Source organism: Mesorhizobium sp. M0870, assembly GCF_040319775.1.
Taxonomy (GTDB): Bacteria; Pseudomonadota; Alphaproteobacteria; order Rhizobiales; family Rhizobiaceae; genus Mesorhizobium.
This window is the reverse complement of the sequence record NZ_JAMYOI010000012.1, coordinates 55242-112225: the sequence shown is the minus strand read 5'-3', so window position 1 is coordinate 112225 and position 56984 is coordinate 55242. Positions and strand designations below refer to the sequence as shown.

The 56984-nt window shown below is 62.1% G+C and carries 52 protein-coding genes and 1 pseudogene (1 of these 53 only partly in view); 20 read left to right on the top strand and 33 right to left on the bottom strand.

Annotation, left to right across the window (positions count from 1 at the left end):
* The 4 genes from pyrG to tpiA all read right to left on the bottom strand — a co-directional run.
* Positions 1–1146 carry the 5' portion of a CTP synthase gene (gene pyrG, locus NKH97_RS16660; RefSeq protein ID WP_352442407.1) on the bottom strand. The gene continues 492 nt to the left of window position 1, outside the view, so the window shows 1146 of its 1638 coding nt (coding positions 1–1146); the start codon lies at positions 1144–1146; the stop codon falls past the left edge of the window.
* Positions 1147–1283: 137 nt separating this feature from the next.
* A complete protein-coding gene (locus tag NKH97_RS16655) occupies positions 1284–2411 on the bottom strand; it encodes a L,D-transpeptidase (RefSeq protein WP_352442406.1) in 1128 nt (375 codons plus the stop codon).
* Positions 2412–2622: 211 nt separating this feature from the next.
* Entirely contained in the window at positions 2623–3093 is a 471-nt protein-coding gene (secG, locus tag NKH97_RS16650; RefSeq protein WP_128303636.1) for a preprotein translocase subunit SecG, read from the bottom strand.
* Between the two features lie 170 nt (positions 3094–3263).
* A complete protein-coding gene (gene tpiA, locus NKH97_RS16645) occupies positions 3264–4031 on the bottom strand; it encodes a triose-phosphate isomerase (protein ID WP_023812909.1) in 768 nt (255 codons plus the stop codon).
* A gap of 145 nt (positions 4032–4176) precedes the next feature.
* Here tpiA and NKH97_RS16640 point away from each other — a divergent pair, with 145 nt between their 5' ends.
* From NKH97_RS16640 to NKH97_RS16620, 5 genes are read left to right on the top strand one after another with little or no spacing between them, the layout of a single operon-like run.
* Positions 4177–6069 (top strand): SurA N-terminal domain-containing protein, encoded by a 1893-nt coding sequence (locus NKH97_RS16640; RefSeq protein ID WP_352442405.1) that lies wholly within the window; start codon positions 4177–4179, stop codon positions 6067–6069.
* A complete protein-coding gene (gene trpD / locus NKH97_RS16635; protein ID WP_023812911.1) occupies positions 6066–7076 on the top strand; it encodes an anthranilate phosphoribosyltransferase in 1011 nt (336 codons plus the stop codon). The genes NKH97_RS16640 and trpD overlap by 4 nt, the downstream gene beginning before the upstream one ends.
* Positions 7077–7086: 10 nt before the next feature.
* Positions 7087–7899 (top strand): indole-3-glycerol phosphate synthase TrpC, encoded by an 813-nt coding sequence (gene trpC, locus NKH97_RS16630; protein WP_352442404.1) that lies wholly within the window; start codon positions 7087–7089, stop codon positions 7897–7899.
* Positions 7900–7901: 2 nt separating this feature from the next.
* Positions 7902–8384 (top strand): cyclic pyranopterin monophosphate synthase MoaC, encoded by a 483-nt coding sequence (gene moaC, locus NKH97_RS16625; protein WP_352442403.1) that lies wholly within the window; start codon positions 7902–7904, stop codon positions 8382–8384.
* A complete protein-coding gene (locus tag NKH97_RS16620) occupies positions 8384–9589 on the top strand; it encodes a molybdopterin molybdotransferase MoeA (protein ID WP_352442402.1) in 1206 nt (401 codons plus the stop codon). The genes moaC and NKH97_RS16620 overlap by 1 nt, the downstream gene beginning before the upstream one ends.
* Positions 9590–9637: 48 nt before the next feature.
* On the opposite strand, the gene NKH97_RS16615 is transcribed toward NKH97_RS16620, so the two are convergent.
* Positions 9638–10468 (bottom strand): hormone-sensitive lipase, encoded by an 831-nt coding sequence (locus NKH97_RS16615; protein ID WP_352442401.1) that lies wholly within the window; start codon positions 10466–10468, stop codon positions 9638–9640.
* A gap of 309 nt (positions 10469–10777) precedes the next feature.
* On the opposite strand from NKH97_RS16615, the gene NKH97_RS16610 reads away from it, so the two are divergent.
* From NKH97_RS16610 to lexA, 4 genes are all read left to right on the top strand, one after another.
* Positions 10778–12403, top strand: coding sequence for an AMP-binding protein (locus NKH97_RS16610; protein ID WP_352442400.1), 1626 nt, complete (start codon positions 10778–10780; stop codon positions 12401–12403).
* Positions 12400–13236, top strand: a complete 837-nt coding sequence (kynA, locus tag NKH97_RS16605; RefSeq protein WP_027036649.1) for a tryptophan 2,3-dioxygenase — start codon at positions 12400–12402, stop codon at positions 13234–13236. Before NKH97_RS16610 ends, kynA begins: the two co-directional genes overlap by 4 nt.
* 82 nt (positions 13237–13318) lie before the next feature.
* Positions 13319–14566, top strand: coding sequence for a kynureninase (kynU, locus tag NKH97_RS16600; RefSeq protein WP_352797973.1), 1248 nt, complete (start codon positions 13319–13321; stop codon positions 14564–14566).
* Between the two features lie 411 nt (positions 14567–14977).
* Positions 14978–15718 carry a transcriptional repressor LexA gene (gene lexA, locus NKH97_RS16595; RefSeq protein ID WP_128303628.1) on the top strand — a complete coding sequence of 247 codons (741 nt, stop codon included), beginning with the start codon at positions 14978–14980 and terminating at the stop codon, positions 15716–15718.
* On the opposite strand, the gene NKH97_RS16590 is transcribed toward lexA, so the two are convergent.
* Positions 15712–18159 carry a ComEC/Rec2 family competence protein gene (locus NKH97_RS16590; protein ID WP_352797969.1) on the bottom strand — a complete coding sequence of 816 codons (2448 nt, stop codon included), beginning with the start codon at positions 18157–18159 and terminating at the stop codon, positions 15712–15714. The two genes, lexA and NKH97_RS16590, sit on opposite strands and share 7 nt — an antisense overlap.
* A gap of 101 nt (positions 18160–18260) precedes the next feature.
* Between NKH97_RS16590 and gltX the strand changes: the two genes are divergently transcribed.
* Positions 18261–19685, top strand: coding sequence for a glutamate--tRNA ligase (gene gltX / locus NKH97_RS16585; protein ID WP_352797968.1), 1425 nt, complete (start codon positions 18261–18263; stop codon positions 19683–19685).
* Between the two features lie 185 nt (positions 19686–19870).
* Positions 19871–21199 carry a citrate synthase gene (gene gltA / locus NKH97_RS16580; protein ID WP_352797966.1) on the top strand — a complete coding sequence of 443 codons (1329 nt, stop codon included), beginning with the start codon at positions 19871–19873 and terminating at the stop codon, positions 21197–21199.
* Positions 21200–21274: 75 nt separating this feature from the next.
* On the opposite strand, the gene lpxB is transcribed toward gltA, so the two are convergent.
* The 13 genes and pseudogenes from lpxB to NKH97_RS16515 all read right to left on the bottom strand — a co-directional run bounded on the left by lpxB (position 21275) and on the right by NKH97_RS16515 (position 34384).
* Complete coding sequence (gene lpxB, locus NKH97_RS16575; RefSeq protein ID WP_352797963.1) at positions 21275–22453, bottom strand: lipid-A-disaccharide synthase; 1179 nt, start codon at positions 22451–22453, stop codon at positions 21275–21277.
* Positions 22446–23363: an LpxI family protein gene (locus NKH97_RS16570; protein ID WP_352797960.1), complete on the bottom strand. Its 918-nt coding sequence runs from the start codon at positions 23361–23363 to the stop codon at positions 22446–22448. Before NKH97_RS16570 ends, lpxB begins: the two co-directional genes overlap by 8 nt.
* A complete protein-coding gene (lpxA, locus tag NKH97_RS16565) occupies positions 23335–24168 on the bottom strand; it encodes an acyl-ACP--UDP-N-acetylglucosamine O-acyltransferase (RefSeq protein WP_352797958.1) in 834 nt (277 codons plus the stop codon). Before lpxA ends, NKH97_RS16570 begins: the two co-directional genes overlap by 29 nt.
* 13 nt (positions 24169–24181) lie before the next feature.
* Entirely contained in the window at positions 24182–24649 is a 468-nt protein-coding gene (gene fabZ, locus NKH97_RS16560; protein WP_027036657.1) for a 3-hydroxyacyl-ACP dehydratase FabZ, read from the bottom strand.
* Complete coding sequence (lpxD, locus tag NKH97_RS16555; RefSeq protein ID WP_352797954.1) at positions 24642–25700, bottom strand: UDP-3-O-(3-hydroxymyristoyl)glucosamine N-acyltransferase; 1059 nt, start codon at positions 25698–25700, stop codon at positions 24642–24644. The genes fabZ and lpxD overlap by 8 nt, the downstream gene beginning before the upstream one ends.
* Positions 25701–25775: 75 nt before the next feature.
* Positions 25776–28142 carry an outer membrane protein assembly factor BamA gene (bamA, locus tag NKH97_RS16550; RefSeq protein ID WP_352797952.1) on the bottom strand — a complete coding sequence of 789 codons (2367 nt, stop codon included), beginning with the start codon at positions 28140–28142 and terminating at the stop codon, positions 25776–25778.
* 217 nt (positions 28143–28359) lie between these two features.
* Entirely contained in the window at positions 28360–29502 is a 1143-nt protein-coding gene (gene rseP / locus NKH97_RS16545; protein ID WP_352797950.1) for an RIP metalloprotease RseP, read from the bottom strand.
* Between the two features lie 104 nt (positions 29503–29606).
* Positions 29607–30422 (bottom strand): phosphatidate cytidylyltransferase, encoded by an 816-nt coding sequence (locus tag NKH97_RS16540; protein WP_023812929.1) that lies wholly within the window; start codon positions 30420–30422, stop codon positions 29607–29609.
* Entirely contained in the window at positions 30419–31153 is a 735-nt protein-coding gene (locus tag NKH97_RS16535; protein WP_023812930.1) for an isoprenyl transferase, read from the bottom strand. Before NKH97_RS16535 ends, NKH97_RS16540 begins: the two co-directional genes overlap by 4 nt.
* A 34-nt stretch (positions 31154–31187) precedes the next feature.
* A complete protein-coding gene (gene frr / locus NKH97_RS16530; protein ID WP_023812931.1) occupies positions 31188–31742 on the bottom strand; it encodes a ribosome recycling factor in 555 nt (184 codons plus the stop codon).
* A 99-nt stretch (positions 31743–31841) separates the two neighbouring features.
* On the bottom strand, positions 31842–32564 hold the full coding sequence (pyrH, locus tag NKH97_RS16525; RefSeq protein WP_013531760.1) for a UMP kinase: 723 nt from the start codon (positions 32562–32564) through the stop codon (positions 31842–31844).
* A gap of 147 nt (positions 32565–32711) precedes the next feature.
* Positions 32712–33817: pseudogene (locus tag NKH97_RS16520) on the bottom strand (aldo/keto reductase).
* A gap of 39 nt (positions 33818–33856) precedes the next feature.
* Positions 33857–34384, bottom strand: coding sequence for a nuclear transport factor 2 family protein (locus NKH97_RS16515; protein ID WP_128303617.1), 528 nt, complete (start codon positions 34382–34384; stop codon positions 33857–33859).
* A 109-nt stretch (positions 34385–34493) separates the two neighbouring features.
* On the opposite strand from NKH97_RS16515, the gene NKH97_RS16510 reads away from it, so the two are divergent.
* Positions 34494–35420, top strand: a complete 927-nt coding sequence (locus NKH97_RS16510; protein ID WP_127295546.1) for a LysR family transcriptional regulator — start codon at positions 34494–34496, stop codon at positions 35418–35420.
* Positions 35421–35441: 21 nt separating this feature from the next.
* Here the strand turns inward: NKH97_RS16510 and tsf are convergent, their stop codons facing one another.
* The 5 genes from tsf to NKH97_RS16485 form a co-directional block, all read right to left on the bottom strand.
* A complete protein-coding gene (gene tsf / locus NKH97_RS16505; protein WP_352797943.1) occupies positions 35442–36362 on the bottom strand; it encodes a translation elongation factor Ts in 921 nt (306 codons plus the stop codon).
* Positions 36363–36471: 109 nt separating this feature from the next.
* A complete protein-coding gene (gene rpsB / locus NKH97_RS16500; RefSeq protein WP_023812937.1) occupies positions 36472–37260 on the bottom strand; it encodes a 30S ribosomal protein S2 in 789 nt (262 codons plus the stop codon).
* Positions 37261–37463: 203 nt separating this feature from the next.
* Complete coding sequence (locus tag NKH97_RS16495) at positions 37464–37742, bottom strand: DUF4031 domain-containing protein (RefSeq protein ID WP_128303613.1); 279 nt, start codon at positions 37740–37742, stop codon at positions 37464–37466.
* 43 nt (positions 37743–37785) lie between these two features.
* Positions 37786–39084 carry a lysophospholipid acyltransferase family protein gene (locus NKH97_RS16490; RefSeq protein ID WP_352797938.1) on the bottom strand — a complete coding sequence of 433 codons (1299 nt, stop codon included), beginning with the start codon at positions 39082–39084 and terminating at the stop codon, positions 37786–37788.
* A gap of 113 nt (positions 39085–39197) precedes the next feature.
* Entirely contained in the window at positions 39198–40025 is an 828-nt protein-coding gene (locus NKH97_RS16485) for a cell envelope integrity EipB family protein (RefSeq protein WP_023812940.1), read from the bottom strand.
* 138 nt (positions 40026–40163) lie between these two features.
* On the opposite strand from NKH97_RS16485, the gene NKH97_RS16480 reads away from it, so the two are divergent.
* From NKH97_RS16480 to NKH97_RS16460, 5 genes are all read left to right on the top strand, one after another.
* Positions 40164–40628, top strand: a complete 465-nt coding sequence (locus tag NKH97_RS16480; protein WP_023812941.1) for a RidA family protein — start codon at positions 40164–40166, stop codon at positions 40626–40628.
* 14 nt (positions 40629–40642) lie between these two features.
* Positions 40643–41371 (top strand): glycerophosphodiester phosphodiesterase, encoded by a 729-nt coding sequence (locus NKH97_RS16475; protein ID WP_128303609.1) that lies wholly within the window; start codon positions 40643–40645, stop codon positions 41369–41371.
* A 50-nt stretch (positions 41372–41421) separates the two neighbouring features.
* Positions 41422–42636 carry a GNAT family N-acetyltransferase gene (locus NKH97_RS16470; RefSeq protein ID WP_352612294.1) on the top strand — a complete coding sequence of 405 codons (1215 nt, stop codon included), beginning with the start codon at positions 41422–41424 and terminating at the stop codon, positions 42634–42636.
* A 98-nt stretch (positions 42637–42734) separates the two neighbouring features.
* Positions 42735–43166 (top strand): HIT family protein, encoded by a 432-nt coding sequence (locus tag NKH97_RS16465; protein WP_128303607.1) that lies wholly within the window; start codon positions 42735–42737, stop codon positions 43164–43166.
* Positions 43167–43348: 182 nt separating this feature from the next.
* Positions 43349–44491, top strand: a complete 1143-nt coding sequence (locus tag NKH97_RS16460) for a phosphatase PAP2 family protein (protein WP_352612296.1) — start codon at positions 43349–43351, stop codon at positions 44489–44491.
* A gap of 52 nt (positions 44492–44543) precedes the next feature.
* Here NKH97_RS16460 and NKH97_RS16455 read toward each other — a convergent pair whose 3' ends face one another.
* Positions 44544–45167 (bottom strand): chloramphenicol phosphotransferase CPT family protein, encoded by a 624-nt coding sequence (locus NKH97_RS16455; RefSeq protein WP_352612300.1) that lies wholly within the window; start codon positions 45165–45167, stop codon positions 44544–44546.
* A gap of 78 nt (positions 45168–45245) precedes the next feature.
* On the opposite strand from NKH97_RS16455, the gene NKH97_RS16450 reads away from it, so the two are divergent.
* A protein-coding gene (locus NKH97_RS16450; RefSeq protein ID WP_502897080.1) for an IS3 family transposase occupies positions 45246–46600 on the top strand; the annotation gives its coding sequence in 2 pieces (ribosomal slippage) (positions 45246–45711 and positions 45711–46600; 1356 coding nt in all).
* Positions 46601–46658: 58 nt separating this feature from the next.
* Here NKH97_RS16450 and clpA read toward each other — a convergent pair.
* The 3 genes from clpA to NKH97_RS16435 form a co-directional block, all read right to left on the bottom strand.
* Positions 46659–49127, bottom strand: a complete 2469-nt coding sequence (gene clpA, locus NKH97_RS16445; protein ID WP_023812949.1) for an ATP-dependent Clp protease ATP-binding subunit ClpA — start codon at positions 49125–49127, stop codon at positions 46659–46661.
* A gap of 6 nt (positions 49128–49133) precedes the next feature.
* Positions 49134–49463 (bottom strand): ATP-dependent Clp protease adapter ClpS, encoded by a 330-nt coding sequence (gene clpS / locus NKH97_RS16440; protein ID WP_023812950.1) that lies wholly within the window; start codon positions 49461–49463, stop codon positions 49134–49136.
* 297 nt (positions 49464–49760) lie between these two features.
* Positions 49761–50090, bottom strand: a complete 330-nt coding sequence (locus NKH97_RS16435) for a phasin family protein (protein WP_013531776.1) — start codon at positions 50088–50090, stop codon at positions 49761–49763.
* Positions 50091–50375: 285 nt separating this feature from the next.
* Between NKH97_RS16435 and NKH97_RS16430 the strand changes: the two genes are divergently transcribed.
* A complete protein-coding gene (locus tag NKH97_RS16430; RefSeq protein ID WP_023812951.1) occupies positions 50376–51785 on the top strand; it encodes a D-alanyl-D-alanine carboxypeptidase in 1410 nt (469 codons plus the stop codon).
* 46 nt (positions 51786–51831) lie between these two features.
* Here NKH97_RS16430 and NKH97_RS16425 read toward each other — a convergent pair whose 3' ends face one another.
* The 4 genes from NKH97_RS16425 to NKH97_RS16410 all read right to left on the bottom strand — a co-directional run bounded on the left by NKH97_RS16425 (position 51832) and on the right by NKH97_RS16410 (position 55263).
* Positions 51832–52530 carry a DnaJ domain-containing protein gene (locus NKH97_RS16425; RefSeq protein WP_023812952.1) on the bottom strand — a complete coding sequence of 233 codons (699 nt, stop codon included), beginning with the start codon at positions 52528–52530 and terminating at the stop codon, positions 51832–51834.
* Positions 52530–53261 (bottom strand): hypothetical protein, encoded by a 732-nt coding sequence (locus NKH97_RS16420; RefSeq protein WP_023812953.1) that lies wholly within the window; start codon positions 53259–53261, stop codon positions 52530–52532. The genes NKH97_RS16425 and NKH97_RS16420 overlap by 1 nt, the downstream gene beginning before the upstream one ends.
* A gap of 84 nt (positions 53262–53345) precedes the next feature.
* Positions 53346–53783: a DUF1489 family protein gene (locus tag NKH97_RS16415; RefSeq protein ID WP_013531780.1), complete on the bottom strand. Its 438-nt coding sequence runs from the start codon at positions 53781–53783 to the stop codon at positions 53346–53348.
* 76 nt (positions 53784–53859) lie between these two features.
* Complete coding sequence (locus NKH97_RS16410; protein WP_127295570.1) at positions 53860–55263, bottom strand: L-serine ammonia-lyase; 1404 nt, start codon at positions 55261–55263, stop codon at positions 53860–53862.
* A 180-nt stretch (positions 55264–55443) separates the two neighbouring features.
* Here NKH97_RS16410 and NKH97_RS16405 point away from each other — a divergent pair, with 180 nt between their 5' ends.
* Positions 55444–56157 carry a DUF599 domain-containing protein gene (locus NKH97_RS16405; RefSeq protein WP_027161543.1) on the top strand — a complete coding sequence of 238 codons (714 nt, stop codon included), beginning with the start codon at positions 55444–55446 and terminating at the stop codon, positions 56155–56157.
* Here NKH97_RS16405 and NKH97_RS16400 read toward each other — a convergent pair.
* The gene (locus NKH97_RS16400) at positions 56136–56927 is read right to left on the bottom strand and encodes a YdcF family protein (protein ID WP_352553072.1); all 792 of its coding nucleotides are present in this window, start codon (positions 56925–56927) and stop codon (positions 56136–56138) included. The two genes, NKH97_RS16405 and NKH97_RS16400, sit on opposite strands and share 22 nt — an antisense overlap.
* Positions 56928–56984 lie beyond the last annotated feature (57 nt).

Here is a 56984-nt window from a genome sequence, read left to right as displayed (position 1 = left end):
GATGCCGAAATACGGCACCTTGCGCTCGCGCGCGAACTTCGCCGCCAGGATCTTGCCTTCGGCACCGCGCTCGCCAAAGCCGCCGGGAACCAGGATGCCATGCACCTTTTCCAGCCATGGCGTCGGATCCTCCTTTTCGAAGATCTCCGATTCGATCCAGTCGAGCTTGACCTTGACGTGGTTGGCCAGGCCGCCATGCGAGAGCGCCTCGATCAGCGATTTGTAGGCATCCTTGAGGCCGGTATATTTGCCGACCACGGCGATGGTGACCTCGCCTTCCGGATTGTGGATGCGGTTGGACACCGCCTGCCAGGGCTCCATGCGCGGCTTCGGCGCCGGATCGATGCCGAAGGCGGCCAGCACTTCCGAATCGAGCCCTTCCTTGTGGTATGCCATCGGCACGTCGTAGATATGCGGCACGTCGAGCGCCTGGATCACAGCGCTCTCGCGGACGTTGCAGAACAGCGACAATTTTCTGCGTTCTTCCTTGGGGATGGCGCGGTCGGCGCGGACCAGCAGGATGTCGGGCGCGATGCCGATGCCGCGCAGCTCCTTGACCGAATGCTGAGTCGGCTTGGTCTTCAGCTCGCCCGCTGTCGGGATGTAGGGCATCAGCGTCAGATGCACGTAAACGGCGTTGTTGCGCGGCAGGTCGTTGCCGAGCTGGCGTATCGCTTCCAGGAACGGCATCGCCTCGATGTCGCCGACCGTGCCGCCGATCTCGCAAAGCACGAAATCATAGTCGTCATTGCCGTTGAGGACGAAATTCTTGATCTCGTCGGTGACGTGCGGAATGACCTGCACGGTTGCGCCGAGATAATCGCCGCGCCGCTCACGCTCGATGATGTTCTTGTAGATGCGGCCGGTGGTGATGTTGTCCTGCTGATTGGCGGAGCGGCCGGTGAAGCGCTCGTAATGGCCAAGATCGAGATCGGTTTCCGCGCCATCATCAGTGACGAAAACCTCGCCATGCTGGTACGGCGACATCGTGCCCGGATCGACATTGAGGTAGGGGTCGAGTTTTTTGATGCGTGCGCGATAGCCTCGCGCCTGCAGGAGAGCCCCAAGGGCCGCTGCGGCTATGCCTTTTCCAAGTGAGGAAACCACGCCGCCTGTGATGAATACATATCGCGCCATGGGAGTCATCGCTTAACGCGGCCGGATTGATTCCGCCAGAGAAAAAACCACCGCGAAGGTTTTTTCCCAAGAAGGCGCTCGGATCGTGAACAGGGCAAAACAAAAGGGCCGGCTGAGCCGGCCCTTTCGGCAGGATGACGAAAACGTCAGATGATAACGACCTTGGTGCCAACCCTGACGCGGCTGTAGAGGTCCATGACGTGCTCGTTGATCATGCGGAAGCAGCCATTCGAGGCGCTGGTTCCGATCGACTGCGGCGCGATGGTGCCGTGGATGCGCAGATGCGTGTCCTTCTTGCCGTCATAGAGGTAGATGGCGCGGGCGCCGAGCGGGTTCTGGCCACCGCCGGGCATGCCGTCCTTGTACTGGCCGTAATGCTTCGGCTCACGCTTCTGCATGTCCAGCGTCGGGATCCAGCGCGGCCATTCCTGCTTGTCGCCGACCGCAACCGTACCCTTGTACTGCAGACCCTCGCGGCCGACCGCAATGGCGTAGCGGCGGGCGGTGGAGGACGATTCGACGAGGTAGAGGCGCCGCGCGCTGGTGTCGATGACGATGGTGCCCGCATCGTAACCGCTGAATTCCACGTCCTGCGGCACGAATTCCGGCTTCACCTTGAACTGCTTCTTGGCTTCCCTCTTGGCGAGCACCTGGTCGAGAGCCCGTGTCTCAGGGAGATAGCTTATCGAAGACCCGGACGAGGTCCCGCCGAAGAGACCGGCGAACAGACCACCGTTGCTCGGCTGCTTCTGGCCGATGACCTCGCTGCGCAGCTCGCCATTGTTGCCGGTCAAGGCGACGTTCATCGCCTCTGCCGGAAGCGGCTCTGCCGATTGGATCGGCGCGATCGGTTCGATAGGCTCGATGATCTTGGCAACCTGCTTCTTGGCCGGCTTGGCATCGGCCACCTCGGTTGCCGGCGCGCTCTTGCCCTTCTTGGCAAGGAACGCCTGCCGTTCAGCGTCGGCCTTGGCCTTGGCCGCCTCGCGCATCGCCAGTTTCCTGGCTTCGAGCGCCTTGGCTTTGGCGGCCTCCTTGTCGGCAACGATCTTGGCCTCGATCTTCTTGATCTGGGCGAGGTCGTCGGGCGTCGGGTTTTTCTTCTTCTTGAGAAGCTTCAATTGCGACGCGTCACTTTTGACGGCGACGTTGATGGCGGAGGTTGTTTCAACCGAAGGCTGTGCGGCCATATTGGCTGGAACGCCAGCGAAAGCGGGGGAACTGATGCCGATTGCGGCACAAAGTCCCAGGAAAATGAAGCTGCGAAGCTGCATGGCGAAGATCCGATCGTTCTATGCTTGTTGCCCACGGCGTCGCCCAGCGCCCCCCAAGGGCGCCGGAAGTGCCGCGCGCAATCTATAGTCGAATAAGCGCGGGGGCCTCAAGCGTGAGGTCGTACCTCACCCAGTCGAATCTTTGTGATCTCGCTGCATTTGCCGCGACTGTGTTCAAACGAGCACAGATCGCGGCTTCAGCCGCCGAAGACTACTGGTTTGGAACCTGCGGGGCCGCCGGCGCGGCGGGAGCGGCGCCATTGGTTGCCGGCGGCGTCGACCCGGCGGCAGGCGCCGTGGCCGGCGCGGTCGCCGGAGCCGCGGCATCGTTGCCTGACGGCGGCGTCGGCGTGGTGGTGCCTGCGGGCGCCGGGGTGGTCGTGCCGGGCAATTGGTTGAGCACGCCTTTGCCTGCACCGTCCGATGTCGCCGGCACGCGGTCGAGGATATCGATCGGCTTCTCGCCGTAGCGGGCGACGATCGACAGGGTCAAGGACGTGGCGAAGAAGGCGGCCGCCAGGATCGCCGTCGCACGCGTCAGCGCATTGGCAGCGCCACGCGCGGTCATGAAGCCGGAGCCGCCACCGATGCCGAGGCCGCCGCCTTCGGAGCGCTGCAGCAGCACCACGCCGACAAGGGCGAGCACAACCATGAGATGGATGACGATCAGTACGGTTTCCATAGTTTATCCTGGCAAGGCCTTGCCCGGCCGCGGACACGACCGGTGAATTGGAGGCGGCTCAATACAATGCTTTGACGGCATTTCCAAGCCCGTGGCCGGAATATGGGAAGCAACCCGTCCTTTGCAACGATTTCGTGCACCGGAAGCCCTGTCCGGCGCAGCGAATGTCTTCAGGCAATATTGCGATAGGCCTCGGCGATGCCGAGAAAATCCGCCGCTTTCAGGCTGGCGCCGCCGACCAGCGCGCCGTCGACATTCCTGACGCCGAGCAATTCGACCGCGTTGGAGGGCTTGACCGAGCCGCCGTAGAGAATGCGCATCTTCGCCGCGACGCCGCCGAGCTTTTCCGACAGCTTTTCGCGGATATGTGCATGTGCTGCCGCCACATCGCCGGCTGTCGGCGTCAGGCCGGTGCCGATCGCCCATACCGGCTCATAGGCAATGATGGTGTTGGACGGGGTGGCGCTTGGCGGGACCGAACCATCGACCTGCCGTGACAGCACATCCAGCGTCGCGCCCGCTTCACGCTGTTCATGCGTTTCGCCGACGCAAATGATGGCAACAAGCCCGGCACGCCATGCGGCGGATGCCTTGGCCTGGACAGTGGCGTCATCCTCGCCGCGTTGCTCGCGGCATTCGGAATGGCCGACGATGACATGGCTCGCACCGGCATCCCTGAGCATTTCCGCCGAGATGCAGCCGGTGTAGGCGCCGCTCTCCTTGGTATGGCAATCCTCACCGCCGGCATGCACCGGCGTGCGTGACAGGATCTCCGCGGCGTGGGCAAGCAGGGTCGCGGGAACGCAAACCAACGCTTCGGTCTCCGCGTCAAGTCCGCTCATGAAGCCGTTGCCGATCATCCGGAGCTCGTTGAGCGAGGCACTGGTGCCGTTCATTTTCCAGTTGCCGGCGACGAGCGGGCGAATTCCTGGCGTCATGGGTTTGCTTCTCCGGATGATATCGGGGCTCTGGCCCTCACTACCAAAATCAGGCCACAAAGCAATCGACAGTGGGCCGGAAGGGCGCTATTGCGCTTGTTTCAGACTCGGCGCATGCGAAAATGCGCATAAATCGGAAGTAAAAATGCTTGGTATATTGAGAAGCGCGGCAGGCACCTGGGTCGCGAAGGGGCTGTTGGTGCTGCTGGTGCTCAGCTTTTTGGTCTGGGGCGTTTCCGGACGGCTGATGGGTGGTTTGGCCGGCCATGATTCGGTCATTACCGCCGGCGGCACCAAAGTGTCGATCAACGAATACCGTCTCGCCTATGATCGCCAGCTCGCTGTCATGTCGCAGCAGTTCGGCCAGCGTCTCAGCCACGAACAGGCAAAGGCACTCGGTGTCGACAACCAGGTGCTGGCGCAACTCGTCTCGGGCGCCGTTCTCGACGAACAGGCCCGCAAGCTGGGCCTCGGACTTTCCAAGGACCGGTTGGCCGAGTTGACGCGCGAAGACCCGGCATTCAAGGGCCCGGGCGGCCAGTTCGACCGCAGAACATTCGAATACATGCTGCAGCAGATTGGCATGCGGCCCGAGGACTATCTGAAGAACCGTGCCCAGGTGGCGGTGCGCCAGCAGATCGTCGAGGCTGTCTCGGATGGCCTCAAGGCTCCGGACACTTTCTTCAAGGCGGTTGCGCTCTATCGCGGCGAGGACCGCACCATCGACTATTTGACGCTGCCCAAGGCACTGGTCGAACCGATCGCGGCACCGTCCGATAGCGTGCTCTTGGCCTATTTCGAAGCCAACAAGAAGACATATGCGGCACCCGAATACCGCAAATTCTCCTATGTCCGCCTTGAACCCGTCGACATCATGGACACGACCGCCGTCACCGACAGCCAGGTCAGCGACGACTACAACAAGAACAAGGCGCGTTACACCACGCCGGAACTGCGCACCGTCGAGCAGCTTGTATTCAAGACGCCGGATGCGGCCAAGGCCGCACTCGATTCGCTCAAGGCCGGCGCCACCTTCGACAAGCTGGTCACGGCGGAAGGCAAGACCCCGGCCGACACGCTGCTCGGCACGCTTGCCAAGGACAAGATTGCCGACAAGGCGGTCGCCGGCGCGGCCTTTTCGCTCAATGCCAATGAGGTCAGCCAGGTCGTGCAAGGTGCCTTCGGCCCGGTGCTGCTGCGCGTCACCGAGATCAAGTCCGAGGTGGTGAAGCCGCTGACCGAAGTGTCCGACCAGATCCGCAAGGACCTGGCGTTGGGCGAGGCAAGCCGCATTCTTCTGGACGTGCGCGACAGTTACGATGACACCCGCGCCGCCGGCAGTTCGCTGGCAGAGGCCGCGGCCAAGCTGAAGCTGAAGATCGTCACCATCGACGCCATCGATCGCAGTGGGCTGCGGCCAGATGCAAGCATCGTCAAGGACCTGCCGCAATCGCCGGAGCTGATCAAAGCGGTCTTCGACGCCGAACCCAACACGGAAAACGATGCCTTGACCACAGCCGACAACGGCTTCGTCTTCTATGAGGTGGCGTCCATCACGCCGGCTCGCGACCGCACGCTGGATGAGGTTCGTCAGAAAGCCGTCACCGACTGGACCGCGGCGGAAACAAGCAAGCGGCTCGCCGCCAAGGCTGACGAGCTGGAAAAGCGGCTCAAGGCCGGCGCAACGCTCGATGTCATCGCCAGCGAACTGAAGCTGGAAAAGCAGACCAAGCGCGGTGTCAAGCGCGAGGCCGACGATGTCGATTTCGGCAAGGAAGGCGCCGCAGCAATGTTCGGCGTTGGCGAAGGCGGTACCGGCCTGATCCCCTCGCCCACCGGCGACGGGCAGATCCTGTACAAGGTCGCCGAAGTGTTCGAGCCCGCCGGAGCCGATGCCAGCTCGGTGCCGGATGACGCACAGAAATCCTTCACCTCCGGCATGTCGGATGATCTGCTCGACCAATTGGTGGCACAGTTGCAGACACAGTACGACGTTCGCATCGACCAGGCCGCCGTCGCCCAAGCCTCGACAAGATGAGCGCGCTGAAAACCCATATCGCCAAGATCGCGACCGGTAGCGCGCTTTCCTTTGAGGAAGCGCGCGAGGCCTTCGACATCATCATGTCGGGTGACGCGACCCCCGGCCAGATCGGCGGTTTCCTGATGGCGCTGCGCGTGCGCGGCGAGACGGTGAGCGAGATTTCCGGCGCCGTCGCAACCATGCGGGCCAAGATGCTGCACGTCGACGCGCCCACCGATGCCGTCGACATCGTCGGTACCGGCGGCGACAATTCTCACAGCGTCAACATTTCGACGGCATCGGCCTTCGTCGTTGCCGGCAGCGGCGTGCCGGTTGCCAAACACGGCAATCGCGGCCTGTCGTCGCTGACAGGGGCAGCCGATGTGCTGGTGGCGCTCGGGGTCAAGATCGACATCTCGCCCGATTTCATTAGCCGTTGCATCCACGAGGCAGGCGTTGGCTTCATGTTCGCGCCCGCGCATCATCCTGCGATGAAGCATGTCGGCCCGACCCGCGTCGAACTCGGCACCCGCACCATATTCAACCTGCTCGGGCCGCTCTCCAATCCGGCCGGCGTCAAGCGGCAGCTGGTCGGTGTGTTCCTGCCGGAATGGATCCTGCCGGTTGCCGAGACACTGAAGGCGCTGGGTGCCGAGCATGTCTGGGTCGCCCATGGCGACGGCTATGACGAGATCACCACCACCGGCGAGACGCAGGTCGCCGAACTGATCGGCGGCGAAATCCGCAGCTTCACGCTGACCCCTGAAGCGGTTGGGCTGGCGCGCCATAGCAAGGATGAGTTGCGCGGCGGCGATGCGGACTACAACGCCAAGGCCTTGCGCGATATGCTGGGCGGCGGCGCCGGCGCCTATCGCGACACCGTGCTGATGAACGCCGGTGCCGGACTGGTTGTGGCCGGCAAGGCGACGACGCTTGGCGACGGCATCGCGGCGGCGGCGCAAGCCATCGATAGCGGCCGTGCCCTGCAAGTGCTCGACAGGCTGGTCGAGATTTCGAACGGATAACGGATAGAGCGTGTCTGACATTCTTCGCAAGATCGAGGCCTACAAGCGCGACGAGATCGCGGCGGCAAAGGCACGCGTGCCGTTGGCCGAAATCAAGGTCCGGGCAAAAGATGCCGACGCACCGCGCGGTTTTCTTGCCGCACTGGAAGCGAAGCGCAAATCCGGCGCCTTCGCGCTGATCGCCGAGATCAAGAAAGCGAGCCCCTCCAAGGGTCTGATCCGTGCCGATTTCGATCCACCGGCTCTGGCGCAGGCCTATGCCAAGGGTGGTGCTGCCTGTCTTTCGGTGCTGACCGATGCACCGTCCTTCCAAGGTGCGCCTGAATTTCTCACCCGGGCGCGAGCCGCCGTCGCGCTGCCGGCGCTGCGCAAGGATTTCCTGTTCGATCCGTATCAGGTCTACGAAGCCCGCGCCTGGGGCGCGGATGCCATCCTGATCATCATGGCCAGCGTCGACGACGCCCTGGCCAGCGAGCTCGAGGCGACGGCGTTCGAACTCGGCATGGATGCACTGGTCGAAGTGCATGACGAGGCCGAGACGCAACGCGCGCTAAAATTGTCGTCGCGGCTGATCGGCATCAACAACCGCAATCTGCGCACATTCGAGACCAGCCTCGACACTTCAGTGCGGCTGGCGACGATGGTTCCGGCCGACCGCTTGCTGGTCAGCGAGAGCGGTATTTTCTCGCATGACGACTGCCTCAGGCTGCAAAAGAGCGACATCGGCACCTTCTTGGTCGGCGAGAGCCTGATGCGGCAACAGGACGTCACCGCGGCGACGCGCCTGCTTCTGACAGGCAAGGCTTTGGCCGAGGCCATCTGACGATGGTATCAGGCCTTACCCATCTCGGCGCGCAGGGCGAGGCCAACATGGTCGACGTCGGCGACAAGGACGAAACAACGCGCACGGCGATCGCCGAAGGCTTTGTCGCGATGCAGCCCGAGACGCTGAAGATGATCCTCGCCGGCAACGCCAAGAAGGGCGATGTGCTCGGCACCGCGCGCATCGCCGGTATCATGGCGGCGAAGAAGACGCATGAACTGATCCCGCTCTGTCATCCGCTGCTTTTGACCAAGGTCTCCGTCGACATCGAGCCGGACCATGCTTTGCCGGGCCTGAAGGTCACCGCACTCGCCCGCGTCACCGGCAAGACAGGCGTCGAGATGGAAGCGCTGACCGCCGCTTCGGTAGCCTGCCTGACCATCTACGACATGGCGAAAGCAGTCGACCGCGCCATGGTGATCTCCGGTATCCGCCTGGTCGAAAAGACCGGCGGCAAGTCGGGTGACTACAAGGTGAGTTCCTGATGGCGCTGGTTCCTATCGCGGAGGCGCTTGAACGCCTGCTCGATGGTGCGGCACCTCTAGCCGGCGAAAGCGTTCCTCTGTTCGAGGCGGTGGATCGTGTTCTGGCGGAACCGGTCGTTGCTCTTCGCACCCAGCCGCCTTTCAATGCTTCCGCCATGGACGGCTATGCGGCGCGCGCCGCCGACGTCACGTCGGTCCCATCCAGGCTGTCGGTGATCGGCATGGCGCCGGCTGGACGTGGCTTCGACGGCACGGTCGGCCAGACGCAGGCCGTGCGCATCTTCACCGGCGCGCCGCTGCCCGAAGGCGCCGACACCATCGTCATCCAGGAGAATGTCCGCGACCTCGGCGGCGGCGAAATCGAAGTGACCGAGCCGACGGCGCAATGGCGCAATATCCGCCGCATCGGGCTCGATTTTTCAACAGGCGACATGCTGCTGGAAAAAGGCCGCTTACTCGACCCGGCGGCACTGTCGCTGGCAGCATCGGCCAACCATCCTCGGGTCAGCGTGGTGAAACGGCCGCTGGTCGCCATCATCGCCACCGGCGACGAATTGCTGCCGCCGGGCAGTGATCTCGGCCCGGATCAGATCATCTCATCGAATGCCTATGGCGTCGCTGCCACCGCACACTCGGTCGGCGCCCGCGCGCTCGATCTCGGCATTGCCGCCGATCGCAAGGAGGCTATCGCTGCCCTGATCAGACAAGCGGTCGCGGCCGGTGCGGATGTCATCGTGACGCTTGGTGGCGCCTCGGTCGGCGATCACGACCTGATCCACGACGTGCTGACCGGCGAAGGCATGACGCTCGGCTTCTGGAAGATCGCCATGCGCCCCGGCAAGCCCCTGATGTTCGGCCGCCTCGGCGACATCAGGTGCATCGGCCTGCCCGGCAATCCGGTGGCAAGCCTGGTCTGCTCGCAGTTGTTCCTGAAGCCGCTGCTGGCGCGGCTCGGCGGCCGCAATCATCGCCAGGACGTTCGCCAAGCGCGATTGGGCGCCGCAATGCCGGCCAATGATTTGCGCCAGGACTATGTCCGAGCCGTGGTCAGGGAAGATGACGGCGTACCGGTGGCGACGCCGTTCGGTATCCAGGATTCCTCGATGCTGAGAATGCTGGCGGACGCCAACGGGCTGATCGTGCGGGCGCCGTTTGCCCCTGCAGCAGCTGCTGGCGAGGCTTGCAGCGTTTTGATGCTGCGCTGAGGAATCCCAGACAAGCCACTCATAACAGACGAGAAAGTGATCCCGGCTCTAGTTCGAGATCAAGCTCTGCGTCAGCGGATGCGCCGGGTCGGCAAGGCCGTCGACAATGCTGTAATGATGCCGGTCGGGCTCGACCACGGCGCTGGTGGTGGCGCCGAGGCCGGTCCAGATGTTGGTAAGCAGCGCATTCTGGCGCAGGAATTCGGCGCGCTCGCCGCCACCGGCCCAACAGGTGATGCGGGCACCATCCATGGGCCGCAGCAGCGCCGGGCTTTCAGTCAGCGCCTCGTGCTCGTCGATGGCCAGCGCCGCGTTCATGCCGGTGCGCATGAGCGGACGCAGGTCATGCAGGCCTGAAATCGAGACGACATGGCGTATGCGCCGCGCCACATCGGCGGCCAGCGGCGTGCTTGTCGTCACCATCCGGGTGGCGAGATGGCCGCCGGCCGAATGTCCGGTCAGCATCAGCGGTCCGTCGACCATTGCCGCTGCCTCGCCGATTGCCGCCCCAATCTCGCTGACGATGCCGGCGATGCGTATGTTCGGGCACAGCGTGTAGGAGGGCATCGCCACGGCGAAGCCACTGCCGACCGCGCCATTGGCGAGGTGCGACCACAAGCTCTTGTCGGTCTCCAGCCAGTAACCGCCATGGATAATCACCACCAGCCCTTTGGGCGCGGCCCTGGGAAGGAAAAGATCGAGCCGATTGCGCGGTCCGTCGCCATAGGCGATGTCGAGCCGCGCCCGGCCCTGCGCCGACAGCGCATCGCGGAATGCTTGCGCTGGCTCCGCCCATGCAGACGGCCAGCGATCACTGCCCGCGATGTTGGCGCCGTTGGCATAGGCATCATCCCAATCGACGATGTGACGTTCGAACATCTGCGCCCTTCCCCAAGACGGCATCGCTACTTGCTAGCAATGGCCACCGCCATGCCATGCGTCAATGCCCTGAGCAAAAACATTTTAGGCTTGAAACAAATTTCGACTGGTGCGATCCTGCCCCAACGAACAGCCGACAATGGGAGGTCTGCTGTGCTGCCCGAACCTGCAGATGTTCACCCTTTCTGGGCGCATCTCAGCAGGTGCGATGGGTAGTACGAAGCTTCCTCAGAGCAGGACCTTAGGATCCACTACATCCGGCCAAGGCGCATCGCGCACTGGTCAGGCAGCAGACGGGATAGCGGCGACATGCTTGGGCCTTCAGCGCATATCGACACGTTCACGCGCGATCACCTGCCGCCGCCGGAGCAATGGCCTGAAATCCTGCTCGACGGCTTCGACTATCCCGAACGCCTCAACGCCGGTGTCGAACTGACCGACAGGCTGGTCGAAAAAGGTCTCGGCGACCACACCGCCCTGATCGGCAATGGCCGCCGCCGCACCTACAAGGAACTGTCCGACTGGACGAACAGGCTGGCCCACGCGCTGGTCGAGAATTACGGAGTCAAGCCGGGCAACCGGGTGCTGATCCGCTCGGCCAACAACCCCGCCATGGTCGCCTGCTGGCTGGCCGCCACCAAGGTCGGTGCCGTGGTCGTCAACACCATGCCGATGCTGCGCGCCGGCGAACTCGCCAAGATCGTCGACAAGGCCGAGATCACCGTTGCGCTCTGCGACACCAGGCTGATGGACGAGATGACCGTGTGCGCCAAGGACAGCGCATTCCTCAGGCAGGTCATCGGTTTCGACGGCACCGCCAACCATGATGCTGAACTCGATCGCGCCGCGCTCGACAAGCCGGTGACGTTCAGTGCGGTCAACACCGGCCGCGACGATGTCGCCCTGCTCGGCTTCACCTCGGGCACGACAGGCGTTCCGAAGGCGACGATGCATTTCCACCGCGACCTCCTGATCATTGCCGACGCCTATGCACGCGAAATCCTGGAGGTGACGGCGGACGACATCTTCGTCGGCTCGCCGCCGCTGGCCTTCACCTTCGGCCTTGGCGGGCTCGCTATCTTTCCCCTGCGCTTCGGTGCGGCGGCGACGCTGCTGGAGCAGGCGACGCCACCCAACATGATCCACATCATCGAGACCTACAAAGCGACGATCTCCTTCACCGCGCCGACTGCCTACCGCGCCATGCTGAAGGCCATGGATGAAGGTGCCGACCTGTCGTCGCTGCGCGTTGCAGTTTCGGCCGGCGAAACCTTGCCCGCTCCGGTTTTCGAAGAGTGGACGAAAAAGACCGGCAAGCCGATCCTCGACGGCATCGGCGCCACCGAAATGCTGCACATATTCATCTCCAACCGTTTTGGCGACATGAAGCCTGCGTCGACCGGCAAGCCGGTGGGCGGCTACGAGGCGCGCATCCTCGACGACGAGATGCGCGAGGTGCCGCGCGGCACGACCGGCAGGCTGGCGGTGCGTGGCCCGACCGGCTGCCGCTACTTGGCCGATGACAGGCAGAAGGAATATGTGCGCGACGGCTGGAACATCACCGGCGACACCTTCACGCAGGACGAAGACGGCTTCTTCCATTTCGCCGCGCGCTCCGACGACATGATCGTCAGCGCCGGCTACAACATCGCCGGACCCGAGGTCGAGGCAGCACTGTTATCGCATCCGGATGTCGCCGAATGCGCGGTGATCGGTGCAGAGGACGCCGAACGCGGCCAGATCGTCGAGGCGCATGTCGTGCTGGTGCAGGGCGTCGCGCCCGACGCCCTCACCACCAAGCGCCTGCAGGACCATGTCAAGGCAACGATCGCGCCCTATAAATATCCGCGATCGGTAAAATTCATCGCCGCTCTGCCCAAGACCCAGACCGGCAAGATCCAGCGCTTCCGGCTGCGCACGGAGAAAATCAATTGAGCGAGCCATACGATCCGGCGTCCGAAGGCGCCCAGATGTCGTTCAAGGAGCGCATGTCCTACAGCGACTATCTGCACCTGGAGAAAGTGCTGGAGGCCCAGACGCCGCTGTCATCGGCGCATGACGAGATGCTGTTCATCATACAGCATCAGACCTCCGAGCTCTGGATGAAGCTCGCTCTGCACGAGATCGGCGCCGCGATCCGCTCGATCCGCGCCGACCGGCTCGAGCCGAGCTTCAAGATGCTGTCGCGCGTTGCGCGCATCTTCGAGCAGCTGAACAATGCCTGGGATGTGCTGCGGACGATGACGCCCAGCGAATACACCGAGTTCCGCGACGCGCTCGGCCAGTCCTCGGGTTTCCAGTCCTGGCAGTATCGCGCCATCGAGTTCATGGCCGGCAACCGAAACCTGGCAATGCTCGGGCCGCACAAGCACCGGCCCGACCTGAGCGGAAAGCTGGAAGCGATCCTGGCCGAGCCGTCGCTCTATGACGAGGCACTGCTGCTTTTGGCGCGCAACGGATTCGACATCGGTGCCGATGCCAGGCGCACGGACTGGCGTGAGACGCGAACCGAGAATGAAGAAGTGCTGGTCGCCTGGCAGACCATCTACCGCGATCCGCAGCGCTACTGGATGTTCTACGAACTGGCCGAGAAGCTGGTCGACTTCGAGGATTATTTCCGCCGCTGGCGCTTCAATCACGTCACCACGGTTGAGCGCATCATCGGCCTGAAACGCGGCACCGGCGGCACGTCGGGTGCTTCGTATCTGAAGAAAATGCTCGAGGTCGTGCTGTTTCCGGAGCTGTGGACGGTCCGCACCCGGCTCTGACATCATCGAAATGAGAACAGGCTCACCGAAGGGACGCTCTGTGGCCGAAAACCTTTCGCGAACAACTGGGGACTGACCGACCATGAGTGGAACTCCTGATCTCGCCGCAGTCGAAGCGATGGATGCCACGGATCCGCTGCGTGCCATGCGCGACCATTTCATTCTGCCGGAGGGGGTGATCTATCTCGACGGCAATTCACTGGGGGCAGCATCTCATGCCGTTTTCGGCGAGCTGCAGCAGGCGGCGACCCAGGAATGGGCCCAGGATCTCATCCGGGCCTGGAACACGGCCGGATGGTTCGAGATGCCGATCGAACTCGGCGACCAGCTCGGACGCCTGATAGGGGCCTCGGCCGGTCAGACCGTTGTCTGCGACACGACATCGACCAACATCTACAAGGTGCTGCACGCGGCGATGGAGATGCGGCCCGGCCGGTCGGCCATCGTCGCCGAAGGTGACAGTTTTCCCACCGACCTGTACATCGCCGAAGGCGTGGCCTCGACCCGGGATGGCGTCCTGCTGCGCCTCGCGGGTGTCGACGCGCCGACCATCGAAGAGCTGATCGACGAAAACGTGGCGGTGGTGCTGGTCAACCACGTCAATTACAAATCGGGTGAACTGCGCGACATGGCGGCGCTGACGCGCAAAGCTCATGCGGCCGGAGCGCTGATCGTCTGGGATCTTTGCCACACCGCCGGCGCCCTGCCCGTCGAGCTCGATCACGCAAATGCCGATTTCGCTATCGGCTGCACCTACAAGTACCTTAACGGCGGTCCGGGCGCGCCGGCCTTCATCTATGCCGCACAGCGCCACCACGGCGATATCAGCCAGCCGCTTAGCGGCTGGTGGGGTCATGCTCGGCCCTTTGCCTTCGAACGGGGTTATGTTGCCGGCACCGGCATCCGCCGTTTTCTGTGCGGCACGCAACCGGTCCTGTCGATGCGGGCGCTCAAAGGCGCGCTTGCCATCTGGAGCGACGTCGACATGGCGGCATTGCGGAAGAAGAGCGTCGCACTGACAGAACTGTTCATCCAACTCGTCGAAGCCAAGTGCGGCGCCTACGGTCTCACGCTGGAGACCACCCGCGACACGACCAGGCGTGGCAGCCAGGTGTCGTTCCTTCACGACCACGGCTATCAAATCATGCGGGCGCTGATCGAGCGCGGGGTGATCGGTGACTTCCGCGCGCCATCGACCATCCGTTTCGGCTTCACGCCGCTGTATGTCGGCTACAAGGATGTGTGGCTGGCGGTTGAGGTGCTGGAGGATATTCTGCGCACGGGCGCATGGAAGGACCAGCGTTTCGCGGTCAAGGAAGCCGTTACCTGACGCAACGATCCCCGCGATCCACCGCCGCCGCCCTCACTGCCTGGCAGATGACGGAGGGCTGAATTTCCAGCCACAAATGCCAACAGACGTTGGCGTTTTGGCTCCGTTTCGTTCACGGCAAACGAACGTCCCGAAGATTCATATCGTCCTTTGTGGAGGTTGCCAGATTGATAATGCCAATCCTTGGGTCGAGGATGAGCCACAGGTCATTAACCATAATAATTTCAATGTGAGCAGGCGCATCGCCGTGCCTGGCGCTTGTTGATCGCGACCCGCTGGCAAGCGCCAAATAATTTCAGCAGCCTTAACAAATTCATTAAACTTTAAACGGTTGCAGAACACAACTGGAACAGATAGGGTTTGTTCTGGGTTTGTTTTTCGATTCTGGTTTCAGGTAACCTGGGGGCCGCCATGCTGACGCGCAAGCAACATGAACTGCTGATGTTCATCCATGAACGCCTGAAGGAGAGCGGCATTCCGCCATCCTTCGACGAGATGAAGGAGGCACTCGACCTTGCCTCCAAATCCGGGATCCATCGGCTGATCACGGCCCTCGAGGAGCGCGGCTTCATTCGCCGGCTGCCCAACCGGGCACGCGCGCTGGAAGTGCTGCGGTTGCCGGACTCGATCGCGCCCGGCCTCAACGCGGCAAAGAAGTTCTCGCCAAGCGTCATCCAGGGCAGTCTCGGTCAGGGTGGTGCTCTTGGCCGGCAGATCAAGCCGGCGCCTTCGCGGATGCCCTCGCCTGGCAATGACGACGATGCGGTTTCCGCCGTGTCGATCCCGGTGATGGGCCGCATCGCCGCCGGCGTGCCGATCGATGCCATCCAGCATCAGACGCATTCGATCTCGGTGCCGCCGGATATGATCATGGGCGGCGCCCACTATGCGCTGGAGGTCAAGGGTGACTCGATGATCGAGGCCGGCATCTTCGATGGCGACACCGTCATCATCCGCAACGCCGACACCGCCCAGCCAGGCGAGATCATCGTGGCGCTGGTCGACGAAGAGGAAGCGACGCTGAAGCGGTTCCGCCGCAAGGGCGCTTCGATTGCTCTCGAAGCCGCCAATCCAGCCTACGAGACACGGATTTTCGGACCGGACAGGGTCAAGGTGCAAGGCAAGCTCGTCGGCCTGATCCGCCGCTACTGAGACGGTGAGTTGACCACTGGCTTCTCGGGTTTCTTGAAGGGTGCCAGCCCCCTCGCCTCGCGCGAGTATTTGCGTTGCGCGTGCCAGGGCCGATATGGGCTCTCCACCGCGAAGCTGATCGTCGCCGGCGCAGTCGCCGATTGGCGATCGAAGAAGACCGCGGCACTGCCTTTGCGAGCCAGTTGCCGCTTGGTGATGACGAGAACCAGCGGGTTGTGGCAGGCGTCATACGCGGTGGCGTCATTGATGACGATCAGCTCGGCGAAGCCGCAGGCTTTCCAGGTGTCCTTGCGGTCCTCGACATAGGCAATGATCGCACCGGACATGTGCCTGGCCACGCAAACGTCTGAGGAGCAATAAAACGGCGATCCCAGCGGCAGATCAACGGCATCCGCGACATCGAATTGCCCATCGCTGTTGTCGAACACCTCTGGCACGACGATGATTTCTGATGTCAGGGCGCGTTTCCAGTTGTCGACGGTGAATTCGTTCGGCCGTTCCCGGCTGACGGCAAGCTCACCGCCACCGATCGGCAACGCCACCAGCCGGGCGTCTTCCGAGATCAGCACATCCGGCGTGCGCGTATCCGAGACGGTCAGCAGGCCTGCCAGTGCGAATGGCAGAGCAGCGAGCCGCAGCCAGGTTGTCGCCATCGTCGCGATGACCAAAGCAATTGCCACCAACAGGACCGACTGTTGCGAAATCAGCCCGACCCCGTCGACAGGCGAACGCTCGGAGATCCAGCCGGATATGGCGATCATCATCGTCAGGCCCTTACCCATCAGGTAGAGAGCTGGCCAATCCAATCCGAAAGGCATCAGCAGCGCGCTGGCGACGGCCAGGAACATGACGACGGTGACGATCGGCATAACCGCGAGATTGGCAAACAGGCTAAGCGGCGAGACACGCTGAAAATGCCAGATAGCAAACAGCGTCGTGGCGCTTCCGGCGATGATCGAGGTCATGGCAAGGCCGGTTGCCGCCAGCAGGAATTTTCGCGTCAGGAAACCTGGCATGGATCGCTTTGGCGGCGGCGGTCTTGCTTTTCCCGCCCGGTGATCCGCCCAGCCGGCATAGGCGCCGACTAGAGCCGCGGTCGCGGCGAACGACATCTGAAAACTCGGGCCGACCACCTCATGCGGCGACACCACGATGACGGCGATCGCCGAGATCGCCAGATTGCGCATGGTGAGTGCTGCTCGATCGAACAGCACGGCAATCAGCATCACCGCCAGCATGATGAAGCTGCGCTCGGCGGCAACGACGACTCCCGAGATGATGAGATAGGCCGCGATCGAGAACAGTGCGGCGGCGGCGGCATACTTCTTGACCGGGCGACGCGCGGAAAAGTCGGGAAACAAGGCGAAGGCGCCGCGCAGCAAACCCATGATGGTGCCTGCGACCAGCGCCATGTGCAGTCCCGAAATGGAGATGATGTGGTAGATGCCGGTACGTCGCATCGCCTCATTGATGTCATCGGGAATGCCGGCGCGCACGCCGACGATCAGCGCCGCGGCGATCTCGCCTTCGGCGCCGCCGACGCTCGCCCTGATATGGTCGGCGATGCCTTCGCGGGCATTTTCCACGCTAGAGGAAATTCGGGCCGGCAGCGGCATGTCGCCGTCATCGTTGACGACAAGCTTTGGATTGCCGAGAAAGAACCCGCTGCCACCGATGCCGGCAAAGTAGCTGTCGAAGGAGAAGTCATAGCTGTCCGGCCGCACCGGCCCGGTCGGCGGCAAGAGCTTGGCATATCCGGTGATGAGGGAGCCGGCGGTCACGTCAGCCGGGATCTTGCGTGCCGAAAGCCGCACCCGTTCCGGCGCATAGCGCAGTTTCGGTCTTGCGGTCGATGTCACGTCGATGGTCAGCCGGATACGGCCGGTTTCCATCCGGTCGAGCGAGACGACGCGGCCGGTGACTTGCGTCGAAATTTCCGAGCCCAACATTTGTGTGCCCGCACGCCACGTCTCGACCTTGGCAGCAAGCAGTCCTAGGGCGCACAAAAGTGCCGCCATGAAACACAGATGGGTCTTTGGCCATGAGCGCGAGACCAGCGCACAGATCCCCGTCAGAATAACAACCGCGACAGGTCTCGCAAAGTCGGGTTCAGCCGTCAGCGAAAAATAGCCGATCGCTCCGATCGCCAGGCAGACCGGCACCAGCAGGAAGGCCACGCCCCGGTCGAGTTCCAGGCTCGCCGCCGTGTTCACGCTGTGGCGCAGGCGAGGCAGTGATGTCAGGCTGATTTGCCGGCGCACGCGAACGATCCTGCCGGTTTCGGCAACAGGAACAGAGGCGGCGACATCCGCTTGTAACGGCGCTTGGCCGGGATCCGGCAGGAGGGGCGACGGCAATGGCAGAGGCGCAAAGAGGGACCGTTCGCTGACGCCGATGGCAGCGTCCTCGCCCTGATCCGAGCCCCAGCCTCGTCCAGCCATCGGGTCTGCCCCTTGCGCCCTCGACACCCTATGCTACATGAACGCCGGGCGCGCGAAAGTCCGCGCAACCGCACCCGCTTCAGATGGTTTCCGAGAGTTCCATGTCCGACAAGGTCGTCACCCGTTTTGCCCCCTCGCCCACCGGCTATCTGCACATAGGCGGCGCGCGCACGGCGCTGTTCAACTGGCTGTATGCAAAGCACACTGGCGGCACGATGCTGCTGCGCATCGAAGACACCGACCGTGAACGCTCCAATGAAGCCGCGACGGCTGCCATCCTCGACGGGCTTTCCTGGCTTGGCCTGAGCTGGGACGGCGAGCCGGTGTCACAGTTCGAGCGTGCGCCGCGCCACCGCGAGGTGGCCGAGGAGCTCGTGCGCATGGGCATGGCCTATTATTGCTATGCCACGCCAGCCGAACTGGAGGCCATGCGCGAGGCTGCCAGAGCCAAGGGGCTGCCGCCCCGCTATGACGGCCGCTGGCGCGACCGCGACCCCTCTGAGGCGCCCGCAGGCGTCAAGGGCGCCATCCGCATCAAGGCGCCGACCGAAGGCGAGACCATCGTCCATGACCGTGTCCAGGGCGAGGTGCGCTTTCCCAACAAAGATCTCGATGACTTCATCATCCTGCGTTCTGACGGCAATCCCACTTACATGCATGCCGTCGTCGTCGACGATCATGACATGGCCGTCACCCACATCATTCGTGGCGATGATCATCTGACCAATGCCGCCCGCCAGACCGTCATCTACAACGCCATGGGCTGGGACGTGCCGTCCATGTCGCATATCCCGCTGATCCACGGCTCCGATGGCGCCAAGCTGTCGAAGCGGCATGGCGCGCTTGGCGTCGAGGCCTATCGCGCCATGGGCTACCTGCCGGAGGCGCTGCTCAACTACTTGGCGCGCCTCGGCTGGAGCCATGGCGACGACGAGATCATGTCGATCAAGGATATGATCTCGTGGTTCGATATCGGCGACGTCAACAAGGGCGCGGCGCGCTTCGACTTCGCCAAACTGGAAGCGATCAACGGCGCGCATATGCGCCGCATGAGCGATGCCGAGCTGTTCGACACCTTCATCGCCACCCTGCCCTATCTCGAAGGTGGCCCGGCGATCGCAGCACGCCTGAACGACAGCACCAAGGCGCAGTTGCTGGCAGCGCTTCCGGGCCTGAAGGAACGCGCCAAGACGCTGGTCGAGCTCGTCGATGGCGCGGCCTTCCTGTTCGCCACGCGCCCGCTGCCGATCGACGACAAGGCGACCCTTCTGCTTACCGACGATGCCCGCAAGATCCTGCGCAGTGCTCACAAAGCTTTGAACGGGCTTGCGAGTGACTGGACAGCCGCCTCGGCGGAGGCGGCGATCCGCGAGGTGGCAGCGGCCGGCAACCACAAGCTCGGCGCGGTGGCCCAGCCTTTGCGCGCTGCGTTGACCGGCAAAAGCACCTCGCCGGGCGTGTTCGATGTGCTCGCCGTGCTCGGCCGCGAGGAAAGCCTGGCGCGCATCTCAGATCAAATCGATTAGGAGCAAACTGGCCCAAGAAGATTGGCATTGAAAGGCGGGTTTCGCAGTGCAACATTAGGCCTTGGCCCAATCTGGCACGCACCTCCTGAAATGCGGTGGCGAATACGCGCATTGCGGTGATTTTCGACGTGTCGCTCTGCAGAATTTTGCCTTTGCCGGCATGAGGAAACAAGAAGGAGTTTGCAATGACCGAAGCTGCGAAAAGAATGGATTTGGGCGGCAAGACCCAGGAGGCCACGGCAACGCTTGCATTCGCCGGCAAGACCCATGAATTCAAGGTGCGAAGTGGTTCGGTCGGGCCTGATGTCATCGACATCGCCTCGCTCTACTCAACCACCGGCGCCTTCACCTACGATCCCGGCTTCACCTCGACGGCAAGCTGCGAATCCGAAATCACCTTCATCGACGGCGACGCCGGCATCCTGTTGCACCGCGGCTATCCGATCGACCAGTTGGCCGAACATGGCGACTTCCTCGAGGTCTGCTATCTCCTGCTCTACGGTGAATTGCCGACCAAGGCGCAGAAGGACGACTTCGACTACCGCGTGACGCGCCACACCATGGTGCATGAGCAGATGTCGCGCTTTTTCACCGGCTTCCGCCGCGACGCGCATCCGATGGCGGTGATGTGCGGCGTGGTCGGCGCGCTGTCGGCCTTCTACCACGACTCCACCGACATCTCCGACCCCTACCAGCGCATGGTTGCCTCCATGCGGCTGATCGCCAAGATGCCGACGATCGCGGCGATGGCCTACAAATACCACATCGGCCAGCCCTTCATTTACCCGAAGAACGAGCTCAACTTCGCCGCCAACTTCCTGCACATGTGCTTTGCCGTGCCGTGCGAGGAATACAAGATCAACCCGGTGCTGGCGCGCGCCATGGAGCGCATCTTCATTCTGCACGCCGACCACGAGCAGAATGCCTCGACCTCGACCGTTCGTCTCGCCGGCTCGTCGGGCGCCAACCCGTTCGCGTGCATCGCCGCCGGCATTGCTTGCCTGTGGGGACCGGCGCATGGCGGCGCCAATGAAGCGGCGCTCAACATGCTTGGCGAGATCGGCCATGTCGATCACATCCCCGAATTCATCGCCCGCGCCAAGGACAAGGACGACCCGTTCCGCTTGATGGGCTTTGGCCACCGCGTCTACAAGAACTACGATCCGCGCGCCAAGATCATGCAGAAGACGGCACATGAGGTTCTGGGCGAACTCGGCATCAAGGACGATCCGCTGCTCGACATCGCCATGGAGCTGGAAAAGATCGCGCTGACCGATTCCTATTTCATCGAGAAGAAGCTCTACCCGAATGTCGACTTCTATTCCGGCATCACGCTGAAGGCGCTGGGCTTCCCCACCACCATGTTCACCGTGCTGTTCGCGGTCGCCCGCACCGTCGGCTGGATCGCCCAGTGGAAAGAGATGATCGAGGATCCGCGCCAGAAGATCGGCCGCCCGCGTCAGCTCTATACCGGTGCGCCCGAGCGCGACTACGTGCCGATCGCCAAGCGGTGAATTGGAAGTAGGGATTGGGCAGTAGGCAGTAGGCAGTAGGCAGTAGGCAGTAGGCACGGTCAACTTCCCTACTCCCTACTGACTATTCCCTCTCTTGATATACCGCATCACCACCTGCGCGGCGATCTCGCCGGAGGGTCTAACTGTCGCCATGCGCCGGGTGATCTCTGCAAATCCATTCTTCTGCCAGGCGCGCATGCCGCTGTCGGCGAACAGGGCTTCCAATTGCCGGGCCAGATTGTTCGGCTTGATGTAGCCGTCGTAGAATTCCGGAATAAGCGCTCGATCCGATATCAGATTGGGCAGCAGCGCCGACCAGACGGAAACGAGGTACGGCGCCAAGACGCGCGCGACCGGGTCGAGCCTGTAGCAGGAAATCATCGGCACGCCGGCCAGCGCCAGTTCCAGCGATACCGTCCCGGACGCGATCAGCGCCGCATCGGCTTTGCCGAAAGCCTGCCATTTGCGCTGGGGATCGACGATGATCTCAGGCTTTTCATCCCAGCGGTTGACGGAGGATTTGACGAGGTCGGCGACATGCGGGACGGTCGGCAGCAGCAGCCGCAGGCGGTGGCCACGCGCACGCAGAATCGACACCGTCTCGCCGAACGGGTCGAGCAGCCGCCGTACCTCGCCATGCCGCGAACCGGGCAGGACGAGCAGGGTCTTGACGCGATCAGGAGAAAGGTCGCGCGGCAGCTCCTGCGCGTTGGCTGCGGCCAGCAAGCCCGCATCGTGCGTCAGGCGATGCCCGACATAAGTGCCCGGTGGCCCGCCGAGCCGCTCGAGCTCCTTGACCTCGAAAGGCAGGATGCAGAGGATGTGGTCGACATAGGGCTTCATCGCCACCGCCCTGCCCGGCCGCCACGCCCACACGCTCGGGCAGACATAGTGGATGATCGGAATCGACGGGTTGGCCGCACGCACCTTTTTGGCGACGCGCAACGAAAAGTCCGGACTGTCAATGGTGACAAGGCAGTCCGGCTTTTCGTCGGCAACGGTCTTGGCCAGTTGGCTGATCCGCCGTATCAGGCGCGGCAGGTCGCGCAGGACGGCACTGAACCCCATGAGGGCGATCTCACCGGCATCGAATGGCAAGACCAGTCCCAGCGCCTGCAAATGACGGCCGCCGAGGCCGACGAGTTGCACCTCGCGCCCGGCCGCCTGCCTGAGCGAGCGTACTATGTCGGCGCCGAGCAGGTCGCCGGACTCCTCTCCGGCAACGATCGCGATCTTCAATGCCCTGTCAGCCATTGCGCAGCTCCGTGGCGACAGGCAGGCCAAGGACGAACAGGCCGAGTGCATTGGCGCGTGCGATGGTTTCAGGACCTTCGAGGATCAGCGAGCGTCCCGCCTCGACGGCAATGCCGGCGAGCCCGGCCGCGTGCGCTGCCTCGACCGTCTGCGGACCGATGGATGGAAGATCGGCGCGCAGTTCCTGACCAGGCTTGGCGCACTTGACGAGGACGCCGCGGGTCTTGCCCGCAATACGGCCGTGGCCGCGCAGCAGCTTCGCACGATCAAGCAGGCCGGCTGTTCCTTCGATGCCTTCCAGCGCGATTGCCCGGCCGCCAACCGCGATCGCCGCCTGGCCGACATCCAGCGCCCCGATGGCCTTTGCTGCCGCAAGGCCCGCCTCAATATCGCGCCAGTCCAATTTTCGCGGTTCGGCCTTGGTCAGCACGCCTTCGGCGGCGACAAGATTAGGCACGACTTCGTGGGCGCCAACGACCTTTATTCCACGCGCTTCGAGGCCCCGTGCCAAGACCTTGAGAAGACCATCATCGCCACGCGCGAGCGCCATGACGACCAAAGGAATCACCGCGAGCAGGCTGAGACTGGGGCGCAGCGCAAGCAATCGCGGCCGGCGCTTGATCTCGCCTGCAAGCACCAGATGGGTGATCCGGTGCCGCCGCAGCAATGGGACGAGCGAGCCTATACCTTCCAGAGCGAGGTTTTCGTGATCGTATCGGGAGAGTTCCGCGATGCGGTCGACTTCGCCTTCCATCAGGATGACGAAGGGCGGATAACCTTGTTCAGCCGAACCGGCCGCGACTTCGACCGGCAGACTGCCGCCGCCGGCAATGATGCCGACCCTGGAGCCCGGCGGAAGATCAAGACGCGCTGCCGCTGTCTCAGTCTTCGTCATCGACATCGTCGCCATCGCCGCCCTTGAGCGACGGCACAGCATAGTGCCGCTTGCCGCGACTGGTGATGAAATCGATGATCTTCATGGCGGTCGGCGACGACGCGAACTCCGCTTTGGCGAATTCGATGTTCTCGCCAACGGTGCGGGAACGATCGAAGATCATCCTGTAAGCCTTGCGCAGCACAAGGATTTCGGACCTCGGCAGACCGGAACGCTTGAGGCCGATGATGTTGAGACCGCGCAGGCTGGCGCGGTTGCCGACCGCGATGGCAAAGGGAATGACATCGCCGACGATCGCCGAGCAGCCGCCGAGAAAGGCGTTGTCGCCGATGCGAACAAACTGATGCACAGCGGTCAGGCCGCCGATATAGACGTTGTTGCCGACCTCACAGTGGCCGCCCAGCGTCGCCCCATTGGCGAACGTCGCGTTGTTGCCGACGACGCAGTCATGGGCAATATGGGCGTAGGCAAGGAAATTGCCATTGTCGCCGACCGTCGTCTCGCCGCGGCTGGAATCGGTACCGAGATGCATGGTCACGCCTTCGCGGATCGTGCAGTTCCTGCCGATGACCAAGGTGGTTCGGCCGCCCTTGTGCTTGGTGTTCTGCGGCGGCGCGCCCAATGTCGCCATCGGGTAGACCTTGGTCGAGGCGCCGATTGACGTCGCGCCCATCACCGAGACATGACTGACCAGTTCGACGTCGTCGCCGATCACCACATCGGCCCCGACATGGCAGAACGGCCCGATGCGCGCGCCTTGGCCGATTTGGGCGCCTTCCTCGACAATGGAGGAAGCATGAATGGATGTTCTGATTTTCATAAGCACTCGATCGTCAGTCGCTGGTGACCATCATGGCTGAAATCTCAGCCTCGGCCGCCTTGGCGCCGTCGACCATGGCTTCACAAGCGAATTTGAGCAGGTTGCCGCGTTTCTTGATTTTCTTGACATAGATCTTCAACTGGTCGCCGGGAACCACCGGTTTGCGGAATTTGGCGTTGTCGATGGTCAGGAAATAGACCAGCGACGGCTTTTCGGTGCCCAGGCTGCGGATACAGATGGCGCCGGCCGTCTGCGCCATCGCCTCAACGATGAGCACACCCGGCATGACCGGCTGCTCTGGGAAATGGCCCTGAAAATGCGGCTCGTTTATGGTCACGTTCTTGATGCCGACGGCGGATTCGTCGCCATCGATGTCGACGATACGATCGATCATCAGGAACGGATAGCGGTGCGGCAGGAGCTTCATCAGCCCCATGATGTCGACCGCTTCCAGCGTCGTCGACGCGATCATATCAGCCATTGCCTCCCTCGCCCTGTTTGCGGGTCCTGGCGAGCTTGCGCAGCATGGCTATCTCCCGCATGGCTTCCGCCATCGGCTGTGCCGGATAGCCGCCCCAGATCTCGCCTGCAGGGACATTGCTCATAAATCCACTTCTGGCGGCAAGCTTGGCCCCTGTCCCTATGGTCAGGTGATCCGCAAGCCCGACGCCGCCGCCCATGGTGACATTGTCACCCACCACCACAGAACCCGAAATACCCGAAAGCCCGGCTATTATGCAATTGCGGCCGATGCGGACGTTATGGGCGATCTGCACGAGATTGTCGATCTTGGTGCCCTGGCCGATGACCGTATCGGACATGGCGCCGCGATCGACGGTGGTGTTGGAGCCGATCTCGACGTCGTCCTGGATAACGACACGGCCGATCTGCGGCACGCGCTCGGGACCCTTGGCCCCGCCAACGAACCCAAAACCATCCTGGCCTATCCTGGCGCCGCCATGAATGATGACGCGATTGCCGATCAAGGCATACTGGATGCTGGCGCCAGGACCGACATAGCCGTCGCGGCCGATCTGGCAGGATGGTCCGATGACCGCATTTGGGGCGATGACGGTACCGCTGCCGATCGAAGCACCTGGCCCGATGACCGCGCCGGCTTCGATGACGGCACCGGCTTCGACATGGGCGGTCGCGTCGACATGAGCATGCGGCGAGACGCCGGTTTCACTGGTCATCGGCCCTGGTGTCGCCGCCCTCGGAAACAGCAGACGCCCGATCAGCGCGAAGGCCTGTTGCGGACGCGGATGAATGAGAACGGCAACGCTTGCCGGCGCCTTGCCGGCAAATTCCGCCGGGCACAGGACCGCGGCTGCCCGCAGCGACGGCATCAGCGCGGAATTGCGCTTGCCGTCGACAAAGACGAGCGCATTCTCGCCGCCCTCGCTGGCCGGCGCGAGCGCTTCGATCGAAATATCTGAGTGGCCGGAATCGACGAGCACCGAGCCGGTCAGATTCGCGACTTCGCCCGCCGTATACCGGCGTGATGGCGCGAAGAACACCGGATCGGTCATTCCAGAAGCTATATCCAGCTAGGTCGGAACATTTCTCCCGGATCCTGAAGACCCGGGAGCATCGTTGGCCGCCGATCAGAAGCGGGTCGATATGCCGAAGTTGAATTCCTGCACGTCGTCGCGCGCTTCCTTCTTGACCGGGATCGCATAGTCGATACGGATCGGACCGAACGGCGACGCCCACATCAGGCCGATACCAACAGAGGCACGCAGCTGCATGTCCGTTGACTCCTGAGCGACGCTTGTAACCTTGCTGCCATAGAGAGTGGCCGCGTCAGCAAACACAGCACCGCGAAGGCCGAAGCTTTCCGGAACGACTGGCACCGGGAACTGGGCTTCAGCAGAGGCATTGAAGTAGGTCGTGCCGCCGAGATGGTCACCGGTGAGAGGATCCACAGGCCCGATACCGCCATATGCGAAACCACGGATCATACGGTCCGTGCTCTGGAACTGATCGAAGATACGCAGGCCGTCACTGCCATAACCCTCGACATGGCCGGCGCCGCCCGAAATAAGGCCGACGAGATCAAGTGACTCGGACAACGTCTGATAGACGCTGCCCCGTCCCGTAATCTTCACGAACTTGGCATCACCGCCGAGACCGGCCACTTCGACGGTCGTGTTGCCATAGATACCCTCATGCGGGTTCTTCATGTCGTCGATGGTGTTGTAGACAAGTCCCAGGCTAACCGAGGACTTGATCCAAGGGCTCTGATCGATGCCATCAAGAATTGCGGTTGAGATATTGCAAGGGCTGCCAGGAACATAAACCCCGTCGGTCAAGCAACCATCGTCAACTTCATACTTTTCCTGCGAGATGTTGTACGCCAGCTGAGTCGTGATGCTGTCGGTGATCGGCAGGCCGAAACGGATCGTCGCACCTGTGGTATCACTGTCGTAGTTGTTGTCGTACTCCCGCGTCGACTTATAGATGTCGAAGCCGGCGGCGATGCGCCGTCCGAGGAAATAAGGCTCGGTGAAGGACAGGCTGTAGTCGCGTGAATTCTTGCCGCCGCCCGCCGACAGCTTGATGAACTGGCCACGACCGAGGAAGTTGCGCTCGGTCACCGAGCCTTCGACCGACGGACCGGCCGTGTCGCCACCGGTCGAATAACCAGCGCCCACCGAGAACTCGCCGGTCGACTTCTCAACCACATCGACCACCAGAACGACTTGGTCAGGCTGCGAGCCCGGCACGGTCGAGATGTCGACTTTTTCAAAGTAATTGAGGGCTTCCAGGCGCTTCTTTGCACGCTGGATGAGAACCTGGTTGAAAGCGTCGCCTTCGCTGACGTCGAACTCGCGGCGAATGACATAGTCACGCGTGCGATCGTTGCCGCGGATCTCGATGCGTTCGATATAGGCCTTGGTGCCCTGGTCGATCGTATAGACCACCGAAATGGTGTGGTTCTCGAAATTGCGGTCGCCGCGCGGCGTGACCTGCGCGAAGGCATAGCCGGAACCGGCCACCTTTTCGGTCAGCGCGATGATGGAATCCTCGACGTTCTTGGCGTTGTAGACGTCACCCTTGTGGGTCTCGATCACCGATTCCAGCGACTTGCCGTCGACTTCAGGGATCGAGCTCTCGACGCTGACATCACCGAAGGTGTAGCGGTCGCCTTCCTGGACGGTGATGGTCACCGTGTACTTGTTCGTCGCGCTGTCGAGTTCACCGACAGCGGACACGACCTGGAAGTCGGCATAGCCGTGATTGTAGTAGAAGCGGCGCAGCAGCTCCTGGTCGGCGCGCAGCTTGTCGTCGTCATAGACGTCGTCGCGCAGGATGAACGAAACCCAGGACGAACGCTTGGTGTTGATGATATCCGACAGGCGGCGGCTGGAATAGGCGCTATTGCCGACGAAATTGATCGCCGCGATCTGCGTGCGATCGCCTTCAGCGACGTTGAAGACAACATTCACGCGGTTATCGCCAAGCTGCATGACCTGCGTGGTCACGGTCACATCGTCGCGACCAATGCGTTTGTAGGCTGCCTTGACCGATTCCACGTCGGCATCGAGCGTCGCCTGCGAGAACGTTCCGCGCGGCTTCAGCTGCACGGCCGCCGCAAGCGCATTGTCCTTGAGCTTCTTGTTGTTCTGGAACAGCACCTGGTTGACGACCTGGTACTCGGCAACCTTGACCACCAGCGTCGAGCCGACCTGGTTGATCTGCACGTCCGAAAACAGACCTGTGCCGAACAGTGCCTTGACCGCACCGTCGATATCGGAGCTGGAGAAAGCCTTGCCCGGCTTGATGGTGATGTAATTGCGGATGGTCTCAGCGTCGATACGCTGGTTGCCGCTCACTTCGACTCTGCTGACGACAGCGGCTTCAGCCGCCGATGTGGCAACGAACTGCACTGCGAGCGCGCCTGGCACGACCAAGGCCGCAGACAGGGTCACCGCGGACGCGGCGCTTAGAAACTTGGATGCTGCCTTCATCGGGCTTAATAACCTTTTCTCGTAGTCCCCACGGCGAGAAAACCGGACGTGCGGTAATTTCCCCTACCGTATTAACCGGATTTTCCCTACACGCAAGGCTTCTGGTTAATTTGTATTTACTTAACCCTGCGGCGTGGCTTTCGCGTCACTCATATCCCCTTGCATGGTAAACGGCGTCTCAACATCGTCCATGCAGAAGCCAAATTTCTTCATGATTTCAGCACCCAAACAGATCGTTCCAAAAAACGAACCCCATGAAGCACAGCACCAGAAGCAACCCGGCCCGATAGGCCATTTCCATCATCCGTTCCGACACCGGACGGCGAATGACAGCCTCCACCCCGTAGAACAAGAGGTGACCGCCGTCGAGGGGGGGAATCGGCAAAAGGTTCAGAATTCCGATGCCAACGGATAGCAGTGCAACCAGCTGCACGAGCCATTCGAATCCCAGTTTCGCAGCCCTGCCCGCCATGTCGGCTATCTTCACCGGACCGCCCAGCTGACATTTGTCTTCGCGCCCGACAACAAAGCGCTGCAGGAACTGGCCGGTGCGCTGGATGACGTGACCGGTTTCCTCGATCGCCGCCGCGACCGCTCCGACCGGCGTGTAGGTGATGAGTCTCGGCTGGCCGAGTTCCTTGTTGTTGACGACACCGATCACGGCGACCTTGACCTTGTTGCCGAGCGCGTCTTCCTGTTCCATCAGCCGCGGCGCCGCGGTCACAGTGACCTCCTGGCCGTCGCGCAGCATGACGAAGGTGATTGCGTCGTCGGCACGGCCCGAGACCAGGCGTTGAACGTCGCCAAAGGTTTCGACCTTGTTGCCGTCGACGCTGACGAATCGGTCGCCGGGAAGAATGCCGGCCTTCGCCGCCGGGCTGTCGGCGGTCACCTCGGCCACCATGGGCTCGGCGACATAGCGGCCATAGGCGGTGAACAGCACGGAAAAGACGACGATCGTCAGCAGGAAATTGAACAACGGTCCGGCCACCACCGTTGCCGCGCGCTTCCAGATCGGCTGCGTGTGGAAGGCGACCTTGCGCTCTTCCTCGGTCAGCGTTTCAATTTCTTCCGACGTGGGCTGGCTCGATGTGGCGTTCATGTCGCCGACGAATTTGACATAGCCGCCAAGCGGTATCGCACACAGTTTCCAGCGCGTGCCGTGGCTGTCGTTGAAGCCGAAAAGTTCCGGGCCGAAGCCGATCGAGAAGGCCCTGACACCGATGCCGCACCAGCGCCCGACAAGGTAATGGCCCATTTCATGGACGAACACGACCACTGTCAGCACGAAGAGGAATGGCACCAGCGTGCCCAGGACAAAGCCTTCTGTGCTGAAAAGCGCGTGAAGAATCTCGTTCAAGACAAACCCTCAAATTCTTCCACGGCGCAGACTGCGCCGTGACTGTGACACCAATCCGGGCGAATCCAAGGCGCACCGCGCATAGGACCCTGAAATGACATCGCTCAAACGGGAAACAGACCCTGCGCCGGATGATCGGCGTTCGCCGAAATCCAGCCGATGACGTATAGGGCGAATGCCGCTGCGACAAGCCCGTCGACACGATCCATGACGCCGCCATGGCCCGGGATGAGCGCCCCCGAATCCTTGCGGCCATGGCGGCGCTTGATCCAGGATTCGAACAGGTCGCCTGCCTGCGAGACAATCGACAGCACGAGCGCGACCAAGCCGAGCAATACCAGATTGCCGACACCGGCAGCTGCGGCGAGGACCAGCCCGGCGACGACGCCGCCGACAGCGCCGCCGAGTGCGCCGCTGCGCGTCTTGCCGGGCGAGATCGCCGGCGCCAGTTTCGGCCCCCCAACGGCGCGCCCCACGAAATAGGCAAGGATATCGGTGGCCCAGACGACCGCGAACAGGAACAGGATGGCAATGAGGCCTGAACGATCGCCATCCCGCAGCAAGGCGAGCGACAGGCCTGAAACCGCGGCATAGGCAAGGCCGCTCGCATCCCATTGTCCGGTCTTGCGAACCGAGGCGGCTATCGCCGTTGCGGCAACAATGGCCGCCACAAGCGGTAGCAGCCAGGAGGAGGCCAGGCCGCCAATCAAGGCGCCAATGAAGACAACCAGCAGTGCTTCCGGCAGGAAACCCAGACCCGTTGCCCCGGTTGGCCGCGACATGCGGGTCCATTCATAGAAGATCGCCGCTACGATCACGGCACACAGCAGCCGGAACGGCAAACCGCCGATCCAGGTCAAGCCGAGAGTGATGATGGCGAGCACGATCGCCGAAACGATACGGAGTTGAAGATTGCTCATCCCGCGGCCGGTCGCGAAGCGACGTCCTGGCCTCCAAGTCCGCCGAAACGGCGTTCGCGGCCAGCAAACTCACGCAAAGCTTCCGCAAGGTGCTCGCGGCTGAAGTCGGGCCAATAGCAAGGCAGGAAGACGAGTTCGCTATAGGCGGCTTGCCACAGAAGGAAGTTTGACAACCGAAGCTCGCCGCTGGTGCGGATGACGAGTTCCGGGTCGGGAATGCCTTGCGTATCAAGCGCGCCGGCAAAACTTTCGGCTGATATCGCCTCGGCGTCGAGTTCGCCACGCGCCACGGCCGCCGCAAGCTTTTGTGCCGTGCGAACGATTTCGTCTCGTCCGCCATAGTTGAAGGCGATCACCAGCGTCAGCGATTCGTTTGCGGCCGTCAGCGTTTCGGCCTCATCGAGCAGTCCCCTGATATCAGACTGCAGCCCTGCCCGGTCGCCGATGATTCTAACCCGCACACCGCTCTGGTGCAGTTCAGCAAGGTCACGGCGGATGAACATTTTCAAGAGGCCCATCAGGTCGCTGACCTCGGACTTCGGCCGCGACCAATTCTCCGACGAGAAAGCATAGACGGTCAGGTAGGAAATGCCGAGCCCAGGTGCCGCGCGCACCGTCTTGCGCAGCGCCTCGACACCGGCACGGTGGCCCGCAAGACGGGGCATGCCGCGCGCCTTGGCCCAGCGTCCGTTTCCGTCCATGATGATCGCGACATGCGCGGGCGTTGCCATGTTCTTGCTTTCGGGTCAGCCGGCGGCCATGACCCTAAACCTGCATGATTTCAGCTTCCTTATCGGAAAGCAGGTGGTCGATGTTGCTGATCGTCTCGTCGGTAAGTTTCTGGACCTGGTCCGAGCGCTTGCGCTGATCGTCTTCGCTGATGTCGCCGTCCTTCTCCGCCTTCTTCAGGAAGTCCATGCCGTCGCGGCGCACATGGCGCGCGGCGACACGGGCGTTCTCGGCGTAGGTGTGCGAGATCTTGACCAGTTCCTTGCGGCGCTGTTCGTTAAGTTCGGGAAGTGGAATCCTGAGGTTGGTGCCGTCTACGATCGGGTTGAACCCCAAATTGGATTCGCGGATCGCGCGGTCGACCGCGCCAACCATCGACTTGTCCCATACCGATACCGAGATCATGCGCGGCTCCGGCACCGAGACGTTGGCGACCTGATTGATCGGCATGGTGGTGCCGTAGGCCTGCACCTGGATCGCATCGAGCAGATTGCTGGAGGCGCGACCGGTCCGCAGCGAGGCCAGATCATGCTTGAACGCGGCAATGGCCCCATCCATGCGCCGCTTGAGATCGTCGTACTCACCACTCATCTTTATCTCCTCGACCGTCTAATGCGGGCTCACTGCTTCGGGGCCGTCTTCGAATCGAACTTCCGAAAACCGGCTTCCCTTTTCGGGTCAGGCCGCCGATCAATCGTCCGCGACGACCGTGCAGCGGCCGCCGCCCCTCAGAATATCGCCGAAACCACCTTTTTCGTGGATCGAATAGACGATTATCGGAATGTTGTTTTCGCGCGCAAGTGCAATCGCAGCGGTATCCATGATGGAAAGGCCGCGATTTATGACTTCGCCATGGCTGATGCGCTCGAAACGCGTCGCATTCGGGTCCTTCTTCGGGTCCGCCGAGTAGACGCCGTCGACCTGAGTGCCCTTGAACAGCGCGTCGGCGCCGATTTCAGCGGCGCGAAGGGCTGCGGCCGAATCAGTGGTGAAGAATGGATTGCCGGTGCCGCCGGCAAAGATCACCACCTTGCCCTGGTTCATGTAGGCGGTCGCCTGGCGCTGCGAAAAGCTCTCGCAAAGTTCGGGCATGGCGATCGCCGAAAGCACCACGGCGTCGACGCCGATCTTGTTCAACGACGTGCGCAGCGCCAGCGAGTTGATCACCGTGGCAAGCATGCCCATGTGGTCGCCGGTGACACGGTCGCCGCCCTTGGAGGCAACGGCCACGCCGCGAAAGATGTTGCCGCCGCCGATGACGACGCCGACCTCGATGCCCAATGCACGCGCCTCGGCGATGTCGCCGGCGATGCGATCCACTACTGAAACGTCGATGCCGAAATGCTGCTCGCCCATCAGTGCTTCGCCCGACGCTTTCAGCAAGACACGTCGGTAGAGGGGCTTCACCGTCATCTGGGCCTCTTCATTTGCATGTGGCGCGTTCCGGGTGGCTGCTCTGGCGCAGGCGCGCCATCCGAAACAATGGCGTTCCGATACACGAAGGGCGCCGCGAAGGCAAGCGGCGCCCAAACGGCAAATTGCCGGTTTCCTGCCCATTGATCAATTGGTGGACACGCTGGCCGACTCTCCTTCGATAAGCACCGGTGACACGTAGTTGGGGGGCTTGTCGCCGGTTGTCGCGCCGCCGGTAACGCGCGCCTGTATCTGCGAACCGAAATAGGAATAGGGAAACGGCGCTGGAGTTCTGCTGGCTCTCTCCAGCCGGTCGCGATGCGCTTTCGGAATCTCGAAATCCAGCGCGCCAAGATTGTCACGCATTTGGCTGAGCGTCGTCGCACCGAGGATGACGGTTGCGATCCCCGGCTGCGTGGCCACCCAGTTGAGCGCGACCTGAGGCATGCTGCGGCCGACCTCGGATGCGACCTTCTCGAGTTCGGCCACGATAGCCCAGTTGCGTTGCGTGAACTTTTGGAAACCCGGATGCGTCGAGTTGCGAAATCCGTCGAGGCGGCCGTTTCCGGTCTGGGCCGGTCGATACTTGCCGCTCAGCAAACCGCCGGCCAGCGGGCTCCACACCATGATGCCGGCGCCATGGCGCGTGCCGAATGGCACGAACTCGTTCTCGATCGCGCGTTCGGCCAGCGAATATTCGAGCTGTAGCGCCGAAACCGGCTCATATCCTCGCAATTCGGCGATCGCCTGTGCGCGGCCCGCATACCAGGCGGGCACATCGGAAAGGCCGACATGGCGCACCTTGCCCATCCGGACCAGGTCGTCCAGCGTGCGCATGACCTCTTCAGCCGGGGTCAGCCTGTCCCAGACATGCATGAGATAGAGATCGATATAGTCGGTCCCCAACCGTTTCAGCGAAGCATCGACGGCCCGCATGATGTTCTTGCGGCCGTTGCCGCCAGCATTCGGATTGCCGGCTGCATGTTCATGGTGAACTTGCTGGCTATCACCGCCGTGTCGCGCAGCCCGCGCTCGGCGATGAATTCACCAAGCCAGGCTTCGGCCGTGCCATCTGTGTAGAGATCCGCCGTGTCGAAGACATTGCCGCCCGCCTCGACATAGGCGTCGAAAATCGCCCGCGCCGTATCCCTGTCGGCTCCCCAGCCCCATTCCTTGCCGAAAGTCATCGTGCCCAGTGCCAGTCGGCTGACCCTAAGGCCGCTGTTGCCAAGAGTGTAGTAGGTCATGGTCATGATCGTCTTCCAATGCTTGGTGATAGATACCCCCACGCGTCACTGGCCCGGAGTGTTCTTGACCCAGGGATTGCCGCGCTCGTGTGTCATGTGGAACGCGAAGCCATCGACCTTCCAGCCATCCGCAAAACGCGTCAGGTGATGCTCATAGGTGCCCCAGACCTCCCAAAGCGGGTCGCCATTGCCTTCCATCCGGTTCCAAGCATAGCCGTTCGACAGGACAGTCGCCGTGTCCGCCTTGAGAGCGACCTGGTGATTGGTGCGCAGATGCAGGCTTGTCTTGCTGCCCTTGAGGTTGGCCGCCCAAGCGCCAACCAGATCGTCGGAAGCGATGTTGGCCGCCGGCTGTCCGGAGAGACTGCTGAAGTCGGCGGTGATCCGATCCGCAAAATAGCCGCGTGCAAGTTTCCAGTCCTGGGCGTCAACGGCCCGGTCGATGGCATCGGCAATGCGAATGACCGCGCGTTCGTCTGCAAGGGCCCGCCAGTCTGATGGCTCCGCCCCACCGGCATCCATCGGCGCCAACGCCATGCCTGCCGTGAAAGTTACGTGCTTTAACGTGTTCATGTCTCGTCTCCTCAGTGCCATCAGCCGATGAGTTGGCGACAATGTGGACCACCGTCTTGGCATCGATAAGGTTGCATTGTTCGCAAAGACCATGCGATATCATTCATGAATGGATCGCGATCTGCTCAGCCATCTTCCGGTCGTGGTCGCCGTTGCCCGGCGCGGCGGCTTCGCGCTTGCCGCCGCCGAACTCGGCATGAGCCCTTCGGCGGTCAGCCATGCGGTGCGCATTGTCGAAGAGCGGATCGGCCAGCCCTTGTTCGCCCGCACGACGCGCAGCGTTTCGCTCACCGAGGCCGGCAAGGCGCTGGTGGAAACGGCGGCTCCGGCCCTCCAGGATATTGCCGAGCGGATGGACCGCATCCGCAGCGTCAAAGGCAGGCCGTCTGGCCTGCTCAGGATCAACGCCTCCAACATAGCGATACCATTGGCGGTGACGCCGGTGGTCGCGGCGATGGCCGAGCGCTATCCGGAGGTTACGGTCGAGGTCTTCGCTGACCAGGGTCTGGTTGATATCGTCGGCGAAGGCTTCGATGCCGGCGTCCGGCTTGGCGAGATGATCGCTCAGGACATGGTTGCGGTCCGGCTGACGCCGCCATTCTCCGTCGTCATCGTCGCCTCGCCCGCCTATATCGGAAGGCACGGCCGTCCCGGCGGCGTTGCCGACCTGGCGAACCACAATTGTATCGGCTACCGGCTCGTCCGCTCCGGTGCGCTCTATCGCTGGGATTTGATCGAGGATGGCAAGGACATCGCCATGGAGACGCGGGGCAGCGTTGTCGTGACGGATTCGCTCGCAGCAATCGATCTTGCGCTTGCAGGCGTCGGGCTTGCCTATGTGTTCGAGCCGCTGGCGCGCGCCGATCTTGCCGCGGGCCGCCTCGTCCAGGTGCTGCCGCAGACGGCGATCGAGGAACCGGGGCTATTCCTCTATTTCCCTCGCCGGGCGGCGATGGCGCCGAAGCTCAGGGCCTTTATCGACACCGCACAAGAAATCGGCCGGGCCTCCTTGCGGACACCCGGCCGAGTTGCCTGAGTTCGTGAGCCCTGGAAAGGGCTATTTCTTGACCGCTGCAGCGACTTCCGCGGCGAAATCGGTCTCTTCCTTCTCGATGCCCTCGCCCAGCGCAAAGCGCAGGTAGGCGGTGATCTTGGCCGGCGCACCAATCTCCTTCTCGGCATCCTTCAGCGCCTTCTCGACAGTGATGTCGGGATTGAGCACGAAGGCCTGCTTCAGGAGCACGACTTCCTCGTAGAACTTGCGCAGACGGCCCTCGACCATCTTCTCGATGATCGCTTCCGGCTTGCCGGACTGGCGCGCCTGGTCGGAGAAGATCGCCTTCTCGCGTTCGACCGCGGCCGGATCGATCTGCTCTGCCGTCAGCGCCAGAGGGTTGGTGGCGGCAACATGCATCGCCACCTGGCGGCCAAAGGCGTTGGCGGCATGCTCATTGCCCGTGGTCTCGATCGCGACCAGCACGCCGAGTTTGCCAAGGCCGTCGGCAACCGCGTTGTGAACGTAGGTAGCGACAGCGCCGTGCGGAACGGTGAGCTTGGCCGAGCGGCGGAAGCCCATGTTTTCGCCGATGGTGCCGACAGCGTCCTTGATGGTGTGGGCAACCGACTTGTCGGACCCCGGATACTTTGCGGCGGCCACAGCCTCCGTCGTGCCATAGGCCAGCGCAACCTTGGCAACGTTGGCGACGATTTCCTGAAACGCGGCGTTGCGGGCCACGAAGTCGGTCTCGGAATTGACTTCCACGACGGCAGCTTCGCGCACGCCATTGTCGACGCCGATCAGACCTTCAGCCGCGGTGCGGCCAGCCTTCTTGTCGGCCTTGGAGATACCCTTCTTGCGCAGCCAGTCGACGGCCTCTTCCATGTTGCCGTTGGTCTCGGTCAACGCGGCCTTGCAATCCATCATGCCCGCGCCGGTCAAGTCGCGGAGTTCTTTGACCTGTGCAGCCGAAATGCTCATTGTCGCCTCTTTGTTTTAAATGCACCGACGCACCATCGGTATTCGATGGTGCGTCTGTTTAGCGTGCCAGAATATGAGAAAGATGAAGGCCGCAACCGGCCTTCGATTATCAAGCTTCGGGAGCTTCCGACGCCGGGGCCGGAGCCGGGTCGAGCGCGGGTTCGACCGGAGCTTCGACCGAAGCGCCGATGTCGACGCCGAGCGCGCCCTGCTGGCGGGCGATGCCGTCGATCGCAGCCTTGGCGATCAGGTCGCAATAGAGCTGGATGGCACGGGCCGCGTCGTCATTGCCGGGGATCGGGAAGTCGATCTTGTCCGGATCGCAGTTCGAATCGATGATGGCGACGACCGGGATGCCGAGGCGCTTGGCCTCGAGGATGGCGATCGCTTCCTTGTTGGTGTCGATCACGAACATCAGGTCGGGCGTCGAGCCCATGTCCTTGATGCCGCCCAGCGCCTTGTCGAGCTTCTCGCGCTCGCGGTCGAGGTTGAGGCGTTCCTTCTTGGTCAACCCTTGCGCTTCGCCGGCCAGCATCTCGTCGAGCTTGCGCAGGCGCTGGATCGAGTTCGAGATCGTCTTCCAGTTGGTCAGCATGCCGCCGAGCCAACGCGAGTTGACATAATACTGAGCCGAACGCTGTGCCGCATCGGCGACGATGTCGGAGGCCTGGCGCTTGGTGCCGACGAACAGCACGCGGCCACCTTTGGCAACGGTGTCGGAAACCTGCTTCAGCGCCTGGTGCAGCAAAGGCACCGTCTGCGACAGGTCGATGATGTGGATGTTGTTGCGGGCGCCATAGATGTAGGGCGCCATCTTCGGGTTCCAGCGGTGGGTCTGGTGGCCGAAGTGAATGCCAGCTTCCAAAAGCTGGCGCATGCTGAAATCAGGCAGTGCCATTCAAAGTTCCTTTCCGGTTAGCCTCCACGGACACAGGCATTTTTGGACTTTGTCCTCGAACGCCACCGGAGGTTTCAGCCGGATTTCTCCCGGGCAGACGCCAAAGTCCGTGTGTGGAATGAGCGCGCATATAGAGGGGATGCGCGATAAACGCAAGCGCCGCAGGATCGGTGGTGTTGCGTGCGACGATCCGCGCCCTGCCGTCAGCGCTTGACCTTGCCGTTCGGCACCCGCACCCGCCGGAAGACCGCGACGATCTCCTCGCGGCTGCATTCGATAGCGCCGAGCCGCACCGCACGATCACGCTCGAAGCCCGTTATGTCATAATGCGGCGCCGAAGTCTTGGGCGGTCCCTGGTACGATGAACGCTTGATGGCCAGCTCCGCGGCGAAGCGATGCAGTTCGTCGGTGTCGTCGGCCAACAGATGGCACCAGCGATGGCCGGCCCAGTTCCAGATCGCTGCGTCGACATAGACCGCCATGAGGCTTGCCGTATTCCTTCATCTTGCGCCGACAGGCACTCGTCTAGCGATGATAGAAGGGATTCAGATAGAAAATGAAGCCGCCGCCGGCCTCGACTTCAGCCACGGTGCTGGTGATTGTGTCCTGCATGCGACGATGCAACTCGGCAACCGCATCGTCGATCGAGCCGGCATACTCATGCAGGCCCAGCGCCTCCGGCACCCGGATATGGGCGCAACGCGGACCGGCCGGCTGCGGAATGAACCGGTTGATCGTGTCACGCAGTCCGCCCCGGCAATAGTCGTTGCGGACCCGCTTCAGATGTTCGGCGATCTCTTCCAGGCTGATGCGCGGGTTGGCCGCGGCCCAGGGCCCGACGCGTTGCAGCCTCTGAATCGTGTCGGCGAGCGCGCGGACCTGCTTTCGGCCTTCCGCATCGCCACTGTTTTTGCGCTGCCAACGACGCGCCCGCCGCAGAAGTTCGGTTGCGTCGGTGACATCAGTGTCGGGCGAGATGCTTTCGCCGAGTCGGCGGCCGAGTTCAGCAACCAACGCCTGCTGGCGCTCGGCATAGGTTGCGCCTTCGTCGGATGGCATGCCCGATGCTGCTTCATCGCGGGCCAGCAGCGTCGAATAGACATGGTGGATGCGCTGCGGCAGCGTGTCGGTCGCAAGGCGTTCTATTTTCAGGCTTTTCTCGACATAGGCGCATTCCTTCGCCAGCGCCGCTTCGACATTCCCGGTGAAGGCAAGCTTCCAGACGACTGGCGCGATCCAGACCTTGAAATCCGGATCCGTGGCCCGGCCGCGCTTGAGGGCCTCAAGCCCCATCTCGACGGCACCCGGCAGCAAAGGCGCAACGATGTTGGCATGCCAGCCAACGCCGCCTTCGGGATGCAGCAGCACGCCATGGCCTTTCAAGGCCCAGGCGACGGAGTGTTCCTTGGCTGCCCCGCTGTTGCCCGGAATCTGGGCGATCAGATTGTTGGCCAGCCAGAACTTCTGCATCAGCCGGCCAAGGCCGTTGACGACACCATTGGTTGCCCATGAGGCCGTGAGCGGGCTGACCTGCGACACAATCTCCTTGTCGATCATCCAGTCGGTGAAGAACTCGGGATGATTGGGCGTGATGAAGGTCGCCTTCCCTGCCCCGCAACTGGCCTTCAGCCGCTCAAGATCGGCGTCGGGAAAGTCGATATGGCGGACATTGGCGACGCCGCGAAGACCGGCCAGGCGATTGAACGGCAACAGATCCCGAAATCCGGGAATGCCGCGCAGCATGACGATCCGGTTGACGGATGTCATGGCCCTGATCAGTGCCGGGTTGGGCCGCGGCGCGACGAATGTATCGATCCTGCTCAAGCTGATCCCCCTCGCGCCTGGACGCTGGGAGAGGTTGAGAGACGATTGCGGCACGTTCAAGTCGATCGCAACGACCACGCCGTGTCGTGGTAAATCAACTGCCTAGACCGGCACTATTTGGCGGGGCAGGGTTTCGTCTGGTCGAACAGCGACAGGTTGACCAGCTTGCCGGTCATCGAGAAGTCGCCATAGTCCATGACGAGATCGCGGGTGATGCCGTTCTCATGCAGCTTGAAGCTGATACGGTATTCCGGCACCTCTTCGCCCGTCTTGTTGGTGTCGTCGAAATAGGCGATGTCGACCGGCCAGTATTTGTCCGTGGCGAGCTTTGCCAGTGCCGAAGCTTCCGGGTCGGCCTTGTCGGCATCGGTTTTCTTGCCGACCACGACAGTGGTGGTCATCACCTTGTTGGCGTCTTCGGAACCGTCGAACAGGTTCGTTTCGTAAAAATTCTCGCCTTTTTCGGCCTTGCCGATCAGCTCGACCAGGTGCTGGGTCGGAAATTGGGTTGTCGCCAGCTCGACGCTGTTCTTTTCAGGCTTGTCGATGTCGACCTTCAGGCCCTTGGTCTCTTTCGTGGCGATGCCCTTGACCTCCTTGTCGAGGTTCTGGTCGACGAAGGATTTTGTCACGAACGAAAAAGTCTTGCCTTCGGCGTCCTCGAAAGTGGTCGTCTGCTGGTCGGTCAACCTGGTGTTGTCGGCGGTGACGATCTGGGTGACGAAGCGGAATTTCACCGTATAGCCTTCGCAGGCCGAGCCATTGAACTCATAGACCATGCGGCCGGATATGCCCGTGATGCCGGACTGATCGGAAGCCTTTTTCAGGGTAAGATCGTAGACGGCGCGGTGGGCTTGCAGCGCCGGCGCGGCAAAGGCAGGGCCTATCGAGAGGGCTCCCGACAAGAGGACGGCATGGAATGCGAGGCGCGTTGCGCGCATGAGGTACTCCGATCGTCGCGACTGATGGCAGGCCGCAGGGAAAGATGGTCCAGCTTAAAAAAAGTCGTGGCGGAAGCGAGGCAAAAATAGCAATTTCGGCCCGGCCGGCGCGGCGTCACCAAGCAATAGGGAAATACCATGAGTGAAACAATCGAAAAGCGGCTAAGCGATCTGGGTGTGACGCTTCCCGTCGCCGCCGCGCCCGCCGCCAACTACGTGCCCTATTGCCGGACCGGCAATCTGCTGTTCACCGCCGGGCAATTGCCGCTCAAGGACGGCAAGCTGCAGGCGAGCGGGCTGTTAGGTCGCGATCTGGATACGGCAGGCGGCAAGGACGCGGCAAAATACTGCGCGATCAACATCCTGGCACAGGCCAAGGCAGCACTCGGCGACCTCGAGAAGATTAGCCGTCTGGTGAAGATCACCGTTTTCGTCGCCTCGGCACCTGAGTTCGTCGAGCAGCATCTGGTTGCCAACGGCGCCTCCGATTTCCTGGTGGCGGCCCTTGGCGAACGTGGCAAGCATGCGCGCTCCGCCGTCGGCACCGCCTGCCTGCCGCTTAATGCCGCAGTGGAAATCGAAGCCGTCTTCGAAATCGAATGAGCCAGGGGATAGATATGACCGACCTATCCTGGCTGACCGCCCGGCCCGTCGCCCATCGCGGCTTCCACGACATGAACAAGACGCGCTGGGAAAACACGCTGTCGGCCTTCGCCGCGGCCGCCGAGCGCGGCTATGCCATCGAATGCGACGTGCACCTGTCGTCCGACCGTGTTCCCGTCATCATCCATGACGGCGATCTCAAGCGCCTGACCGGCCAGGATGGTTTCGTCTGGCAGCGTACCGCAACTGAACTCGCGGCGCTCAGGGTCGGTGGCACGGCGGACCATGTGCCGACGCTGCAGGAAGCGCTCGACCTGGTGAACGGCCGCGTGCCATTGGTGGTCGAGTTGAAAGGCACGCCCGGCTATGACGAAGGCCTGGTGGCAAGCGTCGGCAAGATGCTCAAGCGCTACAAGGGCAAAGCGGCGATCATGTCGTTCGACCACTGGCTGGTCCGCGATTTTCCGAAGGACGCGCCGGGTATCCCAGGGGGGCTCACCGCCTACGGCAAGGACGTTGGGCTGATCGAGGCGCATTTCGCCATGCTGGCGCATAAGATCGCCTTCACCTCCTATGCCGCAGGCGACCTGCCGAACCCATTCGTCAGCTTCGTGCGCGAAAAGCTGAAAATGCCTGTTATCACCTGGACGGTGCACGACCAGCCGGCGGTCGACCTGACCTTCAGATATGCCGACCAGATGACGTTCGAGGGGTTCGAGCCCGATCTGGTCAAAGTCGCATGAGTGTCTGAAACGTGACTTGTACCAGGCCGGACGGAGCTTAAATAAGCCTCATGGATCAGGGCGACGAGGGCGACGGACAAACGGCCAATGCGGACTATTCGATCCGCGTCGCCGCCGGCATCGGCGCCTTCACCTGTGATGAATGGAACGGCTTTGCCGGAACTGCGCGCGGAGATTCAGAAACCAGTTACAATCCTTTGGTTTCCTTCGCTTTTCTAAGTGCGCTCGAAGATTCTGGATGCGCCGTGCGGCGTACCGGCTGGCAGGGCCATCACCTCAGGCTGGAGGACGGGCAAGGCAGATTGCTGGGCGCGGTGCCCTGTTATCTCAAATCGCACAGCCAGGGCGAATATGTGTTCGATCATGGCTGGTCGGATGCCTTCGAGCGCGCCGGCGGCCGTTACTACCCCAAACTGCAAAGTGCCGTGCCGTTCTCCCCGGTCACCGGCCCTCGCCTGCTGGTCAGTAAAGGCGAGGACAGCGCCAAAGTAAAGGCCGGTCTCGTGGCGGGCCTGAAGGCGGTGACGCAAAAACTCGGCGTCTCTTCCGCGCATGTCACCTTCGCGCAAGAGAGCGATGTGGAGGTGCTGGAAGCGGCAGGCTTCCTGCACCGCACCGACCAGCAATTCCATTTCTTCAACGAAGGCTTTTCGACCTATGACGACTTCCTCGCCACCCTTGCCTCGCGCAAGCGAAAGGCGATGAAGAAGGAAAGGCGTGAAGCGCTTGCCCCAGGCATTTCGATCGACCGGCTGACCGGCAAGGACCTCACGGAGAAGGCCTGGGACGATTTCTTCGCCTTCTACATGGACACCGGCAGCCGCAAATGGGGTCGGCCCTATCTCAACCGTCAATTCTTCTCGCTGATCGGCGAACGCATGGCCGACGACATCCTGCTGGTGATGGCGAGGCGCAACGGGCGATACATTGCCGGGGCCATCAATTTCATCGGCTCCGACGCACTCTATGGCCGCAACTGGGGCTGTATCGAGGACCATCCCTTCCTGCATTTCGAGGTCTGCTATCACCAGGCGATCGACTTCGCCATCGAGCGCAAGCTGAAGGTGGTGGAGGCGGGCGCGCAGGGCGAGCACAAGCTGGCGCGCGGCTACCGGCCGGTGACCATGCATTCCGCGCACTACATTGCACACCCAGGCCTGCGCAATGCCGTCGCCGATTATCTCAGGCGTGAACGCCACGAGGTGGAGCGGATGAGCGAATATCTCGAGGGGCACACCCCGTTCCGCAAGGATCTGGAGGAGTAGCAACAGGGCTGCCTGACGAGCAGGGCTGACTTCGCCCGATCGTCTTGTCGATTTTCCACCGTTTCGCTACACGAAAGGCACAATCCGGAGCGTTCACCATGACTGAGGCCGCCTACGATACCGACAACATCTTCGCCAAGATCCTGCGCGGCGAAATTCCTTCGCACCGCGTCTACGAGGACGCAGCGGTCATCGCCTTCATGGATGTGATGCCGCAGGGGCCGGGCCATACGCTGGTGTTGCCGAAGGCGCCATCGCGCAACCTGCTCGACGCCGACCCGTCAATTTTCGGCCATCTCTTGAACGTCGTTCAGAAAGTGGCGCTGGCGGTGAAAAAGGCCTTTGGCGCCGACGGCGTCACCATCATGCAGTTCAATGAGCCGGCATCGGGGCAAACCGTCTATCATCTGCATGTACATGTCATTCCGCGCTTCGACGGCATCCCGCTGAAGTCGCACACGGGAGGAATGGAGAAGCCGGAGGTGCTGACCGAAAATGCCGAAAAGATCCGGACTGCGCTCAAAAATTGAGAGCGAGAGGTCAGCCGATGTGGCGGACCGGGTAGCGCCGTTTAGCCGAGAAGACGATTCTAGTGCCCGGCCGTGCCGGCGCCGGGACTCAACCGTTTGCAACTCTAATCGTCTGATTAGGAAATATTGAACCGTCTCACGGTAAACAGTAACGGCGTGGCGAGCTGTGGGGCTTCAAAACCATGGAAGATTCGGTTGCGGCATCGGCCCCGCTGACGGGGGCAATTTTCGGACGTGCTTTTCTTGGTATCTTGGCGGATGCCTTTTGGCGACACCGGCTGCTGCACGCTATGGCTGCCGCTGCGCTGCTTCTGGCAAGCGCAGTCGGGTGGCACACTGGAAACATGCCGGATTTCGGCGTTCTGGAGGAATACGCCGAGTATCTTTTCATCGCCTTCTGGATTTGCGGCTCAGCCCTTGCACTTGGGACGCTTTTCCACCTTGCGCTGGTCCAGCGGGATACCGAACCGCTGCACACCTTCCTCAAGTCACTGGGTAGATTCTTTGGCGATGCCGAACGCATTGCCAACAGCCTGAATGGCCTGGGTGCAGGTCTTGCCTTCATATCCGCGATCGGTGTGTTGAAGGGAGCCATTGCAATCCTCTCTCCGTTTGCATGGGACAAAGCATTGGCTCACGCCGATCGCATCCTGCATTTCGGTCGAGCCCCGCACGAATGGTTGTGGTTTGTCGTCCAGTCGCCGCTTGCGTTGAAGATCATCAACATCGCGTACAATTTCTGGTTCGTCGTGCTCATCACCACGGTTTTCACCGTGTGCATCACACGCAAGGATACGAAGCTGCGTCACCAGTTCCTGATGAGCTTCATGACGATGTGGACGCTGGGTGGCTTCTTCCTCGCGATGGGCCTGTCGTCGGCTGGCCCTTGCTTTTACGAGCGATTGGGGTTCGGCAACGACTTTCACCCCCTCATGCAAGCACTTGCCGTTGCCGATCGCGTCTATCCGATCTGGGCGCTCAGCACGCAGGATATGCTGTGGAGTGGCTATACCGGCGCAACTACCGGCAGCGTCGGTATATCCGCCTTCCCATCCCTGCACGTTGCGATGGCGGTGCTGTTCGCCCTCTACGCAACACGGCGGTCTCGGCTGGCCGGTCTTGTGATGTGGTTATTCGCCGGCGTCATTATGGTCGGTTCCGTCGTACTTGGCTGGCACTATGCCGTGGATGGCTATGCGGGTGCATTCCTGATGATCGCGATCTGGAAGGCGTGCGGATATTTGGTGACACGTTTCGCGTCGGACCGCATGGCCGCTGAAATCGAGAGCTCCACCATGCAATCGCCGGCCGTATGCGGGCTGTAAATTCGCCGATCTGGACGAACCCGCCTGCGGCGGCCATGCCGGTCAAAACGGCTCAAGGGCCGCGCTGGATGGGTTGAATAGTTTCTGAAACGCTGTTGGATACGGTGCTAAGCTGCTCTGCGATCGTATCCGCGCATTGCCCAGGGCTGAGGAGCGAGGTGTCGACTTCCAGATCGTACACGCCTGGGCGGTGGACTTCTTCTTGCCACAGACGCACGGGCAGCGGGACGGGATCATCGGGCGAGCCGGTTACATATCCCTTGTCTGCCGCGCTGGCCGCACGCCTTTCCATGATGATTTCCAGCGGGCAGCGAACACCGACAAACAGCACCGGCAGACCTACAAGCCGGCGCGCGCAATCGGCCACAATGTGAAGTGGTCTCGAATAGGCATCGTGATGGCCGACATCCGCAACGACATTCAGCTCCAACCGGCTATGAGCGGCTATCGATTCGTAGAGCGCGGCGTATAATCCGGGCACGAGGGCCTCAAGGTCCGGACGCTCGCCGCCAGGCCGCAATCCTATCCCAGGCCGATAGCGTGCCGGCGTGGCCTGCTCGTAGACGTCGACACCGAGATTGAGCCAGACGCCATCGAAGCTCTCCTGAACAGCTCTGGCGATGCTTGATTTTCCCGATCTCGGTGCACCGTTCAGAATGATGACCTGCCCGGCCATGCGTCCTCCCGCTCCAATGAAAAAAGCCCCGTTTTGAACTGACCCCCGAAAGTTGGACACAACCTTCGGGGGTTTTGCATGTCCAAATACAGCGAGAGTTTCAAGCGCTCGGTTGTCGATAGCTATTTAGGCGGGGATGAGAGCTGCGCGAGTGCGGCGTCGATGCATGGCGTTGATGCGGCCACTGTTCGCAAGTGGGTTGCGTTGTACCAGGCGCATGGCGATGCCGGGCTATCTGGTAAGTACGGTCGTTACGACGCGGCGTTCAGGCTGTCGGTGCTTGAGCGAATGTGGGAGGAAGGTCTGTCGTATCGGCAGACGGCTGCATTGTTCAATATCCGCAATGCCAGTTGCCTGACGGGCTGGGAGAAGCGCTATCATGCGGGCGGGATAGAGGCGCTCGGCCCACGTCCCAGAGGACGACCCATGTCAAAGCCGCCGTCCCCCGCAGTGCCTGTTGCAGCCAGTGACGAGGCCAAAAGCCGCGAAGAACTGCTGGCTGAGCTGAAGCATCTGCGGATGGAGAACGACTACCTAAAAAAACTAGAGGCCTTAACGCAGGGACATGCGCTCAAAAAGCGCAAGCCGTCCAGGCGTTAAGGCCGTTGCATTCGCTTGAGGGGCTGCTCGAGCTGGCGAAGCTTGCGCGCAGCACGTTCTATTACAGACAGAAAGCAGCGAAGCGCTCGGACCGCCATGCGGCGCTGAAGGCGGCGATCAAGGCCATCTTCGACAGCCACAAGGGTCGCTACGGCTATCGCCGGGTGACTGCGCAACTGCACCGGTTGGGCCGGCGCGTCAACCACAAGACCGTCCAGAGCCTGATGGCCGGGATGGGATTGAAGTCGCTGGTCAGGCCGAAGAAGTATCGCTCCTACAGGGGCGAGGCTGGGCGGACCGCTCCCGATCTGTTGCAGCGCAAGTTCGGCGCCGACCGCGCCAACCGCAAATGGGTGACCGACGTGACGGAGTTCAGCCTGGCCGGCGACAAGCTCTATCTGTCCCCGGTCATGGATCTCTACAATGGCGAGATCGTCGCGTTCGAGACGGCGCGGCGGCCACGCTTCAAAATGGTGGACAATATGCTGACCAAAGCCCTCGCCCGGCTTGGTGAGAACGAAAGGCCGATCCTGCATTCCGATCAGGGATGGCAGTATCAGATGTCGGCATTCCAACGCAGGCTGGAAGCCAGAGGCCTCCAACAGAGCATGTCACGCAAAGGCAATTGCCTCGACAACGCCCCAATGAAGAGCTTCTTTGCCATCCTCAAATCCGAGCTCTTCCATCCCGGAACCTTCGACACCGTTCAAAGCCTGGACGACGCCATCACGGACTACATCGACTATTACAACCACCGCCGCATCAAACTGAAACTGAAAGGGCTGGCCCCTGTGCAATACAGGAACCAGCCCTTAAACCTACCAACTCAATGAACCGTCCAACTTTATGGGGTCAGTTCATTTCCGGGGCTTTTTTCGACTTTCGTCAAGGTCAGTTCTTTCGGGGCAGTTGCGGCACGAGGCTGCGCTTGCCGCCGTCCTTGCCCTTGGCTTCGGGCTTCTGCGCCACCAGCTTCTTGGCCGCGGGCTTTTTCGTCACGGCCTTTCTGGGCTTCGTTGTTTCTTCCGGCTCTTCCTTCTTCGGCTTCACCGGCGCCTCGTCGGCGAGTGATTCGAGCTTCAGGCCGGTCTCGCCGGTTTCCTTCTTCTCGACGGTGACACGCACCGTGCCGCCCTTCTTGAGCTTGCCGAACAGCACCTCGTCGGCCAACGGTTTCTTGATGTGCTCCTGGATTACCCGGCCGAGCGGCCGCGCTCCCATGCGCTCATCATAGCCCTTGTCGGCGAGCCAGGCGATCGCATCCGCCGACAGGTCGAAGGTGACGCCACGCTCGGAAAGCTGGGCCTCGAGCTGCATGACGAACTTCTGCACCACCTGATGAATGACCGGCACCGGCAACGAGCCGAACGGGATGATCGCATCGAGACGGTTGCGGAATTCCGGCGTGAACAGCCGGTTGATCGCCTCGACATCGTCGCCTTCGCGCTTGGTCGAGCCGAAGCCGATCGCCGCGCGCTGCGCATCCGACGCGCCCGCATTGGTGGTCATGATCAGGATCACATTGCGGAAGTCGATCTGCTTGCCGTTGTGGTCGGTCAGCTTGCCATGGTCCATAACCTGCAACAGGATGTTGAACAGGTCCGGATGTGCCTTCTCGACCTCATCGAGCAACAGCACGCAATGCGGATGCTGGTCGACGCCGTCCGTCAAAAGACCGCCCTGGTCGAAGCCGACATAGCCGGGAGGCGCGCCGATCAGCCGCGAGACGGTGTGGCGTTCCATATATTCCGACATGTCGAAGCGGATCAGCTCGACGCCGAGCGACGCGGCCAACTGCTTGGCCACTTCGGTCTTGCCGACGCCGGTCGGGCCGGAGAACAGGTAGGAGCCGATCGGCTTCTCCGGTTCGCGCAGGCCGGCACGCGCCAGCTTGATCGCCGAGGTCAACGCGGTGATCGCGGTGTCCTGGCCATAGACGACGCGCTTCAGCTCGATATCGAGACCCTGCAGCACCTTCTCGTCATCGGCCGAAACCGTCTTCGGCGGGATGCGGGCCATGGTGGCGATCGTCGCCTCGATCTCCTTGATGCCGATCGTCTTCTTGCGCTTGGCTTCCGGAACCAGCATCTGCGAGGCGCCGGTCTCGTCGATCACGTCGATCGCCTTGTCCGGCAGCTTGCGGTCGTTGATGTAACGTGCCGACAGCTCCACCGAGGCCTTGATCGCCTCGTTGGTGAACTTCACCTTGTGGAACTCCTCATAATAGGGCTTGAGGCCCTTCATGATCTCGATGGCGTCCGCGATGGTCGGTTCGTTGACGTCGATCTTCTGGAAGCGCCGCACCAAAGCACGGTCCTTCTCGAAGAACTGGCGGAATTCCTTGTAGGTGGTCGAGCCGATGCAGCGGATCGCACCCGATGACAGCGCCGGCTTCAACAGGTTGGACGCATCCATGGCGCCGCCTGAAGTAGCCCCTGCGCCGATGACCGTATGGATCTCGTCGATGAACAGCACGGCACCGGGATAGTCCTCGAGTTCCTTGACGACCTGCTTCAGCCGTTCCTCGAAATCGCCGCGATAGCGCGTGCCGGCGAGCAGCGTGCCCATGTCGAGCGCGAAGATGGTGGCGTTGTGCAGCACTTCGGGAACGTCGCCCTCGACGATGCGCTTGGCCAGACCCTCGGCGATCGCCGTCTTGCCGACGCCGGGATCACCGACATAGAGCGGGTTGTTCTTCGAGCGGCGGCACAGCACCTGAATGGTGCGGTTGATCTCGGACTCGCGGCCGATCAGCGGGTCGATCTTGCCGGCCTTGGCCTTGTTGTTGAGATTGACGCAATAAGCCGTCAGCGCATCCTGCTGCTGCTTCTTCTTGCCGCCTTCCTCTTGTGGCTCGGCGCCGTTCTGGCCGCCCTGCTCGTCATCGGCACCGCGCGGCGAGCGTGTCTCCGATGCGCCCGGACGCTTGGCAATGCCGTGCGAGATGTAGTTGACCGCGTCGTAGCGGGTCATCTGCTGTTCCTGCAGGAAATAGGCGGCATGGCTCTCGCGCTCGGCGAAGATGGCGACGAGGACGTTAGCGCCCGAAACCTCCTCGCGGCCAGACGACTGCACATGGATCACCGCGCGCTGGATGACGCGCTGGAAACCGGCGGTCGGCTTGGAGTCCTCGTCGTAACCGGTGACGAGGTTGTCGAGCTCGGTGTCGATATAGGTGAGAACCGTGTGCTTGAGCTCATCGAGATCGACATTGCAGGCGCGCATGACGGCGGCCGCCTCGGTGTCGTCGATGAGCGCGAGCAGCAGATGTTCTAGGGTTGCATATTCATGGTGCCGCTCATTGGCGAGCGTCAGCGCCTGGTGAAGCGCCTTTTCCAGGCCTTGGGAGAAAGCCGGCATGTTACCTCACTTCTTCTCCATCACGCATTGCAGCGGATGCTGATTCTGTCGGGCGAAATCCATGACCTGGGACACTTTGGTCTCGGCCACCTCGAATGTATAGACCCCGCACTCGCCCACTCCATGATTGTGAACATGAAGCATGATGCGTGTGGCGGCTTCGCGATCCTTCTGGAAAAAACGCTCCAGCACGTGAACCACGAACTCCATCGGAGTGTAGTCGTCGTTGAGGATGAGGACCCGATAAAGGCTGGGCTTCTTGGTCTTGGTTTTGGTGCGCGTGATGACGGCCGTCCCACGGCCGGCCCCATTGCCGTTACCGTCGCCGTCTTGCATCCGCACCACTCGTCTCGTGGCAGTCAAACCGATCGTCACGTATTCCTGCCTCTTTCGATTCCCCATGCGAGTTCGACATGTAGGTGTTCGATGTACGATTTTAAGCCCTTCTGGTTAGCTGACAATATGGCTAGGTCACCAAACTTGGACGATTTTCGCAATCGTGAAGGGGCGCGAGGCTCTGGAACGGAAATTGACACGAAAAAGCCGGGCCGCGTTTCCGTGGCCGGGCTTTTTCTCGGGTTCAAAGGCTGAATCTGGGGTCACGTCAGGCGAAATCAGTTCGCCCGGGCAAAATTACTTTGCCTTGGCAACGATCGATTCGAATGGCTTGTAAGCTTCCTTGGCGAGTTCGGCATAGAGATCGCCGATCTTGGTGGCCTCGGCGACGAACGCCTCATAGGACTGCTTGGCGTAATCCGACTGGATCTCGATCGCCTTTTCCAGCGACTTGGCTGAAAACAGCTTCTCCACCGTGGCGCTGCCGGTTTCAAAACTCTTCTTGGTGTATTCACCAGCTTCGGTGGCAATCGCCTGCGCGCCCTTGGACAGCGACGCAAAGCTCTTCAATCCGGTGTCGGCGAACTCTTTGCCGTATTTGCTGAAGTCCTCATAGGTCTGGGTCATTTCACGATTCCCTTGACGGTTGAAGCGTCCTTCTTCGGGGCGCCCTTGTGCAATGCAAGATAATATATTGTGCACCGCACAAAAGTCAAGATTTCGCGGGCTTGCGGACCCGCCTGCGCAGCCAATGGCTAAAAATCGAATAAAGAGAGCCACAAGCCCGAAGAAAATGGTGAACGCGGCGGTTACCATAAACGGATTGGTAACGCTGCGCCGGTAGCTTGGCCGGAAGCGAGGCAGGACCCTTTGCCGCCTCCAACGCAACGAAGAAATCCAAGGGAAGTACCAGTGCGTAAGGCGTTGTTGGGCATCGTTTCCAAATCTACCTCCCCTCTCAAAACGATGATGATCATCGCCCTGGCGATGACATTCGTTTTTGGCGACGTTGCCTCGTCGCTGGCGGCCAGGCAGGCGGCCATCGTCGTGGATGCCAAGACCGGCAAAGTGCTCTACTCCGCCGACGCCAACGGCAGGCGCTATCCGGCTTCGCTGACCAAGATGATGACGCTGTATCTGACCTTCGAAGCGATGGCGAAGGGCAAGATCAGCAGGAACACGCCAGTGGTGTTTTCCGCCAAGGCCTCCGCCGAGGCGCCGACGAAACTTGGCGTGAAGCCGGGCGGTTCCGTCACGGTCGAGACCGCGATCCTGTCGATCGTCACCAAGTCGGCGAATGACTCGGCCACCGCGCTCGGCGAAATGCTCGGCGGCAATGAAACCACTTTTGCCCGCATGATGACCGCCAAGGCGCGTGCGCTGGGGATGAACGGCACCGTGTTCCGCAACGCCAATGGCCTGCCCGACCCCGGCCAGTTCACCACCGCGCGCGACATGGCGACGCTCGGCATCGCGCTGCGCGAGCATTTTCCCCAGTATTACGGCTATTTCTCGCAGCGCTCCTTTCTCTATGGGCGCCAGCGCATCAACGGCCACAACCGTCTGCTTGGACGCATCAAGGGCGTCGACGGCATCAAGACTGGCTACACCCGCGCCTCCGGCTTCAACCTCGTCTCATCGGTTTCCGATGGCAATCGCCGCATCGTCGGCGTGGTCATGGGCGGCACCTCGGGCGGCAGCCGCGACAATCAGATGGCCAGCTTGATCAACACCTATCTGCCGAGGGCGTCGACTCGCGGTGGTGGCGATCTGGTCGCCAAGGCCGGTGGCAACAACCCGATCACCGCCCTTGCCAAGGTTCTCCTGCCCAAGCATGACGCTCCGACACCGGACGACAAGCCTGTCATAGCGCAGGACGATGTCACCGTTGCCGAGGACGCCACGGTCGCGGAAGACGATACCGCGCAGGCCGGAGAAGCAGCCCCCGTCGTCAAGACCAGAAAGGTCAAGACCGTCATCGTTTCAGCCCCCCAAGTCGCGACGGCCCAGGTTGTAGCGGCCTATGCCGAGCCGACGCCGGCGGCTGTCGACCCGGTCAACACCGCGTCGGTGCCTTCGGGTTGGGCCATTCAGGTCGCCTCGTCGCCCAAGCAGTCCGAGGCCCAGGCCTTTCTCGACAAGACCACCAAGCAGGCGCCCAAGGTGCTGGCGGACGCTTCCGGTTTCACTGTCGCCTTCGACAAGGATGGCGTCACCTACTACCGCGCCCGCTTCGGTGGCTTCGGTTCGAAGACCGCCGCCTGGAAGGCCTGTACCGCTTTGAAGAAGAAGAACATCGAGTGCTACGCCGTCCAGCAGTAGGACGGCGTGCAAGCCATCTCCCGGAAAAATTCTGCGTCGAAGGAGACTAGTTGTGATTGGAGAGCAAGACGTCCTTGGCTTCGTTAATCCGCGCCGCCAGGAAAGACGTGCCGCCGACATCGGGGTGCAGGCGCTGCATCAGGCGGCGGTGCGCCTTGCGGACATCCGCCGCGGCGGCCCCCGCTTCAAGACCAAGGACCTTGTAGGCCTCCTCCTTAGTCATGGCGCCCGGACCTGGCGCAACACCCAGCCCTTCGCCACCGTTCGTCTCAGCGTTTTTGCGCCAGACGGGAAATCTGCCGTCAAGATACGTCTCTAGCAGCTGTCGGCTCTCCGGATCGCCGGAGAGTTCGCGGTAGAGGTGTTGCAATTCCGCCAGCCCCATCGCGCCAAGCATCTTGCCTTCGTGGCGGCCAGCCAGGACCAGTCCTTCGAGGCCGCCGGTATCGTGATCGAGTTCCATTTCCAATGCCGCTGTGCGCACCGTCGAGCGTTTGCCCGGTGCAAGCCCGGCCGGCTGGCGTTTCATGCGCATGGAACCATACCAGGCAATTGCGCCGGTGAGAATCATGCCGCCGATGCCTTCCCGGCCGACCACAAGCACGGCGACGCCGACAAGTGCCAGAAGAGCCGGCCCGAGCGTTCGCAGCGTGCTCGCCAGTTTCGCCGGCTCGGCACGCAGAAAGATCGTCACCGCGCCGAGGAGCAGCAGAAGCAACGCTCCAAAAGCGATGATCGCGCCCATTATTTTCCGCCGCCCCGCAGATACTCGATCATCAGCCGGTCTTCCGGCCTGCCCCTGGCTTCGAGCGCCTTCAACCCGCCGGTCGCAAACACGGCGACGGCCGAAAGCAGTCCTGCCAGGGTCGCGGCAGCCCGCCGATCAAATCTAAACCAAGCCCCCTTGGACAGCCGCGCAATCTCTTTGAACGCCTTTTCTGCGCCGGAATCATGGCTTTCCTGAAACACGAAGACGGGAACGCCATGAAGGCCGAGGCTGCCGGCCTTTTCGGCCAGATCGTCGATATTCTCTTCCATCGCGTCGCCGATGTAGACCAGCGCATTGACCTTGGCGGCCGCCGTCTGTTTCAACGCATGCGTCAGGACCTTGCCGATCTGGGTGTGGCCGCTGCGGCATTCGATCCGCGTCATCAGCTGCTTCAAGGCATTGGTGTCGCTCACGAAAGCGGACGAACGGCACTCGCCGAGACCACGAAAATAAACCAGTTGCACGCTGAGGGTTCCGGCCTTGCCGACAGCGTCGAACATCTGGCCCTGCAGCTCACAAGCCAGATCCCAGGTCGGCTGGCGGCTCATTGTTGCGTCGAGAGCAAGGATCAGCCTGCCCGAATCGGTCGCCGACGCGGCAAGTGTCCTCGCCTGACGAATGAAGGCGTCGATCTCGCCGGCGTTGGATTGAGGCTTGATCGGCGCAGGATTGGTCCCCGCTGGCACAGGCTGCTTCTTATCGCTCATGAAAAACAAGATGTGGCGTTGCCACATCGCTTGCAAGCCCCACATCGGGCAGTGCAAAGGGCCAGGCGGTGATGCCACCTGGGGTCAGAGCAGACCGAGATCGGCCAGCTCGCGCCTGAGTTTCGGCGGCATCTCGATCAATCCGGCCTTGCCCTTACCCAGATCGAGCGGCGCGTCCGCCGGCTTCAGGTAGCGCCAGCCCTGAAAAGCCCGGCGTGGCTGCCAGTCGGTGCGTACAACCTCGGGGTCGAGTATCAGATGGCAACGGCCTATGCCTTCACTGTCGGTGAACGGCCGGATTTCGGTGATCAACTGGCGGCACTGCACATTGCCTTTGATCACCCAATAGAGCGAACCGCCATCGGTAACCTCGGCGCCGCGCGTCGGCATCATACGGGTGGTGTGATACTGCTCGACCGGCTCACCGGCGCGCCGCCGCTCGTCGAGGCGGAAGGCGATCCACTCTTCGAGATCCTCGACGCTGTCGCAGCCGACACAGAGTTTTATGAGATTGAGAGACATCGCTTAAGGTTAGTCCTGCACGCGAACGCGTCAACGACCGGATCGACTTCTCCACAGTGGCGGTTTAGGCCAGCCTTCAGCACTCCACGACGTTGACTGCAAGCCCGCCAAGGCTGGTTTCCTTGTACTTCTCGTTCATGTCGAGGCCGGTCTGGCGCATGGTCTCGATCGCCGCATCGAGCGGTACGAAATGGATGCCGTCGCCCTTGATGGCCAGTGACGCTGCCGTCACCGCCTTGACCGCGCCCAGCGCATTGCGTTCGATGCACGGCACCTGCACCAGCCCGCCGACCGGATCGCAGGTCATGCCGAGATGATGTTCGAGCGCGATCTCGGCGGCATTCTCGACCTGCTCGGGCGTGCCGCCCATGACGGCGCACAGGCCGGCCGCCGCCATCGCCGATGCCGAGCCGACCTCGCCCTGACAGCCGACCTCGGCGCCCGAGATCGACGCGTTGGTCTTGATGATGCCGCCAACGGCGGCAGCCGTCAGCAGGAAATCACGAATGCTCGGCTGGTCCGCCTCGGGATGGAAATGCAGCCAGTAGCGCAGCACCGCCGGCAGCGTGCCGGCAGCGCCATTGGTCGGCGCGGTGACGACGCGGCCGCCGGCGGCATTTTCCTCGTTCACGGCCATGGCGTAGATCGACAGCCAGTCATTGGCGAGCAAAGGATTGGGCTTGTTCTGCTGCCACTGCTCCTGCAGCTTATCGTGCAGCATGCGGGCACGGCGGCGCACCTTCAGCCCACCCGGCATGATGCCATCCTGCGACAGGCCACGGTCGATGCAGCCCTTCATGGCGCTCCAGATTCCGTCGAGGCCGGCGTCGAGCTCCTCGCGCGTCATCTGCGTCTCCTCGTTGACGCGTTTCATGTCGGCGATGGAAAGGCCGCTTTTGCCGGCCATGGCCAGCATCTCGACCGCATTCTTGAACGGATAAGGCACTTTCTTGCCTTCGGTTGTCACCGAACCTTTGGCTTTCATCCGCTGCAGTTCTTCTTCGGAAACCACGAAGCCGCCGCCGATCGAATAATAGATGCGCTTGAGCAGCAGGCGGCCGCCGGAATCATAGGCGTAGAACGCCATGCCGTTGGCGTGACCGGTGAGCGGCGTTTTGCGGTCCAGCACCAGATCGGTGGCCGGATCGAAGCGATAGGCGGGATGGCCGGGCGGCGAAATGCGCTTTTCGGCGGCGATGCGGCTGGCAATGCCATCGGCCTGGTCGGGATCGACCGTCTGCGGCGTCAGGCCGGCAAGGCCGAGCATGACGGCGCGATCACTGCCGTGGCCAATACCGGTATAGGCGAGTGACCCGTGCAGACTTGCGCCAAGCCGATCGACCTTGACGCCCGCCGGACGCGGCCAGTCATTTCCCGCGACCTCGTCGAGAAACCGCGCAGCGGCTGTCATCGGCCCCATCGTGTGCGAACTCGAGGGTCCTATGCCGATCTTGAACAGGTCGAAAACCGAAAGGAACACGCGGCGTTGTCTCCTGGCGTCAGGTCGATGACTACATATAGGAATTCCCACGATGTTTCCGCTCTTTTGGAAATCGCGGCGCTGCACCCGCCGACCTTGTTTGCTCCGGCAGCGACATTGGTGCCTTATCGCTGTAGGCGGACATCGAAGCGATCGCGCTGAATGTGCTAAATTCAGGCCATGGGCGATTCCCTCGATCTTTCGACAGCCGATCTCGCGGCGCTGGCCTTCTTCCTCGTCGCGTGGCTGCTGCACACGTTCGCCTCCGACGGCAAGCTGGTCAGCCGCATGTCACTGACGACGGCGATGAATGCACAGCGGCAAGCCTGGATGCGGACCATGGCCGAGCGCGAGATCCGCATCGTCGATACCGCCATCATGAGCGGGCTGCAGCAAGGCACCGCCTTCTTCGCCTCCAGCTCGCTGATCGCCATCGGCGGCTGTTTTGCCCTGCTCGGCGCATCCGACCGGGTTCTTGAAGTGCTCAGCGACCTGCCCCTGGGTGGCGCGCCGTCGCGCGCGGCCTTCCAGATAAAGGTGTTCGGGCTGGTGCTGATCCTGGCGTTTTCGTTCTTCAAATTCGGCTGGGCGTACCGGCTGTTCAACTATTGCACGATCCTGATCGGCGCCGTGCCGATCCCGCATGGCGAAGCCTCACGCAATCCGGTCACCGAAACGGCGGTGTGGCGTGCGGCGCAAATGAACATGCTGGCCGGAAAGCACTTCAACTCCGGCCTGCGCGGCGTGTTCTTCTCGATCGGTTATCTCGGCTGGTTCGTCGACCCAATGGTGTTCGTGTTGTCGACGCTGTTGCTGCTGGCCGTTCTGGTGCGGCGCCAGTTCTTCTCGGCCGCCAGGCAGGCGGTGATCGGTCAGCCGCCTGGAAAAGGCTGATCGATCCGGCCTGACAGCCAGTAGGCAAAAAGCCCGATCCATTCGCGGATGGCCATGGTGGCGGCCTGCAGCGAATCGGCTGGATTGTCGCGGAACAGGCCGATGCCTTCTTTGCCCGAGGTGCGATAGTCGACCGGCCAGGGAACAGTCGCAAAGCCAGCCTTGTCGAACAGCGCCTTGGCGCGCGGCATATGGAAGGCCGAAGTCACCAGCAGCCAGGTCTCGCCGGGCTTCGGCGTTAGCAACTCCTTGGTGAAGACCGCGTTCTCATAGGTGTTGCGGGACTTGTTCTCCAGGATCAGACGATCGGCGGCCACGCCAAGCGCGGTGAGCAGGCGCGGCGCGGTTGCGGCATCGCCCTCGCCATCGAGAAACAACGCGCCGGTGCCGCCGGAGACGACCACCTTGGCGGTAGGAAAGCGCCGGGCCAGAACTGCGGTCTCGACCATCCGATCTCCGCTGCTGTTCAACTCATAGCCGCCGCGCGCCAGATTGATGGCGCCCTCGAAGCCGCCGCCGAGCACGACGATGCCGTCGACCTTTGCCGGCAGCGGCGGGCGCGCGAAGCGCTCTTCCAGCGGATTGAGCATCATGGCGCCGAGCGACGTCCACGCTGACAGCGCAAGGACCAGAAATGCCAGCACGCTGCCGGTAGCCGCCAGCCGCCGGCGCCCGATCATGGCCGCGAGCAATCCCGCCAGCAGCAGAAAGATCGCCAGGTTCAGCGGCTGGATGAAGAACCAAAAGATCTTGGACAGGTAGAAGAACATCGCTCACCCCATTGCAGCGCCGCGCGGGCGTGCGCGCTCAAAGGACGCTAACACTTT

Bases quoted from the DNA above. Each gene is read 5' to 3' on its own strand.
- trpD (WP_023812911.1), top strand. From the start codon at position 6,066: ATGAGCGCGCTGAAAACCCATATCGCCAAGATCGCGACCGGTAGCGCG.
- NKH97_RS16615 (WP_352442401.1), bottom strand. From the start codon at position 10,468: ATGTTCGAACGTCACATCGTCGATTGGGATGATGCCTATGCCAACGGC.
- lexA (WP_128303628.1), top strand. From the start codon at position 14,978: ATGCTGACGCGCAAGCAACATGAACTGCTGATGTTCATCCATGAACGC.
- NKH97_RS16425 (WP_023812952.1), bottom strand. From the start codon at position 52,530: ATGGGCGCGATCATCGCTTTTGGAGCGTTGCTTCTGCTGCTCCTCGGC.
- secG (WP_128303636.1), bottom strand. From the start codon at position 3,093: ATGGAAACCGTACTGATCGTCATCCATCTCATGGTTGTGCTCGCCCTT.
- clpA (WP_023812949.1), bottom strand. From the start codon at position 49,127: ATGCCGGCTTTCTCCCAAGGCCTGGAAAAGGCGCTTCACCAGGCGCTG.
- NKH97_RS16485 (WP_023812940.1), bottom strand. From the start codon at position 40,025: ATGCGCGCAACGCGCCTCGCATTCCATGCCGTCCTCTTGTCGGGAGCC.
- NKH97_RS16495 (WP_128303613.1), bottom strand. From the start codon at position 37,742: ATGGCGGTCTATGTCGACGCAGCGATCTGGAACTGGGCCGGCCATCGC.
- gltA (WP_352797966.1), top strand. From the start codon at position 19,871: ATGACCGAAGCTGCGAAAAGAATGGATTTGGGCGGCAAGACCCAGGAG.
- NKH97_RS16540 (WP_023812929.1), bottom strand. From the start codon at position 30,422: ATGAGCAATCTTCAACTCCGTATCGTTTCGGCGATCGTGCTCGCCATC.
- NKH97_RS16655 (WP_352442406.1), bottom strand. From the start codon at position 2,411: ATGCAGCTTCGCAGCTTCATTTTCCTGGGACTTTGTGCCGCAATCGGC.
- NKH97_RS16405 (WP_027161543.1), top strand. From the start codon at position 55,444: ATGGGCGATTCCCTCGATCTTTCGACAGCCGATCTCGCGGCGCTGGCC.
- NKH97_RS16620 (WP_352442402.1), top strand. From the start codon at position 8,384: ATGGCGCTGGTTCCTATCGCGGAGGCGCTTGAACGCCTGCTCGATGGT.
- gltX (WP_352797968.1), top strand. From the start codon at position 18,261: ATGTCCGACAAGGTCGTCACCCGTTTTGCCCCCTCGCCCACCGGCTAT.
- kynU (WP_352797973.1), top strand. From the start codon at position 13,319: ATGAGTGGAACTCCTGATCTCGCCGCAGTCGAAGCGATGGATGCCACG.
- NKH97_RS16510 (WP_127295546.1), top strand. From the start codon at position 34,494: ATGGATCGCGATCTGCTCAGCCATCTTCCGGTCGTGGTCGCCGTTGCC.
- lpxD (WP_352797954.1), bottom strand. From the start codon at position 25,700: ATGACCGATCCGGTGTTCTTCGCGCCATCACGCCGGTATACGGCGGGC.
- NKH97_RS16420 (WP_023812953.1), bottom strand. From the start codon at position 53,261: ATGAGCGATAAGAAGCAGCCTGTGCCAGCGGGGACCAATCCTGCGCCG.
- NKH97_RS16570 (WP_352797960.1), bottom strand. From the start codon at position 23,363: ATGGCGACGATGTCGATGACGAAGACTGAGACAGCGGCAGCGCGTCTT.
- NKH97_RS16590 (WP_352797969.1), bottom strand. From the start codon at position 18,159: ATGGCTGGACGAGGCTGGGGCTCGGATCAGGGCGAGGACGCTGCCATC.
- bamA (WP_352797952.1), bottom strand. From the start codon at position 28,142: ATGAAGGCAGCATCCAAGTTTCTAAGCGCCGCGTCCGCGGTGACCCTG.
- pyrH (WP_013531760.1), bottom strand. From the start codon at position 32,564: ATGACGGTGAAGCCCCTCTACCGACGTGTCTTGCTGAAAGCGTCGGGC.
- lpxB (WP_352797963.1), bottom strand. From the start codon at position 22,453: ATGGCTGACAGGGCATTGAAGATCGCGATCGTTGCCGGAGAGGAGTCC.
- rpsB (WP_023812937.1), bottom strand. From the start codon at position 37,260: ATGGCACTGCCTGATTTCAGCATGCGCCAGCTTTTGGAAGCTGGCATT.
- NKH97_RS16535 (WP_023812930.1), bottom strand. From the start codon at position 31,153: ATGGCAACGCCCGCGCATGTCGCGATCATCATGGACGGAAACGGACGC.
- NKH97_RS16415 (WP_013531780.1), bottom strand. From the start codon at position 53,783: ATGTCTCTCAATCTCATAAAACTCTGTGTCGGCTGCGACAGCGTCGAG.
- NKH97_RS16455 (WP_352612300.1), bottom strand. From the start codon at position 45,167: ATGGCCGGGCAGGTCATCATTCTGAACGGTGCACCGAGATCGGGAAAA.
- moaC (WP_352442403.1), top strand. From the start codon at position 7,902: ATGGTATCAGGCCTTACCCATCTCGGCGCGCAGGGCGAGGCCAACATG.
- NKH97_RS16470 (WP_352612294.1), top strand. From the start codon at position 41,422: ATGGATCAGGGCGACGAGGGCGACGGACAAACGGCCAATGCGGACTAT.
- lpxA (WP_352797958.1), bottom strand. From the start codon at position 24,168: ATGAAAATCAGAACATCCATTCATGCTTCCTCCATTGTCGAGGAAGGC.
- NKH97_RS16465 (WP_128303607.1), top strand. From the start codon at position 42,735: ATGACTGAGGCCGCCTACGATACCGACAACATCTTCGCCAAGATCCTG.
- NKH97_RS16515 (WP_128303617.1), bottom strand. From the start codon at position 34,384: ATGAACACGTTAAAGCACGTAACTTTCACGGCAGGCATGGCGTTGGCG.
- tpiA (WP_023812909.1), bottom strand. From the start codon at position 4,031: ATGACGCCAGGAATTCGCCCGCTCGTCGCCGGCAACTGGAAAATGAAC.
- NKH97_RS16640 (WP_352442405.1), top strand. From the start codon at position 4,177: ATGCTTGGTATATTGAGAAGCGCGGCAGGCACCTGGGTCGCGAAGGGG.
- clpS (WP_023812950.1), bottom strand. From the start codon at position 49,463: ATGCAAGACGGCGACGGTAACGGCAATGGGGCCGGCCGTGGGACGGCC.
- NKH97_RS16480 (WP_023812941.1), top strand. From the start codon at position 40,164: ATGAGTGAAACAATCGAAAAGCGGCTAAGCGATCTGGGTGTGACGCTT.
- frr (WP_023812931.1), bottom strand. From the start codon at position 31,742: ATGAGTGGTGAGTACGACGATCTCAAGCGGCGCATGGATGGGGCCATT.
- NKH97_RS16460 (WP_352612296.1), top strand. From the start codon at position 43,349: ATGGAAGATTCGGTTGCGGCATCGGCCCCGCTGACGGGGGCAATTTTC.
- NKH97_RS16610 (WP_352442400.1), top strand. From the start codon at position 10,778: ATGCTTGGGCCTTCAGCGCATATCGACACGTTCACGCGCGATCACCTG.
- NKH97_RS16400 (WP_352553072.1), bottom strand. From the start codon at position 56,927: ATGTTCTTCTACCTGTCCAAGATCTTTTGGTTCTTCATCCAGCCGCTG.
- NKH97_RS16435 (WP_013531776.1), bottom strand. From the start codon at position 50,090: ATGACCCAGACCTATGAGGACTTCAGCAAATACGGCAAAGAGTTCGCC.
- NKH97_RS16475 (WP_128303609.1), top strand. From the start codon at position 40,643: ATGACCGACCTATCCTGGCTGACCGCCCGGCCCGTCGCCCATCGCGGC.
- tsf (WP_352797943.1), bottom strand. From the start codon at position 36,362: ATGAGCATTTCGGCTGCACAGGTCAAAGAACTCCGCGACTTGACCGGC.
- fabZ (WP_027036657.1), bottom strand. From the start codon at position 24,649: ATGGCTGATATGATCGCGTCGACGACGCTGGAAGCGGTCGACATCATG.